This is a genomic window from Agrobacterium sp. NPDC090283, from assembly GCF_044769685.1.
In the GTDB taxonomy this organism is placed as follows: domain Bacteria; phylum Pseudomonadota; class Alphaproteobacteria; order Rhizobiales; family Rhizobiaceae; genus Agrobacterium.
Genome location: NZ_JBIVYG010000024.1, coordinates 1 through 56,061, shown reverse-complemented (window position 1 = coordinate 56,061; position 56,061 = coordinate 1). Strand labels below are relative to the sequence as shown.

Here is a 56,061-nt window from a genome sequence, read left to right as displayed (position 1 = left end):
CCCCGGCAGCATGTGCCCGGCGCGCAGGCGCGGCATCTTGGGGTAGGTCTTCACGTCGCTGTCCATCTCGTCGGCAACGCTCATCGGCGAGATATTGTCGAGGCAGGCGGTGATGTGGTCGGTGATGGCGTTTACCAGCGAGGGGGAGAGGCCGGGGCGCTTCATCAGCCCGATCTGCACCGGCGGTAGGGGCGGGAAGCCGTCCGCGGCGGTCAGAACCTTCATGCCGGTGCGCAGCGCCGATTCCGGCAGCACCGAGACGGCCATGCCCGCCAGCACGGCGGCGGCAACGACGGTGGAAGACCAGCTGGTGAACAGAACCTGATAATCCCGCCCATCGGCATCGAGCGCCGAACAGGCGAGCTGGCGCCAGTGGCAATCGCGCCGCCCGACGGCGAGCGGCACGGGCGCATCGTCCTTCAGCGGATGATTGGCGGAGGCGACCCAGCAGAGCGGTTCGGTGCGCACCACATCCGAGGAGCGGGCACGGGGATTATGGGTGACGAGCGCGATATCCAGCTCGCCCCGCGCCATCTTTTCAGCAAGGCTGACCGAAGGTTCGCAGACGATATAAAGCTCGACATTCGGATGGGTCTTGGCGAAACGCCCGATAATCTCGGGCATATAGCGGTCGGCATAGTCGTCGGGGGTGCCGATGCGCAGCATGCCCTCCAGCCGGTTGTCGTCGAAGGCGGCGATCGCCTCGTTATTGAGGCGGATGATGCGCCGGGCGTAATTCATCAGTTTTTCGCCCTCCGCCGTCAGGCGGTTGCCGCGCCCGTCCTTGGCGAAAAGCTGTTTGCCGATGCGTTCTTCCAGCCGCCGCATCTGCATGGATACGGCGGATTGCGTCTTGAAAACGCGGTCTGCGGCCTTGGTGAAGCTGCCCGTATCGACGATGGCGATGAAGGTATGCAGCTGGTCTATGTCGAGAGGTGCGGACATGGATGGTCATCCATCAGAATGATTGATGTCTTACATTAGAAACATTCGTTGGACTGATCAATAGTCTTGCGACATTTTGACTTCAAGCAAATCAATCTCAACCCCCGGGCCGACGAAATGTCAGGCTCCCAACCCAAGGCAGCTTCTCGCGCGTGGTGCGCAGGGGGCGGTGCCGCATCGTGCCGTTACGAAAGGATAAGTATCATGCGCACGGCAGAACGGAGAATGGAACTGGAACTCGCAACAGCACGGCCGAACGATACGTTCCGTCGCGTCGCATTCCTCGTCAAAACCTTCGTGCAGCGCATCTACAATCGTATCGTGGCGAATGGTCTGACCGAACTTGATGACCGCCTTCTCGCCGATATCGGCCTCGTGCGATCGGATGTGAGGGATGCACTCGATACCGGCCTGCTCGAGGATCCGACCGCCCATCTGACCCGGGCCGCGCGCAAGCGTTCGGCGACCCGGTTCAAGACCCTTTAGTGTTGCGGCAATTCCGGCAGACCTCCAGCCGCCGGGATTGCTTTCCAACGGAAAAGTTTTCCCCGCAGGGTGATTTGCCAATAGCCCTGCCTTTGCCCGGTGTCAGGCCCCTCGGCCGCGCCGGGCTTTTTTGTGGCCCGGCTTTACCTCAGCGGCGCAGTTTACCGGCAATGCCTCAATACTGATATTCCTCGAAAACCGGCAGCACGGAACCGCCCCAGCGGCCGTTATAAAGCGCGAGCAGGTCTTCGGCGAGCGTGGTCTTCTTGGCCAGAACCTCGTCCAGCGATGACAGAAACACGGTCTCGTCCTGGCCTTCGCCATTCAGCCGCTTGCGGTTTTTCAGGCCGGTGCGGGAAATGTCGAGGACCTCGCGGGCGATGCCGAGAAGCGGCTTGCCGGCAATCTCGGCCACCAGCCCCTTGGCCGGCACGGCGTTGCGAAGCGCGATCACCTCATCGAAGCTCCAGCCGGCGGTCAGCGCGTCGGCCGCATCAAGCGCTTCCTGATTATAGAGAAGGCCGACCCAGAAGGCGGGCAGGGCGCAGATGCGCCTCCAGGGCCCACCATCGGCGCCGCGCATTTCGAGGAAACGCTTCAGGCGCACATCGGGGAAGAGGGTGGAGAGATGGTTTGTCCAGTCACCCATGGTCGGTTCCCATGCGGCGATTTCGCCCTTCAGCGCGCCGTTCATGAACTGGCGGAAGGTGACATGCGTGCAATCGTGATATTTGCCGTCGCGCACGATGAAATACATCGGCACGTCGAGAGCCCATTCGACATAGTCCTTGAAGCCGAAATCGTCGTTGAAGGTGAAGGGTAGCACACCGGAGCGGCGATTGTCGGTATCGCGCCAGATATCGCCGCGCCAGGAGAGGAGACCGTTCGGCTTGCCTTCGGTAAAGGGCGAAGAGGCGAAGAGCGCCGTCGCCAGCGATTGCAGCTTCATGGAAACGCGCATCTTCTGGCGCATATCCGCTTCGGAGGAGAAGTCGAGGTTAACTTGGATGGTGCAGGTGCGGTACATCATGTCGAGACCCTTGGTCCCGACCTTCGGCATATAGCGCGTCATGATCGCGTAGCGCGATTTCGGCATGCGCGGCGTCTCGTCGGAACTCCACAGCGGGCTGCCGCCGATGCCGAGGAAACGGATGCCCATCGGCTCTGCCACTTCCCTCAGGGTCGCCAGATGCTGGTTGGATTCCTTGCAGGTCTGGTGCAGGTTTTCGAGCGGCGCGCCCGATAGTTCGAACTGGCCGCCCGGTTCGATGGAGATGGCCCCCATGCCGTGCTGTTCGCCAAGCCCGATGATGTTCTCACCATCCATGATCGGCTCCCAGCCGAGCTTTGCCTGCATGCCCTTCAGAAGGGCGGAAATGCTGGCCTCGCCGAAATAGGGAACCGGGCTGTTGTCCTCACGGAAGAATGCAAATTTCTCGTGCTCGGTGCCGATGCGGAAATCGGCTTCAGCTTTGCAACCGCCCGCCAGATAGTCTGTAAGCTCCGTGACGGAGGAGAGGGGTGTCTGGTCGGTCGTGTCGCGTGCCATGGCTTACCTTGTTATGACGTCTCTGTTGCGGCGAGGCATATGATTGGCAGATAGGGCCGGATCGTATCCGGTGGCAAATGAATTTCTTTTAAAGATGCATGAAGCGCAACGGTGCCCCTCAATTCCAGTCGCCAATTGCCGCCTGGATGACGGCGAGCGCGGCGACGGCGGCTGTATCGGCCCGCAATATACGCGGCCCGAGCGGAATGGGGGTGACGAAGGCAAGGCTGCGCAGCAACGCCCGTTCCTCCTCGGAAAAACCGCCTTCCGGGCCGACCAGCAGGGCGATTTTGCGTTCCTTGACGGCGCGCAGGATCGGCAGCGGATTTTGGCCTTCATCGCCCTCGTCGCAATAGATGATGCGACGATCATCCGGCCAGGTCTCCAGCATGTCTCTTAGTTTCACCGGTTCTGCCACCTCGGGCAGGGACAGAATGCCGCATTGCTCGGCGGCCTCGATGGCATTGGCGCGCAATTTTTCGGTGTTGTGAATCTTGCCCTGAACATGCTGCGTCATCACCGGTTGCAGCAGGCCGGCACCCATTTCCACTGCCTTCTGCACCAGATAATCCATGCGCCCGATTTTCAGCGGGGCGAAAAGATAATGCAGGTTCGCCGCCTCCGGCTGTGGCCGCGTCTGTTCGAGCGGAACGAGGACGATCTTCTTGCGGCTCGGGAAGGCGAGTTTCGCCTTCCATTCGCCGTCGCGGCCGTTGAACAGCAGGATTTCCGCGCCGTCGGACATGCGCAGCACATTGGCCAGATAGTTGAACTGTTCGGCCGTCGCCTCCTGCGCCACGCCCTCGGAGAGGGGGGCTTCGATGAACAGGCGTTGCATCCGGAAATTTGCGCGCATGGGATTTCGGTTTCAGCGTCAGAGGAAAAGGAAGGACAGGAGCCAGTAGAGCAGCGCCGCAAGTGTTGCGCTTGCGGGAACCGTGACCACCCAGGCGGCGATGATCGTCATGAAATGCGAGCGCCGGACAAGATAACGGCGGCGCACCTCGGAAGGATTGTCCAGATATCGAGGGGTGCGGCGGGATTCGCCCGTGCCTGACTGGACGAGTTCCTGCCGCCGTCGTGACGCCTGTGTGTACCATTCGCGGAAGAAGCCGACGCCGAACACCGCGCCGATCGCCGTATGGGTGGTACTGACCGGCAGACCGAAGCGTGAAGCGACGAGAACGGTCAGCGCCGTTGCCACGGAAACGCAAAAGGCACGCATCGGATTGAGCTTGGTGATCTGTTCACCCACAAGGCGGATGAGGCGTGGGCCGTAGAGAAGAATACCGCAGGACAGCCCGAAGGCACCGACCAGCATCACCCACAGTGGCGCACGCGCGGATGTCTGCACCGCTTCATCGTGCAGGGCCCGCACGATGGCGACGACAGGGCCGATGGCGTTCGACACGTCATTCGCCCCATGGGCAAAGGACATCAGGCCGGCGGCGAGAACGAGCGGCCACTGGAACAGGATCCGAAGCGACTGGTTGCGGTTTTCCAACCCTTCCGACTGTTTGCGGATGATCGGCACGCAGAGGCGCCAGGCAACAAGGCCGGTCACCAGCCCGATCACGCTGGCATGGCCGAGCGACACATGCATGAGCTGGCGCAATCCGACCCAGATAAGATAGGCCATGAAAACGCCCGCCATCAGGCCGATGAGAACCGGAACCCACCGTCGCGCCGCATCGATCTTGTCATCGCGATAGATGATGAATTCCTTGATGAAAGCAAGGATGGCGATGGCGAAGGCGGCACTGATGAAGGGCGCCAGCACCCAGGCAAATGCGATGCTGCCGAGCGACAGCCACTCCACCGCTTTCGCCCCATAGGCGGCCATTCCCGCGCCGGCAACCCCGCCAACCACCGTGTGGGTGGTGGAAATCGGCGCTCTGGTCCAGGTCGAGATATTGACGAGAAGGCCGGCGGCAAGAAGCGCCGAGAGCATTGCCCAGGAAAATGCAGTCCTGTCGGGAATGGTCTCAACGTTGATGATGCCGCTCGAAATGGTCTCGACGACATTGCCGCCGGTGATCAGCGCGCCCGCGATCTCGCAGACAGCGGCGACGATGAGCGCGACGGCAAGCGGCATCGCCTTGGCGCCGACCGCGGGGCCGACATTGTTCGTCACGTCGTTTGCGCCGATATTGATGGCCATATAGGCGCCGATGGCGACGGCCGCGATGATGATGACGGCGCCGGCGGTGCCGATGGCGAAAGCGCCGGCGAAGACGGCCGCGAACACAACGAACATGAACCCCGCGCCAAGGCCGGCGAGCTGCTGCGTGACGTGCAGCGTCGCTTCTTCGACACGGGTAATCTTGTCGAGATCCTTGTCGAGCGTCGGCTTCATGTTCGATGGCGGCTTCGTTGCCATTCACACCTCGTTTGCCAGCATTCCCTTTCGTCCGGCAGTGTCGCAGGTTGAAGGCAATTTACAGAAAGACTGTTACATCGCGTATATCTTCGCAGAAGAAAAGACGATAAGAGCCATGTCGGAGACCAAACTCCACATTGCCACTCTTCGGGCGATGGCGCTATTGCGAATGCGCCATCCGCTTGTCGAAAGCGAGCATAAGAGCCTTCAGTTCCGGCTCGTTGACGCGTTTTCCGGCTTCCCTGGGGCTGACCCATTCCAGCCGTCGCGAGTCCTTTTCCGGAAAGCTGTCGCGCATTTCCGAAACTTCGAGCAGATGCACCTGAACCTTGCAGGGCACGTTGATGCCGCTGTTCAGCTTCTTATCATATTCGTAATAACCGAAAGGCGCCTTTTCCACCGTGCCTTTGACCCCGGCTTCTTCATAGGCTTCCTGTTCAGCCACCGCATGGGCTTTCTTGTTGGCCATCGGCCAGCCCTTGGGAATGACCCATCGTCCGGTGTCGCGGCTGGTCAGCAGCAGCACTTCCGGCTCCGGATTGCTCTTGGACAATCGATAGCACAGCGCTGCATATTGCTGTCGCGGCGGTCTGCGCAACATCAAGCCAACATCTGTCGCCAATCGATTCAAAATCTTCAATCCGAATAAATCCTCTTCGTCGGGTAGTGATAATTGCTAATATAGAGACACTGCAAATTCCGCCAATCCCCCTTCATCCATAACCCACTACTGTCTTCATGCTGATGAAGCTTTTGGGCAGAGGGATGTGGTCGATTTGCGGACAAAGTTTCGACCGGGGGGTCCCGGGCCGGACAGTCGATGCGGTAACGCGTGCTCTGCCTGCCTTCAAGCCATTCGGAATGCAAACCCGCTATGAATTATGGCTGGTACTGCTTTAATCGGGGTTCAGCCCCCAGTGCCGGAGGCCCTCGATCACACCGTCAGCTTCTTTCGCTGCCGAGTGAAAAAAGCGATTGTCCTCATGTGCCAGCGAGACAAGCTCAGGCAGGGCATTGCCCACGATCACACCGCGAATAGTCTTCAACTCAAACATCGCCCGATCATTGCCAGTATCGCCTGACACCACTGATTCGTCGAGGCCGATGCGCAATTGTCCACATAACCATGCAAGTGCCGCGCCCTTGTCGGCGGCCTTGGGCAATATGTCGAGGTCGCGATCGCTGGAATAAACGATGCGGGCGTCTATATCGGCCGCCACAAGCGCGCTTTCAATCTCGCCGAGCGCGGCGGCATCGGCGTCATGCAGGAACCAGCTCGATTTCAGGCCGTGCTGGTAACGCTCCTCCTGCATCGTCACGCCCGCAATGCCGGTCATGACATCGGCAATCTTCCGCGGGTCGAAACCGGTGCCGAGGGACTGTGTATAGGCGTTTTCCAGCTCGCGGCGTTTTTTCGCATGCAGCATGGTGCCGACGCCGCCGATGATGTAGTCCGGCTGCGGCAGCGGCACCTCGCCCAGAAGAGCAAGCTGATCGTCGATCAACCGGCCGCTGTTGAAGACCAGAACCGGGCGAACATCCTCCGGCAGCGAATGCCAGAAGTCGCGGAACCGCCGCGTGGCGTCGTTATCGCCAACGACGGTCCCGTCGAGATCGGTGGAAAGAAGACGAAGCGGTTTCAATCGCCGTCGTTCCATGGTTCGGCCCAGTCGGCTTCTTCCAGAACCGGCATCATCGTCCTGCCTTCCACGAGCGCGAGAAGCTGCTGGGCAATGCCCGTCCATGTGAACAGGCTGCGCGCCTTATGGGCTCCCATGCGGGAAAGCCGTCCGTAAAGCCGCTCATGCTTGAACGGCTTCATCATGGTGATGCCGAGATCTTCCTTGTCGAAAGGATCGGCAAATAGCGCATGTCGCCCATAGCTGACGGCGCGGAACAGCCCGCCATGGATGGTGACGACGGTTGGCGTGCCACTCGCCATGGCTTCAATAGCCGTCATGCCGAAGGGCTCGTAGCGGCTGGACAACACGAAGAGATCGGCAGCGCGATATATGTCCGGCAGGTCCTCGTCCGCGACATAACCGGAGAAAGCCACCTTGTCTTCCAGGCTGAGCGATTTCACCCGCTCCTTCAGCTGGTTGAGAATGGTCGTCTCCTGCTCGTCCATATTCTCGCCGCCAACGGCCAGATGCAGGCGGGCTTCCGGCTCGCGCTCGGCAAGAACCGAAAAGCCGTCGATCAGCAGATCGTAGCCCTTGTTGGTGGCAAGCCGCCCGAGCGCCAGCACCGTCTTGCCCTCGAAGCCGAAACGCTGCCGGATCATCTGCCGCGTCGCATCCGAAACGGGGAAGAAGCGATTGTCGTCATATCCGGGCGGGATCATGTGGATATGTTTGCGCTTCAGTCCGTAATCCTCGATCAGCACGTCGAGCTGCACCGGTGTTGTGGCGATTACCATGTCGCAGCTGCGATAGATGATCAGCTCGTGCTGGATGCGTTCCCTGAAGTTGAATTCCAGCTCGAACGTATCGGCCTTTTCCGGATAGTCGGTCTCCATCTGGCGTTTCTTCCAGATGCCGAGCGAATGCGGCGTGTGCAGATGCGGGATTTTCAGCGCTTCGGAAAGCCGCTGTCCGGCCACGCCCGCATCCCAGTAATGGCTGTTGATGAAAGAATAATTCAGGTCGTTTTTCTTGATGAAACGCAGCGCGTTTTCGCACCATTCCATCAGGTGCCGGTGCAGATATTCCTTGGGAATGAAATCGCGCCCGCCGCAGGGAATGCGCACCACGCGGACACGCTCGTCAACCTCGTCGAATTCCGGCTGGTCTTCGAAGCGGCGGGTATAAAGATCGACGGTATAACCGAGCTGGCCGAGTTTGCGTGCAAGCTCAAGCACATAAACCACCTGTCCCCCGGTATCGGCAGCGCCCAGTGGCGGGTGCGCGGCGACATAGCCATGCGTCGATATGAGAGCTATCCGCGGATAGCGTTCAGTTTCGCTCGTGGTTGTCATGGGTCCCATCTTGGTAAATTTTTCCAATTAACCCGATAAAAAGACCAAAGAGCACAAAAGGTTCCATCAAAACCGCAATAAAATGGATGGCGCATTTCGCCGGATGGCGTTTTCAGCTGCCGCGCTGTTGCTGTCGAAGGCGGGAAATCCGGTCCCATTCGCGCGCCTGATGCGCTCTCGATGTCGTCTCCACGATGAAGTCGATATGGGCTTCCGCCGCCGCCCTTGCCGCTGCCGGGTCGCCGGCGGCGATGGCGTCATGGATGGCGATGTGCTGCCGTAACACCTCGTCATGGGCGCCCGCGATGGTGAAGATGAGGTGACGGTTATAGAAGATGTCGTCGCTCAGGAGCCGGTAGCAGGATCGCAGCGTATGCATCAGCACGATATTATGCGCCGCCTCGCCAATGGCGTTGTGGAATTCCACGTCGCCCGCAAGCTCCTCATCGAAGCGGCCGGCCTCATGCGCTTCACGCATTCTGTCGACGATGGCGGCAAGGTTGCGCCTGTCCGGTTCCGTTGCGCGCTCGGCGGCAAGTTCGGCGGTCATGCCTTCGATATAACGGCGATATTCGAGAAAATCCCGCGTCGCCCGGCTGTGGCGGGTAATCAGCGCGCTCAAGGGGTCGGAAAACACCGGTCCGACAATATCGGCGACATAGGTGCCGCCGCCATGCCGGCTGGTGAGAAGCCCACGGTTTTCCAGTTCTTTCAGCGCTTCCCGAAGGATCGGCCGCGAAACATCGAGGCGCTGCGCCAGTTCGCGCTCGCCGGGTAGCCGGTCGCCATCCCGCAATATGCCGTCGAGGATCAGTTCCTCGAAACGTAAGATCACCTCCTGCGATGTGCGGCTATGCTCGATGCGCGCGAAGAGCGTTTCGTCCATCCCAGAAGTCTCCGGCGAAATGCCGCCCCATATTTGATGTCAGGCAAAGTACCAGTGAAGCGTCGCACTGGTCAAATATTCTGTCCAGTTCTCCGCCTGGCTGCGTCATGCCTGCGGCAACACGGCATCTGCCTTTTGAAACTGGCTTTTGTTAAAGCAGCACTCGGACAGGGTGATGATGGTGGATTTTTCTGCCAGGTGGATCAAAACAATTACATCGGCGTCGATAGCGGTGTTTTCATTGCAATCGATGTTTTAGAAATCCGGCGACAAAAGCGGGGACGGTATCGCAATGGCCAAGGGTAGATTTGCATTCGCAAGCGCGCCGGAAAGGTCGCTGGCTCTGGGCGAGGTGCATGCGCGGCCGACCGTGCTGCTTGCCCCGTCGCGTATCATCGTCCAGCTTGCCTTCATGATGGATGGCGGCTCGGCCGTGCACCATTCGGTCATTGCGGAAATGTCGCGCGGCCGCGGGGTCGCGCCGCCGGAGCGTAATGCTCGCCACCACGCCATGCCCTGGGGGCAGGGGACGCTGCGCTGGGAGCGGCACACGGAATTTTCCACCTGGTTCTGGGATGGTCCCGCACCGGAGAAATTCGGCGGCGAAATTGCCGGCGATCCTTTCGGCGACGGCTTTTCGCCGCCCGGTTCGTTGATCTCGGGCGTGCGTCTGGAAATCCGCCCGGAAAACGGTGTCACCTCCCAGGCGGAAGCGATGTTTGAGCCGACCAGCCTCTGTCACAGCGACCTGCGTGACGGACAGGCGGCGATCCTCACCGATTTCCGTCAGGATCGCGACGGGCTGACGCAGATATTGGTGATCGACCGGGGCCTGAGCGATTACAGCCGTGGCGCCCTGGTGCAGCGCCTGCTGGATATCGAAACCTACCGCACGCTTGCCATGCTCGGCCTGCCGATGGCGCAGACGCTGTCGCCGGAAATTCGCCGCATCGAGGACGGCCTGACCGGCATCACCCAGCGCATGAAAAACGGGGCGCGCGACGAGGCCGATGCGCTGCTGGCCGAAATGACGCGGCTCGCCGCCGAGCTGGAGGCCAATGCCGCGCTCAGCCTTTATCGTTTCGGCGCCAGCCGCGCCTATGACGGCATCGTGCGCGAACGCATTCGAGCGCTCGCGGAAACCCCGGTGCATGGCCATGAGACCATGGGCAGTTTTCTGGAACGGCGCATGGCGCCGGCCATGCGCACCTGTCAGTCGGTGGAGGAGCGGCAGGCGAACCTGTCGCGCAAGCTCTATCGCGCCACCGCGCTCGTCCGAAGCTGGATCGACGTGGAGCTGGAGCGACAAAATACGGTACTGCTCAACACCATGAACAAGCGCGCGGCCATGCAGCTTCGCCTGCAGCAGACGGTGGAAGGGCTCTCGGTCGCCGCCATCTCCTATTATGTCGTCGGCCTCATCGGTTATCTCACCAAGGCGATCAGCCATGACGTGCTGCCGGCCGATCCCGCTGTGGTTACCGGCATTTCCGTACCCTTCGCCGTGCTTGGCGTCTGGTGGGTGGTGCGCCGCATCCGCCGCTCCCATGCGGAAGGCGGGCACTGAACGACACCCCACCTCCCTCATCCCTTTGACGAGCACAGGGATGAGGGACGATTGGTGGTGATGGCGCGACTTAACCGCCTCAGCCCTGCTCCCAATAGGGCGAAGGCCCATAAAGCCCGGCCAGATAATCGATGAACAACCGCACTTTCGCAGGCAAAAACTGCCGGCTCGGATAAACCGCCGACAGCGTCACGTTGCGCGACCCCTCATAACCGGGCAGCACCTGCACCAGTTTTCCGCTGCGCAATTCATGGCCGATATCCCATGTCGAACGCAGCGCAATGCCAAGCCCTGATATCACCGCCTCGCGGATCACCTCGCTGGAATTGGTGATGAGCATGCCTTCCGGCCGGATGCTGAGCGCGCCGCCCGGCCCCTCCAGCCGCCAGAGGTCATTATTGTGCGCCGGCAGGCAGCGGTGTTTCTTCAGATCCTCGATTGTAGCAGGCATGCCGTGTGCGGCCACATAGTCAGCCGAAGCGCAGAGCACGCGGCGCACAGGCGCGAGCCTGCGGGCCACGAGGCTGGAGGAATTAAGATCGGCGATGCGGATCGCCAGATCGTAACCGCCCTCGATGATGTCGATGAACTCGTCACTGAGCACCAGATTGACCGAGAGATCAGGATGCCGCTCCATGAACCCCTTGAGATGCGGCGCAATATGCATGCGCCCGAAGGAAGTGGGTGCGGAAACCTTCAGCGTGCCGTTGACGGTATTGGCCCGGCCGGAGACGAAATCCTCTGCCTCTTCAAGCCCTTCCAGTACGGCCAGCACCCGTTCGTAAAATCCCTGACCCGCTTCGGTCAAAGAGATTTGCCGCGTCGTGCGCTGGAAAAGCCGTGCGCCGAGCTTTTCTTCCAGCCGCTTGATGCGCTTGGAAATCACGGCGGGCGAATAGCCAAGCTCCCTGGCGGCGAGCGACATGCTGCCGGAAGCCGCAACGCTCGCGAAGACTTCCAGATCACCCAGATTTGTCACAGTTGCCCCCGATTGTTTCCGGAATGGAAAAAATCCTTAGCATTTGATTGCGTCGTTTCAAAGTGGTAAAGAAAGAATACCAGTTGGAGGAATATGTATGGGGGAAGGGCGGTGACGCAGCCGATCAAGTTTCTGGAGCCGCGCGCGAAGATCGTCGCGGATCGTGATCGCATCATAGCTGATCTCAAGGATATTCTGCCGGCAGACTGTCTTGTGCACGAGCCGCGTGAGCTCGTGCCTTTCGAAACCGACGCTTTCGTCTCCTATCGCCGCCTGCCGCTGGCCGTGACGCTGCCGAAAACGACGGAAGAGGTGGCCGCGGTGATGAAATATTGCCACCGCTACGGCATACCGGTCGTGCCGCGCGGTGCCGGCACCTCGCTGTCCGGCGGGGCCATTCCGCAGGAGGATGCGGTGGTGATCGGCCTTTCGAAGATGACCGCGATCCTTGAGCTCGATTTTTACAATCGCACGGCGCGGGTACAGGCGGGTGTCACCAACCTTTCCATTTCCGATGCGGCGGGCGCGGAGGGTTTCTTTTATGCGCCCGATCCCAGCTCGCAGCTTGCCTGCACCATCGGCGGCAATATCGGCATGAATTCCGGCGGCGCGCATTGCCTGAAATACGGCGTCACCACCAATAATCTGCTCGGCGTGAAAATGGTGCTGGTGGATGGCACGGTGCTGGAATTGGGCGGCAAGCACCTCGACGCCGCCGGTTACGATCTTCTCGCTCTCGTCTGCGGCTCGGAAGGCCAGCTCGGTATCGTGACGGAAGCAACCGTGCGGCTGATCGCCAAGCCGGAGGGTGCGCGGCCCGTATTGTTCGGTTTCGAGACCTCTGAAGAAGCGGGTTCCTGTGTGGCCGATATCATCGGCGCGGGCATTATCCCGGTTGCGATTGAATTCATGGACAAGCCGGCCATCGAGATCTGCGAGGCCTTCGCCAAGGCGGGTTATCCACTTGACGTCGGTGCGCTGCTTATTGTCGAGGTCGAAGGGTCGGAGGCGGAGATGGACGCCATGCTGGCCGATATCGTCACCATTGCCAGAAAACATGGCGTGAAGACGGTCAAGGAATGCCAGTCTGCCATGGAGGCGGCGGCGATCTGGAAAGGCCGCAAATCCGCCTTCGGCGCAACCGGCCGTATCGCCGATTATATCTGCATGGATGGCACCGTGCCGCTCTCCCAGCTTTCCTACGTGTTGGAAAAGACGAGCGAGATTACCGACCGGCTCGGCCTGCGCGTCGCCAATGTCTTCCATGCCGGTGATGGCAACATGCATCCGCTCATCCTGTTCAACGCCAATGACCCTGACGATGCGGCCCGCGCCGAAGAGGCGGGCAATGAGATATTGAAGCTCTGCGTCGATGCGGGCGGCTGTCTCACCGGTGAGCATGGTGTCGGTATCGAGAAACGGGATTTGATGCGCCACCAATATGGCGAGGCTGATCTTGCCCAGCAGATGGCGGTTCGGGCGGCCTTTGACGAGGGCTGGCTGATGAACCCGTCGAAGGTGTTTCCGCTGGAGGGGCGCAATTGAGGTACGTTAACTTATTTGCCTTGGAGGGTGCGGTTTACCCCCCTCTGCCCTGCCGGGCATCTCCCCCACAGGTGGGGAGATCGGCAAGACGCACCTACGTCGCTCTATCTCGGCCGATAAGAAAGGCGAGACCTTGCCGCGAGTCGATCTCCCCACCTGTGGGGGAGATGCCCGGCAGGGCAGAGGGGGGTATCTCTTGCTCTGAGCGCAGTCTCTCTTGCGCCAACCGCGCCACCCCATGCCCGGAGCCCACCACCCCATGCTGACCCCCTATGCAGAAACCCAGGTCGCCGACATCATCCGCGACCACGCGACCCGAAAAACCCCGCTGAAAATCATCGGCGGCAACACCCGCTCCGGTTTCGGCAATGCGGTGGCGGCAGATGAAACGCTTTCCTCCCGCGCAATGGCTGGCATCGTCGCCTACAACCCCGCCGAAATGGTCATGACGGTAAAGACCGGCACGCCACTTGCCACCGTCCAGGCCGCCCTTGCGCAAAACCGGCAGATGATGGCCTTCGAGCCGATGGACCATCGTCCGATCATGGGCACCGAAGGCGAACCGACCATCGGCGGCGTCTTTGCCGCCAATGTTTCCGGCCCGCGCCGTTACGTTGCGGGTGCGGCGCGCGATAGTCTGCTCGGCATCCGTTTCGTCAATGGCAGCGGAGAGATCATCAGGGCCGGTGGCCGGGTGATGAAGAATGTCACCGGCCTCGATCTTTCGAAATTCCTGGCCGGGTCTTTCGGCACGCTAGGCTTCCTCACCGAAGTCACCTTCCGCGTGCTGCCGAGCCCGCCAGCGGAAAAAACCGTGATCGTATCCGGTCTTGATGACGAGGCGGCGACGCGCATCATGGCGGCCGCGATGGCCATGAGCGTCGAAGTTTCCGGTGCGGCGCATCTGCCGGAAAGCGTGCGGTCCCGCTTCATCGATGGCGGATTGCCCGAAGGCCCGGCGACCATTCTCAGGCTGGAAGGGCTTGCCGCCTCGGTGGAAGCCCGCACGGCGAAACTTCTCTCGGTCATGGATCGGGTCGGCCCATGGGCCCTGCTGGAGGGCGGAGAGAGCGGATTTTTATGGCGGCAGGTGCGCGATGTCGCGCCCTATGCCGGGCAAGACGCCAAGCCGCTGTGGAAAGTCTCGGTCGCGCCTTCGGTGGGGCATCAGCTTGTCGCGGCGCTGCGCATGGAAGCGGGCATCGATGCCTTTTACGACTGGCAGGGCGGCCTTGTCTGGATGCAGATGGAGGCCGATCCCGAGGCGGATTTGCTGCGCGGCGCGATCCGGGCGCTCGGCGGCGGCCACGCAACGCTGGTAAGGGCGAGCGATGCGATGCGTACGACGCTGGCGGCCTTCGAACCCCGCCCGGCGGCGGAGGCTGTCCTGTCGGCGCGCATCAAGGAAAAGCTCGATCCGGCGGGCATCCTCAATCCCGGCAAGATGGCCGCAACGATGGAAAGGGCCGTCTGACCATGCAAACATCCTTCACGCCCGAACAGCTGGCCGATCCGCATGTGGCGGAATCCGAAAAAATCCTGCGCAAATGTGTGCATTGTGGTTTCTGCACCGCCACCTGTCCCACCTATGTCACGCTCGGCAACGAACTGGACAGCCCGCGCGGCCGCATCTACCTCATCAAGGACATGCTGGAAAACAGCCGCCCGGCCGACCGCGAGGTCGTCACCCATATCGACCGCTGTCTTTCCTGCCTTGCCTGCACCACCACCTGTCCCTCGGGCGTGGATTACATGCATCTGGTCGATCATGCCCGCGCCCATATCGAACAGACCTATAAACGCCCCTTTATGGACCGGCTGATCCGCAATCTTCTGGTTGCCGTCCTGCCGCATCCCGCCCGTTTCCGGCTGGCCCTGCATCTGGCCCGGCTGGCGCGGCCTTTCTCGGGTCTGCTTGCCAGGGTTCCGGCGCTGAAGCCGCTGCAATCCATGCTCGCTCTCGCCCCCGCGGCCGTGCCTTCGGCCTCCGCTTCCACCCATCCCGGACAAAGACCGGCCGAGGGCGAAAAGCGCGGACGTGTCGCCATTCTCACCGGTTGCGCACAGCCGGTGCTCGACCCCGGTATCAACGAGGCGACGCTGCGGCTCCTTGCACGGCTCGGCATCGAGGTCGTCGTGCCGAAGGGGGAAGGGTGCTGCGGTTCTCTGGTGCATCATATGGGCCGCGAGGATGAGGCGCTCGCCTCGGCCCGGCGTAATGTCGATGTCTGGACACGCGAGATGGAGAGCGGCGGTCTCGACGCCATCATCATCACCGCGTCCGGTTGCGGCACCACCATCAAGGATTACGGTCACATGCTGCGGCTCGATCCGGCCTATGCGGAAAAGGCCGCGCGGGTCTCGGCGCTTGCAAAGGACGTCACCGAATATCTCGCCACGCTCGATCTGCCGCAACGGCAAAGCCAGGGCCTGACGGTTGCCTATCACTCGGCCTGTTCCATGCAGCACGGCCAGAAGATCACGCTTGCGCCAAAACAGCTGCTGAAGGCGGCGGGTTTTACCGTGCGCGATCCGGCCGAAGGTCACCTCTGCTGCGGTTCGGCCGGCACCTACAACATCCTGCAGCCGGAGATTTCCGCCAAGCTCAAGGCGCGCAAGGTGAAGAATATCGAGGCCACCCGGGCGGATGTTATCGCCACGGGCAATATCGGCTGCATCACGCAGATCGGAACCGGCACGGATATGCCGATCCTGCATACGGTGGAGCTTCTGGACTGGGCCTATGGCGGGCCGAAGCCGGCGAGGCTTTCGGTTTAGGAACGTGGTGCGCCGACAAGGCAGTGATCCGGCGTCATGGCGCAAAGGTTGGGGCCGGTGCGCCTTTCTCGGGCTTCTCCTCATCCCTGTGCCTGTCACAGGGAGCCAGCCAGCCCAAGTCTTTGGGCTGAGAGGAGTCTTTCCGCCGCTCAGACGCGCGTCGGCTGGATTCCTGTGACGAGCACAGGAATGAGGTTGAGGGGACACCCAGCGCCTGCCGGAAAGCCCCGTTTGCCACGCCAATACTAGAACTTATACGCCACGCCAAAATTCACCGCATTGGTGATGACATCCGTCTTCAACGAGGCGCCATTGTCGATATCCACGTCGATAAAGGAATAGGTGCCCTTATATTCCACGAAGGTCGACCAGTTGTCGGTGATGCGGTAGCTGATGCCGGCCTGCGCCTGCAGGGTCGCGCCGCCGAACTGGTATTCGAAGGTTCTGCCCGAGGGACGGTACACTTCCACATGCGGCACGTTGATGCCGACGCCGGCGCCCACATAAGGGGTGATCGGCAGCGATTCCAGCGGAAAACGGTAGAGCGCGTTCAGCGTCAAAAGGTTCAGGCCGTCGGTGAATTCGAAATGCGACCAGCCGGAGCGGGCGAGCGTCTGGTCGTCGGCATAGACCTTGTCATGGGTGAAATCGAGCGAGATACCGAAATTCCTGAGCTGGCCCTCATCGAACCAGTAGGTGCCGCGCACGCCCCAGTAGGGCGGGTTGGAAAAGGACTTGCCTTCCCATCCGGCGCGGAAATCCGGCCCATCGGAAACCGTCACATCGCTGTGCGGCGCGCTTTGCCAGCCGCCATAACCGGAAATTTCAAATTCGCCCGCGATTGCGGCGGAAAAGGAAACGCCGCTGAAGAGCAGGGCGCAGACAAAGGAAACGTGGCGCGGCATGAAGTGAATCCAGATTGATATCGGTAATTCACCAAACCGTTTTTTGATAACATTTGAATGACAGAAACGAAAAACGGGCGGTCGATTGACCACCCGTTTTAAGGCCGTTCCATCATCCCCCTGAGAGAGGTCCGGCGCCTGGCGTCCCCCGCCAAGTCTCATTCCGCTGAATTGAGCCGGATTGTACCGCCGCAAGGCGGCAATTCAAGCGGATACGCCGCCACACCGGCCCTGAAGCGGCCGGAAAGGCTGAACCGTTGCCGTCATATCACAATGACCCTGGTTCCGACGTTTACGCGCTCGTAAAGATCGGTGACATCCTCGTTGCGCATGCGGATGCAGCCGGAGGAATTGTTGCTGCCGATCGTCCAGGGCTGGTTGGTGCCGTGGATGCGATAAAGCGTCGAGCCGAGATACATGGCGCGCGCGCCCATCGGGTTGGCGGGGCCGCCTTCCATGAAGGCCGGCAGGTAGTGGCCCTTGGCCGCCTCGCGGGTGATCATTTCCTTGGGCGGGGTCCAGCTCGGCCATTCCGCCTTGCGGGTCACCTTGTGGGTTCCGGCCCATTCGAAACCGGGCTTGCCGACGCCGACGCCATAACGCCGGGCCTTGCCGTCAGCCAGCACGAGATAGAGGAAACGGTTCGGCGTATCGATGACGATGGTGCCGGGTTTTTCATAGGTCGGGTAGGTGACGATCTGCGGCAGGAATTGCGGCGCTATCTGGGTGCGCACCGGCGCATTCGGGCGGACGGCGGCATTCTGCACCCGTGCCGGGCGCTGCGACGTGACGCCGGAGCTGGGGCGCTGCGGCATGGCGGCCTGGCGCTGCTGGAAGAACGGCTGGCGTGCGGCAGGCGCGCGCGGATAGACCACGGGCCGAACATTGCCGCGGCCACCGAGCTGGGTTACCCAAGGGGCGGAAAGGTCCGGGCTGACGACGACGGGCGGGCGCTCGCGATAGCGCTCATTGGCCATCGCGGCCGGGGCGGCAAAGGTGGAAACGAGGCTCAGCGCCAGAAAAACGGACTTCATCGTCATCGGGTGGACTCTCTCTGCGGGATATCGCAACTATGGATTTGCGGGACTGTTCGCCCGCTTTGCCGGACACGTTCGCACCTCGACGCCAGCGAATCGTAAATGGCTGTTCATTAAAAAGCGCTTGATTAGGGAAAGCTGGATTTAAGGTTAGCACCCGGTTTTGAAACGTGGTGAATGAGTGGTAAGCGCGCGGTCCGAACCGGTCACGGGCGGGAGCGGAAAAGGGTGGTTGCGGAATGAATGAAGCGGGACTTGAAACGGGCGCGGATGGCCTTGTGCGGTGTTTCTGGCAGCAGGGGCTTGCGGATTACAGCCGTTATCACGACGAGGAATGGGGTTATCCCGTCACCGATGATCGCCGCCTTTTCGAGAAGATCTGTCTGGAAGGTTTCCAGTCCGGCCTTTCCTGGCTGACGGTTCTGCGCAAGCGTGAGGCGTTCCGTCTCGCCTTCGCCAATTTCGAATTCGAAAAAGTGGCGGAGTTCGGCGATGCCGATATCGAGCGCTGCCTTGCCGACAAGGGCATCATCCGCCATCGCGGCAAGATCGTCTCGACCATCAACAACGCCCGCCGCGCCATGGCGCTGCGCGATGAATTCGGTTCGCTCGCCCGTTATTTCTGGGGTTTCGAACCCGCCGCCGCAGAAAGGCCGCAAAGGCTGGACTATGCGACGTTAAGGGCCAACCCCACCAGCGCCGCCTCCATCCGTCTTTCGAAGGATTTGAAAAAGCGGGGCTGGAGTTTCGTCGGCCCGACGACCGTCTATGCATTCATGCAGGCCATGGGTATGGTCAACGACCATATTGAAGGCTGTCATTGCCGCCAGCCGATAGAGGCCATGCGGCGGGAGTTTGTACGTCCATGAAGGTAACCTCCCTTCTTCTGGCGCTCACCATGGCCGTGGCCGCCGTGCCGCATCCTTCCTTCGCGGAAGGCCGCAATGTCGATGGCATCTGGCTCGATGACGGCGAAAGGCTGAAGCAGGTGGCGCTGCCGCCGGCCGGGCCGCTGAAGCTTGACGGCTGGACGCGGCGCGGGCGCGGCGATGTCTATCGCCTGAAGGTGAAGGCCGGGCAGACGGTGAAGATCGAGCTTGCCGCCTCCAGCGAATTCGTGCTGATGGCGGTCTTCGATTTTTCGACGCCGGATGAGGATGCGATCTTCTTCAGCGATTCCGAGGGCAAGGTCGCAACCCTGACGCCGAAGGCGGATACGGAATGGCTGATCCGCCCGACGCTCATTCTGGGATCGCCGCGCCGTGGCCTCGGCGCGCATTACACGCTGACGGTCAGCACCGGAAAATAACGAGCCGCCGCAAGGTTCAGGCCGTCTGTGTCAACAGGATCAGGCCGAAACTCAGAACACCAAGCAGCACTAGCGACAGGCTGGCGGCGACGATGACCTTGCCGCCGGCATGGCGCAGGCTGCGAATATCGACCGAGAGGCCCAGCGCCGCCATCGACATGATGGTGAGGATGTTGGAGAGCGTGGCGACGGGGCCGATCAGAGCCTCGGGAATGAGGCCGAAGGACCGGGCCATGATCATCAGCACGAAGCCGATGATGAACCACGGAACCATCTGCTGCAGCTTAAGTCGTCCCCTGTCGGACCGGCCGTGGATGACGGAGAGGGCGGCGATGACCGGCCCCAGCATCAGCACGCGGATGAGCTTGACGATTGTGCCGGTCTGCACGGCGATCGCGCCGAGCGGGGCGGTGGCGGCCAGAACCTGCGGTACCGCATAGACCGTCAGGCCGGCGAAGATGCCATATTGCGTGGCGTCGAGACCGAGGAACTGCGGCAGAAACGGCATCAGCAGCACGGCGGCGACGCCAAGAACCGCGGTGAAGGCAATCGAGGCGGCGACATCTTCCGGCTTGGCGCCGATGGTGGGTGCTGCGGCGGCAATGGCGGAGTTGCCGCAGATGGAATTGCCACAGGCGATCAGCGTCGCAAGCTTGGGCGGCAGGCCAAGCATCCGCCCGGCGGCATAGCTGACGACCAGCGACAGCGCGACGATCAGCGCGATTCCGCCGATCAGCAAACCGCCCGCACCCTTGAGAATCGAAAGGCTGAGCGATGCGCCGAGAAGCGCCACCGCGATTTCGAGCAGGGTCTTGGCGCTGAACCTGATGCCGGCCGAAGCGACGGCGGGAAGCGAGACCAGCGAACGAAGCAGCGTGCCGATCAGAATGGCAAGCACAAGATCACCAAGCCATGCGTGGCCTGCAAGCCGCACCTGAAAACGCTCCGCCAGGATGGCGGCGCAGCTGACAGCCGCGCAGAGCAGGATTCCCGGCAGAAGCGGGGTCAGCCAGCGAAGCGAAAAATGAAAGGGATGGGTGAGGGTGCGATGGTGTGCCATGGCCAGACAATGCCGCAGGCGCCTGTTTTATTCTATCAAATAATATGGCATATATTATTCGATAAAATCGAATGAAAAGCCATGACCTTTGAACAACTCCGCATCTTCATCGCCGTCGCCGAACGCGAGCACCTGACGAGGGCCGCCGAAGCCATCGGTCTGACCGCCTCTGCCGTCAGCTCCGCCATCAAGAATCTCGAGGCCTTTTATAATGTCGAGTTGTTCCATCGCGTCGGCCGCAACATCGAGCTGACCGAAAGCGGCCGGGCGTTTCTGGGCGAAGCCAAGGCGACGCTGGCGCGTGTGCGCAATGCGGAATTGATTCTCTCTGAAATGGGCGGGCTGACGCGCGGCGAAATCACCGTCTGCGCCAGCCAGACGATTGCGAGCTACTGGCTGCCGCCGATCCTGATGCAGTTCAAGAAGCTTTATCCCGGTGTGACCGTCCGGCTCGATATCGGCAATACCAAGACGGTGACGCAGGCGGTGCTCGACGGTCTGGCGGAAGTCGGTTTCATCGAAGGCAGGATCGATGAGCCGGCTTTGATGGTGCAGCCCGTCGTGTCCGACAAGCTGCTGGTCGTTACCGGTTCGGCCCACCCTTTCGCCGATGGCCGTTATCTCACCGCGCTCGATATGCTCTATGGCACCTCATGGGTATTGCGCGAACAGGGCTCCGGCACCCGCTCCGCCTTCGAGGCGGCGGTGCGGCAGATGGGGGTGGACCCCGGGGAGCTTTCCGTCATGCTGGAACTGCCGTCCAACGAGGCGGTGGTGATGGCGGCACGCTCCGGTGGTGCGGCCACGGCGGTCTCTGCCTCCGTGGCTTCGCTGTTTCTGCGGCAGGGGCTGCTTGTCCGAGCCGGCATCGATCTGCCTGCCCGAAACTTCGCTTTGCTGCGCCATAAGGAACGCCATACCAGCCGGGCGGCCATGGAACTGGAGCGCCTCAGCCGCGCGGCGTCGGAGGATTACAAGGCTGGTCTTGCGGGGTTGTAGGGCGAGCGGAGCGTGGCACGGGCGGCGTTCGCACGTTGCCATTGGAAGGCAAGGTCGCCGCTTGTTTCTTCTCCCCGCCGGGGAGAAGTCCGCGGCAGCGGGATGAGGGGGCAACGGTAGAGATACACCGAGAGCTCGCCCCCTCATCCGACCCTTCGGGCCACCTTCTCCCCGGCGGGGAGAAGAAAAGGGGAGCACCACAGCTGGCGTTCCGCCTTCGTCAGCATTAATCACTTGCCCTTGGACTTCAGCCAGGCCTTCATCATGGCGATCTCGCCTTCCTGCGCCTTGATGACCTCTTCGGCCAGCTTGCGGATTTCCGGGTCCTTGCCATATTCGAGCTGGACCTTGGCCATATCGATTGCACCCTGGTGATGCGGGATCATGCCGCGCACGAAATCGACATCGGCATCGCCGCTATAATCGATGGCCATATCGCCATGCATCTTCTTGCTGGCGTCCATGAAGGCCTTGGTGGATGCGGTTTCGGCTGCTGCGCTCTTGGACATGTCGTGTCCGGCATGGCCACCCGCTTCCTGTGCGAAAAGCGGCATGGCGAAGACGGTTGCGAAGGCGGCGGCCAGCGTGATGGTCTTGATAGACATGGATTATCCTTCCTGTGTCTGACGGATTTTTCGATGATGGGTCTGAAAAATCTGGGCTCAGGCACGGGGAGGTGGCAGCGGCGGTGCGAAAGCCTTGCCGTCAAAGACGATGCCGCGCTGCGGCTTCGGATAGGCGAAAGCCATCCCGCCGCTATCGGTGAAGATGGTTCGCGGAACCACGATCAGGCAGGCGGCGCAGGAACCGGGATGTGTGGCATCGCCACCATGCGGGCAGCAACCGCCCGTGCCCGCCTTATGAGCCCCATTCTCCGCATGTGCTTGCGACCCTTCGTCCCGATCAGCGGCTGGATGCGAATGGGCGCCTTCATGCTTCATCGGCGGCTGCGAGGACGCTGCCATGCCCGTGGCTGTTGGCATGCTCATCGCCATCTGCGTCGGCATTGCGCCATATAGCAGGCAGGCAAGGAACATCAATGTGCGGACCACCTGGGACATGGTGTGAATTTACCGCTGGAATTATGGAATAAGCATGACGATCAGGTGAGTTCGCGCGCAATGACGTGGTGTACGATACGGTAATCCCTGCTTTCCTCGCCAAACGGGGCGAGCGGCCATTCCCATGCGGCGGCGGGCGCAGGAGGCTTGACGCCATGCAGCAGGTCTTCGTGCTGCAGCAGCTTGCCATCCTTGCCGATGACGTCGAAAGAGGTATCCGTTATCAGGCAGGCCTTGCAGGGCAGGCCAGCCAGTGCTTCCAGATGGATGTGCATGAGCTTCGGCAAAAGATCGTCCGGGGCATCTGCGATTTTTTCCCGCTCCAGCCGGTGGCGTGCGCCGGTACCGATCTGCGATAGCAGATTGGCCGAGACCACAAGATCGAGATAGGGCACCCGCCGCAGGAAATCGAGCGGTTCCGCCGGCCGGCCGGCGAGAACGTCGTCGAAGCCGGAAAGATCGCGATTGGCGATGCGGACGTTCTTTTTGGCATTGAGGCGCAGCTTCGCCTGCACGCTGGCGAGATGCACCAGATCGATCAGCACGACGGTATCGAACATCGCTACCAGCGCATCATGGGGCACGTCGCGCAAAAGCCCGGACCCCAGCACCACCGCCGTTCGTCGTTGCTTCAGCTTTCTGGCCGATTGCAGAACGAATTGCCGGCTGTTGTCCTCATGCTCCGCCCATGCCCCGGCGCAGCGATTGGCGCGCGCCCAAAGGTTGACGGAATAGCGGATATGCGGCCGGAATTCTTTCGGCGTGACCGCGCGTGTGGCGGCATATTGCAGGGCTTCGAGGATCATGAATGCCTATCGGTAAATATCGCGGCGATGGCCGATTTCGACCACCAGAACGACCAGCTTGTGGTCCTGTATATCGCAGATGATGCGGTAATCGCCCACCCGGTAGCGCCAGAAATTTCCAAGCTCGGAGCCCTGCAGGGCGGCGCCGGTTTTGCGGGGATTGTCATCCCTGGCGATCCGGTCCGCCAGAAAGGAAATGATGCGATTGGCATCGCTCTTTGCCAGCTTGCCCAGTTGTTTGACGGCAGCCCGTTGGAATTCAATTTTCCAGGTCAAGATCACGCATCACTTCTTCCAGAGCATAGGTGCGTTCTTTATTGGCGATACGCTGCCGCGTCGCCTCCTCGGCAAGATAGAGATCCTCCATATCCTCGATATGTTTCTCGATCGCCTCGCGGATATAAAAAGCCGATGTGCGGCCGGTGCGCTCGGAAAGCGCCTTCAGCCGTTGATAGGTCTCGTCCGGCAGGCGAATGGCCGTCTGTTTGCTCATGGGTCGCGTCCTTCCGGGTATAAATGGGATACACGTATCCCATATAGCACCGTCCGGTCCAGCGAGCCAGCAAAAGCAGAGGCTTTGCGGCTTGCCGCACCGGGCTTCATCCTCTAATACACCCGCATAATTTCAGGAAAATATCGGATCGGCCCCATGAGCGAAAAAGCAAAAAAGCCTCAGAAACTGAAAGCCCGCCTGCCGCGCGGCTTCGTGGATCGCTCGGTTGCCGATATTCACGCCACCAACGAGATGATCGAGAAGATCCGCAAGGTCTACGAGCTTTACGGCTTCGATCCGGTTGAGACCCCCCTGTTCGAATATACCGACGCGCTCGGCAAGTTCCTGCCCGACAGCGATCGCCCCAATGAGGGTGTGTTCTCGCTGCAGGATGATGACGAGCAATGGATGAGCCTGCGCTACGATCTCACCGCGCCGCTCGCCCGCCATGTCGCGGAAAACTTCAACGAAATCCAGCTGCCCTATCGCACCTATCGCGCCGGTTACGTGTTCCGCAATGAAAAGCCCGGCCCCGGCCGCTTCCGGCAGTTCATGCAGTTCGATGCCGATACGGTGGGTGCCGCCGGCGTGCAGGCCGATGCCGAAATGTGCATGATGATGGCCGATACGCTGGAAGCGCTCGGCATCAAGCGCGGCGACTATGTCATCCGTGTCAATAACCGCAAGGTGCTGGATGGCGTGATGGAAGCCATCGGCCTCGGCGGCGAGGACAATGCCGGTCGTCGCCTGAATGTTCTGCGCGCCATCGACAAGCTCGACAAGTTCGGTCCTGAAGGGGTGAAGCTGCTGCTCGGCCCCGGCCGCAAGGATGAGTCCGGTGATTTCACCAAGGGTGCGGGTCTTGGCGAAGAGCAGATCGAAAAGGTTCTGTTTTTTGTCGGCATCAGGGACTATGCGGCAAGCGCCGATGATCTTGCGAAACTGGTCGCCGGCACCTCCAAAGGCGAGGAAGGCGTCGATGAGCTGAACACCATCGGCGCTCTGGTCACCAGTGCCGGTTACGATGCGACGCGCATCAAGATCGACCCCTCGGTCGTTCGCGGCCTCGAATATTACACCGGCCCGGTCTACGAGGCCGAGCTGACCTTCGACGTCACCAATGAAAAGGGCGAAAAGGTCGTGTTCGGCTCGGTCGGCGGTGGCGGCCGTTATGATGGCCTCGTTTCGCGCTTCATGGGCCAGCCGGTGCCGGCCACGGGCTTCTCCATCGGCGTTTCGCGCCTGATGACGGCGTTGAAGAACCTCGGCAAGCTCGGTCAGGTCAAGCCGCTTGCTCCCGTTCTCATCACCGTCATGGACGGTGATGTGGAAAGCATGGGTCGTTACCAGCGCTTCACCCAGGCGCTGCGCGCCGAAGGCATCCGCGCCGAAATGTACCAGGGCAACTGGAAGAAATTCGGCAATCAGCTGAAATATGCCGACCGCCTCGGCTCCCCCATCGCCATCATCCAGGGCGGTGACGAGCGCGCCGAAGGTGTCGTGCAGATCAAGGACCTGATCGAGGGCAAGCGTCTCTCCGGCGAGATCGAGGACAATGCCAGCTGGCGCGAGGCGCGTGTGGCGCAGGTCACCGTGCTGGAGGCCGATCTGGTGGCGAAGGTCTGCGAGATTCTGGAGCATCAGGCAGAGGACGTTCGCCGCGCCGCCGGAAATTACGAACGCCCCTACGATCCCACGCAAAGCGGTGATCGTGATGATAATATCTGAGGGTTGACGATGCCCCTGATCGACATGCCGGAATTTGCCGGAGAGCTACTGGAAGAATTCGCCGCGCGCCGCACGAGCCGTGTGAACACGCCCGTCATCCAGCCCGCCGAACCCTTTCTGGATATGGCCGGCGAAGATCTGCGCCGCCGTATCTTCATGACGGAAAGCGAGACGGGGACAAGCCTCTGCCTGCGCCCCGAATTCACCATTCCCGTCTGTTTGCGCCATATCGAGACGGCGACAGGCACGCCGAAACGTTATTCCTATCTCGGTGAAGTCTTCCGCCAGCGGCGGGAGGGCGCGAGCGAATTTTACCAGGCTGGCATCGAGGATCTCGGCGATACCGATATCGCCGCCGCCGATGCCCGTGCCGTCATCGACGCCACAGCGATCCTGAAGCGCCTGCTGCCCGGCCGCTCGCTTTCGGTCACGCTGGGTGACCAGCAGGTGTTCGAGGCCGTCGTCGCAGCGCTTGGCTTGCCGCTCGGCTGGCAGAAGCGGCTGGTGCAGGCTTTCGGCGATATGGCGCAGCTCGACGCGCTGCTGGAAAGCCTGGTGCATCCCAAGCCCATGACCGGCCTCGACGCGCGGGTCGCCGGCCTTCTGGCGACGGGCGACGAGGCGGTGCTGGTCGATTATCTCGATACGGTGATGCAGGAAACCGGCTATTCCACCAATGCCAGCCGCTCGCCGCAGGAAATCGCCCGTCGTCTCAGGGAAAAGCTCGCGCTTGCCGCCACCCGCCTGCCGGATGAGAGCTTTGCGCTGCTCAAGCAGTTCCTGGCCTTGAAGGCGCCGCTGCCAGAGGCTTCACAGGTTCTTGCCGACTTTGCCGCAAAGGCGAAGCTGAAGCTGGACGGCGCGCTTTCCGCCTTCGACAAGCGTGTCGCAGCCCTTGCCAATGCGGGCGTCGACCTCGAAACCGTCACCTACGGCGCCGCCTTCGGCCGTCCGCTCGATTATTATACCGGCCTTGTCTTCGAGGTTGTGGAAGCGGGCGCAGACAGCGTGCTGGCTGGCGGCGGCCGTTTCGACCGGCTGCTGACCCTGCTCGGCGCACAGGAAAAAATCCCGGCCGTGGGCTTCTCGCTCTGGCTGGATCGCATCGAAGCGGTGCGCGGGAGCGACAAGCCATGATCACCATTGCATTGCCCTCCAAGGGCCGGATGAAGGAAGATGCTTCCGCCGTTCTGGAACGCGCAGGGTTGAAGGTCGCGGCCGTCGGTAATGATCGCTCCTATCGCGGCCGTATCGAAGGGCGCGAGGATATCGAGATCGCCTATCTGTCGGCTTCCGAGATCGCCCGCGAGATCGGCGCCGGCACGGTGGATTTCGGCGTAACGGGTGAGGACCTTGTGCGCGAAGGGCTGACCAATGCCGATGCGCAGGTGGAATTCTGCGCCCGTCTCGGTTTCGGCCATGCGGACGTTGTGGTCGCCGTGCCGGAAATCTGGCTCGATGTGGACAGCATGGCCGATCTCGGCGACGTGGCCTCGGAATTCCGCGCCCGCCATGGCCGGAGACTGGCCATCGCCACCAAATATTGGCGGCTGACGCAGCAGTTCTTTTCGCGCCAGCACGGCATTCAGCTTTACCGCATCGTTGAGAGCCTTGGTGCCACCGAAGGTGCGCCGGCGGCGGGGCAGGCGGATATCATCGTCGATATCACCTCAACCGGCTCGACGCTGAAAGCCAACCACCTGAAAATCCTCTCCGATGGCATTATCGTCCGATCGGAAGCCTGCTTTGTCCGCGCCCGCAAGCCGGAACACGAAGGCGATGCGGCGGTTCAGGAAATCGCGTCGCGCATAAGGGCGGCGGTCTGACGATAGAAAACAAAAAAGCCGCCGGAGTGATCCGGCGGCTTTTTTTGTTGGTCAATTTGTTGGCTTATGCGTGGGCCACAGCCGCGCCGCGCCTGGCGTCGACGGAATAGGCGCCGGGGCCGAAGGCGGCAAGCAGGATGTAAGCGCCGGCAAGGGTGATGTTCTTCACCATCATGATGCCGTTCAGCGTGTTGATCCAGCCGAGAGCCGGCTCAGGCCAGCCGGGAACGGCAACGGTGCCGCTGTGGAAAACCAGACCGGTGAAGACGCAGAAGACGGCAAGCGCCCAGGCGGCGATTTTGGTCTGGAAACCAGCGAGAATGGCAAGACCGGCAACGAGTTCGAACAGGCCTGCGATATAGGCAAGTGCGGTTGCGGCAGGCAGGCCGGCGCCGGCGATCATGCCGGCCGTGCCGGCCGGATCGACAAGCTTGCTGAAGCCAGACGAGATGAAGATGAAGGAAAGCAGGATGCGGGCGATGAGAACGAGAACGTTCTGGCTGCTGGACATGGATATCTCCGGTAAATAATCGGCGTGTCGCCGGTTGAGCTGCGAGGCAAAGTCTGGAGATAGCAATGACTGAAAATCATTCCCTCATAAAGATGAACAATAGAAGACAAATTGTCTTCGCTTTGTGAACGATCATCGGTGCTGTCTGATGATGTCTAGGCGGCGAAGCGAATATCTTCCAAACGCGGAAACAGGAAAAGCCCGGTTATCTGCCCTTGCTGGCCGTCTTCGAAGCCGGCAGATTCACCCATGCAGATGACCGGCTGCCGCATTGCCGGCAAGATGGAGAGGCCGGTGGAAAAACAGAAGCGTGAGGGGGCGGTGGAGACCTGCTCGAAAAGTTCCAGCACGCGCGCATGGTCCGCGCGGTCGTAACAGCGGACAAGGCTCAGCAATCCGCACTCGCCCGGCGGCAGGCCGTGCATGAATGACGCGTGTTCGCCGAGCCGGATGACACCACTCGAAAGATCGCTGCTCCATTCCTCCGAAATGAAGAAATGCGACAGGGTCCGGGGATCGGGCGTGGCCGTCGCTGCCGCAGGTAAAGCATCGTTGCGTCTTGATATTTCGAACAAATCGCGCCCCCGCATGAACACGTGCCAGCGCCGCCATTTCAAGCGCCGCTGCCAGGTTGAACCTTTGCCGCCATCCGCAGTCGAACGTGTTTGACGAGCATCGAAACCCCTTCAATGCTCACCGTTCCGTCGCGGAACCCTTATGGGCGCTGACTTATAGTTTATTTTCCCCTACCTACAACAACCAGCCAGTGAGAAAATCAAAAATATTATGTATTTCCTCTTCAAAATCGCGAGGCGATGGAGAAATCACAACTAAATAGCGCACTTATAAGCCGGCCCGAGTGAAAATCGGCCCCGTACGGGGTGGTGATTCGCTCAGGGAATGTTCCATTATTGCATGGGGCGGGAAAAATAGCCGGATAAAATCATAAACGTCTCAAAACGGGACAATATTTTGAACAGATCGGTTTTCGCCTTCAGGATTATGCAACCTGTTGATTTCTTGAGGTATCTATCGCCAAAATGTCGATAAAATGCGTACCCTTCGTCAATCACGCATAGGCGGCAACAAAAAAAGGGCGATCCGAAGACCGCCCTTTCCTCATTCCAGTGACAGGACTGATTGGAAGTCCATGCCGCCCGTCTGGCGCGCTTGCGACACCGGGCCACTCGAAAGGCATGGGCGGCAAAGAAAAAGGGCGATCCGAAGACCGCCCTTTCCTCATTCCAGTGACAGGACTGATTAGAAGTCCATGCCGCCCATGCCGCCGCCCGGCATTGCCGGCATCGGAGCGTCCTTCTTCGGAAGCTCGGCGATCATGGCTTCGGTGGTGATCAGCAGCGAAGCAACCGAAGCTGCGTTCTGCAGAGCCGTGCGGACAACCTTGACCGGGTCGACGATGCCGAGCTGGATCAGGTCGCCATATTCGCCGGTCTGGGCGTTGTAGCCGTAGTTGTCTTCGTTCTTCTCGAGGATCTTGCCGACAACGATGGAAGCTTCGTCACCTGCGTTGTCTGCGATCTGGCGAACCAGAGCCTGCAGGGCGCGGCGGATGATGTTGATACCGGCTTCCTGATCGTCGTTTTCACCCTTTGCGGTGATCTTCGTGGACGAACGCAGCAGGGCAACGCCGCCGCCCGGTACGATGCCTTCCTGAACGGCAGCGCGCGTCGCGTTGAGAGCGTCGTCGATGCGGTCCTTCTTTTCCTTGACTTCGACTTCCGTCGAACCGCCAACGCGGATAACGGCAACGCCGCCAGCGAGCTTGGCAAGACGTTCCTGCAGCTTTTCGCGGTCGTAGTCGGAAGTGGTTTCTTCGATCTGGGCCTTGATCTGGGCAACGCGGCCTTCGATGTCGGACTTCTGGCCGGCGCCGTCAACGATCGTGGTGTTTTCCTTGGAGATCGAAACCTTCTTCGACTTGCCGAGCATGTCGAGGGTCACGTTTTCGAGCTTGATGCCGAGGTCTTCGGAAATGACGGTACCACCGGTCAGGATGGCGATGTCTTCCAGCATGGCCTTGCGGCGGTCGCCGAAGCCCGGAGCCTTGACGGCAGCGATCTTGAGGCCGCCACGCAGCTTGTTGACGACGAGCGTTGCAAGAGCTTCGCCTTCTACGTCTTCAGCGATGATGACGAGCGGCTTGCCGGTCTGAACGACAGCTTCGAGAACCGGCAGCATGGCCTGGAGGTTCGAGAGCTTCTTTTCGTGCAGAAGGATGTAGGCGTCTTCGAGGTCCGCAACCATCTTTTCCGGGTTGGTCACGAAGTAGGGCGACAGGTAGCCGCGGTCGAACTGCATGCCTTCGACGACTTCGAGTTCGGTTTCAGCGGTCTTGGCTTCTTCGACGGTGATGACGCCTTCGTTGCCGACCTTCTGCATTGCTTCAGCAATGTCGAGACCGATCTGACGCTCGCCGTTTGCGGAGATCGTGCCGACCTGCGCAACTTCTTCAGACGTGTTGATCTTCTTGGCCTTGGCCTGAAGGTCCTTGACAACTTCAGCAACGGCCAGATCGATGCCGCGCTTCAGGTCCATCGGGTTCATGCCGGCAGCAACTGCCTTGGAACCTTCGCGAACGATGGCCTGGGCCAGAACGGTCGCGGTGGTGGTGCCGTCACCGGCGATGTCGTTGGTCTTGGAGGCAACTTCGCGAACGAGCTGTGCGCCCATGTTCTCGAACTTGTCTTCCAGTTCGATTTCCTTGGCGACGGAAACGCCGTCCTTGGTGATGCGCGGAGCGCCGAAGGACTTGTCGATAACGACGTTACGACCCTTCGGGCCGAGGGTGACCTTTACTGCATCAGCAAGAACGTCGACGCCCTTGAGCATCTTTTCGCGCGCTGTGCGGCCGAATTTTACTTCTTTGGCTGCCATTTTCAAAACTCCTGGTTTCGAACGGCCGGACCGGGTCCGGCTTGAAATTTAAGGAAACGATGGGTCGGCCGAAATCAGCCGATGATGCCCATGATGTCGGCTTCCTTCATGATCAGAAGGTCTTCGCCGTTGAGCTTGACTTCGGTGCCCGACCACTTGCCGAACAGAACGCGATCGCCAACCTTGACGTCGAGAGCGACGACCTTGCCGGCCTCGTCACGTGCGCCGGAACCGACGGCGACGATTTCGCCTTCCTGCGGCTTTTCCTTGGCGGTATCGGGAATGATGATACCGCCCTTGGTCTTTTCTTCGGACTCAACGCGACGAACGACGACGCGATCGTGAAGCGGGCGGAAATTGGTGCTTGTCATTGCCTAATCCCTCGATCAAATGACTGCGCGAGCTTTTGGAACTCGCCTGATGGGTGTTAGCACTCGCGTTCATCGAGTGCCAGCGGAACCGAGATAAGGAGGGCTTCTGCCGGAGTCAAGAACGCCCTGTCTGAAAAATTTCATGGCTTATGGTTATCAGCGTTCCATGACAGAAATTTCCGAGGGGCGGGCGGATACGGCCAAACCAGGTGTGAGGGAAGTGACAGCATCAGAAAAGGTCGCTGCCGTCATCCTCGGGCTTGTCCCGAGGATCTATCCACATCGAATAAAATCAATAGGTTGCAGATCCTCGGGACAGGCCCGAGGATGACGTCGAAGGCGCCGTGACGTCAGTCAACAACGTGGGGCGCGATGAAGCCACATCTTTCGCGGCTCGTTATTTTCGGGCGGAGCGGAACGCACATCTGCACCGCTTTTTTCCTTGCCATCGGCGTCCCGCTTTGCGATGTGACGCTCACCCTCTTCTCGCAGCCGGAAAGCATCTCATGGCCCATCGCATTCTCACCCTCGGCGAAATCACTGATGGGTTCGACGTTATTCTTTCGGATGTCTGGGGCGTGCTGCACAATGGCGTCAGCGCCTTTCCGGATGCGTCGATTGCGCTGCACGAAGCGCGCAAGGCCGGCAGGACGGTGGTGCTCATCACCAATTCGCCGCGCCCCGCTCCCGGCGTCATCGCCCAGCTGCGCGTTCTCGGCGTGCCTGACGAGGCCTATGACCGGATCATCACATCCGGCGACGTCACCCGCGGCCTGATCGCGGAAGGCCCGAAAAAAGTCTTCCTGCTCGGCCCGGAGCGGGACATGCCGCTGCTTGACGGCCTCGATGTCGAGCGCGTCGGCGAGGCGGAAGCGCAATCCGTGGTCTGCACCGGCTTTTTTGACGACGAGACGGAAACGCCCGAGGATTATACCGAAATGCTCAAGGGCTTCATTGCCCGCAACGTGCCGATGATCTGCGCCAATCCCGATCTGGTGGTGGAGCGCGGCGAGCGCATCATTCCCTGCGCCGGCGCCATGGCCGCCTATTACGAACAGCTCGGCGGCGAAGTCCGCATTGCCGGCAAGCCGCATGCGCCGATCTATGAGGCCTGCCTTGCGGCGGCCAAAGAGGTACGCGGCGCTTTCGCCAAGGATCGCGTACTCGCCATCGGCGACGGCATGCCGACGGATGTGAAGGGCGCGATTGCGAGCGGTCTCAACCTTCTTTATATCAGCGGCGGCATTCACGCCGCCGAATATACGCTGAACGGCCAGACGGACGAGGCGCTTCTCAACGCCTATCTGAAGGGTCAGGGTGCTGCTCCCGGCTGGTGGATGCCCCGCCTTGCCTGAGGACATCTCGCCTGAGGAATAGCTGGCGCAGGAATGGATCGATTGCCATGACCGTCTTTCACCGCAATGAAAAAAAGGAGCCGCTGCCGGAAGCTCTTCGCGGCGGCGTCATCGCCATCGGCAATTTCGATGGCGTGCATCGCGGCCATCGCGCGGTTCTGGACCGTGCCCTGGAACTGGCGGAAGCCCGCGGCGTTCCCGCGCTGGTGCTGACCTTCGAGCCGCATCCCCGTTCCATCTTCCGTCCCGATACGCCGGTCTTTCGCCTCACGCCCGCGCCTTTGAAGGCGCGCATTCTCGAGGCCATCGGTTTCCGCTCCGTCATCGAATATCCCTTCGACCGGGAATTTTCGCAGCGCTCGGCCGAGGAATTCGTCCAGTCCATTCTGGTTGACTGGCTTCATGCCAGCGCTGTCGTCACCGGCTTCGATTTCCATTTCGGCAAGGGCCGCGAAGGCGGCCCGGCATTCCTGATGGAGGCCGGCAAACGCCACGGTTTTGACGTGACGCTGGTGGATGCCTTCCGCGACGAGGGCTCGGACGTCGTCTCTTCCAGCCGCATCCGCTCGCTTTTGTGCGAAGGCGATGTGGCGGGCGCCGCAGGCCTGCTCGGTTATCGCTTCACGGTGGAAAGCGAGGTCATCGGCGGCCAGAAGCTCGGTCGTACGCTGGGTTATCCCACCGCCAACATGGCGCTGGCGCCGGAGACGGAGTTGAAGGCCGGCATCTACGCCGTGCGGTTCCGCCGCCCGGACGGTTCGATCCGCGATGGCGTGGCAAGCTTCGGTTACCGCCCGACCGTCACCGAAAACGGCGCGGCGCTGCTCGAAACATTCGTCTTCGATTTTTCCGGCGATCTCTATGGCGAGGTCTGTTCGGTCTCTTTCTTCGGGCACCTGCGCGATGAACTGAAATTCGACGGTCTCGATCCGCTCGTCGCCCAGATCAGGCGCGATGAAGAAGAGGCGAGGGCGATGCTCGCGGGTGTGCGTCCGCTCAGCGAACTGGATGCGAGGATCGCGTTCTGACCGGGTAAGGCCGGTCAGCCCTTATTCCGGCCGGTAGTGCCGTCGCTTTTCTCTTCCTTTTTGCCGGAAAACCGCATAAACAACCGGCCATGTCCCAATACCGGTTGATGTTTAAAACTCAGATTGGCCGAATTATTGGCCCGGCCTTCCGCCCGCTCTGACGAGCCGGAAGGTCCGGGATTTTGGCGCTTGTCATGACTTTGGTCATGGCGCTTTCCGTATTTGCCCTCTTTGAAATTGAGACGGCGCGACCGACACGGCGCGCAACAACGGTACGATTATGAGCGACACCGCAGAAAAACTGGATTACTCCTCCACCCTCTATCTGCCGCAGACGGATTTTCCGATGCGCGCCGGCCTGCCGCAGAAGGAACCGGAAACGGTGAAGCGCTGGCAGGAAATGGGCCTTTACAAGCGCCTGCGCGCCTCCGCCGCCGGCCGCGAGAAATTCGTGCTGCATGACGGCCCGCCCTATGCCAACGGCAACATCCACATCGGCCACGCGCTGAACAAGATCCTGAAAGACGTCATCACCCGCTCGTTCCAGATGCGCGGTTACGATGCCAATTACGTGCCGGGCTGGGACTGCCACGGCCTGCCGATCGAATGGAAGATCGAGGAAAAATATCGCCAGAAGGGGATGAACAAGGACGACATCCCGGTCAACGAATTCCGCAAGGAATGCCGTGAATTCGCGAGCGGCTGGATCGCCATCCAGTCGGAGGAGTTCAAGCGCCTCGGCATCGAGGGCGACTTTGAAAACCCCTATACGACGATGAACTTCCACGCGGAAGCCCGCATCGCCGGCGAGTTGCTGAAGATCGCCCGCACCGGCCAGCTTTATCGCGGCTCGAAGCCCATCATGTGGTCGGTCGTCGAGCGTACGGCGCTGGCGGAAGCCGAAGTCGAATATGCCGATGTCGAGAGCGACATGATCTGGGTGAAATTCCCGGTCATCCCGACTTTTTATGACGCCCTTGTTCCTAGAGGCGGGAAGGTTCCGACTGTGGGGCCAGAAGTCGATTTTAACGGTGCGTCCATTGTCATCTGGACGACCACGCCGTGGACCATCCCTGGCAACCGCGCCATCGCATTTTCTTCGCGCGTTGAGTATGGCCTGTACGAAGTGGAAAGCGCACAGAACGATTTCGGTCCGCAGCCCGGCGAAAGGTTGATCTTCGCCAAGAAGCTCGCCGATGAGGCCGCAGCCAAGGCGAAGCTGACCTTCAAGCTCGTTCGCGACGTGAAAACCGAGGAACTGGCCGCCATCACCTGCGCCCATCCTTTGGCGTCGCTCGGCTATGACTTCCCGGTTCCGCTTCTCAATGGCGATCACGTCACCGACGATGCCGGTACGGGTTTCGTGCACACCGCGCCGAGCCATGGCCGTGAGGACTTTGACGTCTGGACCGCGCATCAGCGTGAGCTGGAAGCGCGCGGCGTTTCGTCGGCCATCCCGTTCCCGGTTGGCGATGACGGTTTCTACACCGAAGACGCCCCCGGTTTCGGCCCATCCGCCGAAGGCGGCGCTGCCCGCGTCATGGACGATAACGGCAAAAAGGGCGATGCCAACGACCGTGTCATCAAGGCGCTGATCGCTGCCAATAACCTGTTTGCCCGTGGCCGCCTGAAGCACAGCTATCCGCATAGCTGGCGCTCCAAGAAGCCGGTCATCTTCCGCAACACGCCGCAATGGTTCGTCTATATGGACAAGGAACTGGGCGACGGTACGACGCTGCGTTCGCGTTCGCTTGATGCCATCGATCAGACGCGCTTCGTCCCGGCTTCCGGCCAGAACCGCCTGCGCGCCATGATCGAAGGCCGGCCCGACTGGGTCCTGTCGCGCCAGCGCAGCTGGGGCGTGCCGATCGCCGTCTTCGCCGATGAGAAGGGCGAGGTTCTGGTCGATGAGGCCGTCAACGCCCGCATCCTCGAGGCCTTCGAGGCCGAAGGCGCGGATGCATGGTTTGCCGAAGGCGCCAAGGAACGTTTCCTCGGCAACGACCACGACCATGCCCGTTGGCAGCAGGTCATGGACATTCTCGACGTCTGGTTCGACAGCGGCTGCACCCACACCTTCACGCTGGAAGACCGCCCGGACATGAAATGGCCGGCGGATGTCTATCTCGAAGGCTCCGACCAGCATCGCGGCTGGTTCCACTCGTCGCTGCTGGAAAGCTGCGCGACGCGTGGGCGTGCGCCCTATAACGCCGTTGTCACCCATGGTTTCACCATGGATGAGAAGGGCGAGAAGATGTCGAAGTCCAAGGGCAACGTGGTTTCCCCGCAGGAAGTCATGAAGGACGCCGGTGCGGATATCCTGCGCCTGTGGGTCATGACGACGGACTATTGGGATGACCAGCGCCTCGGCAAGGCCATCATCCAGACCAATGTCGATGCCTATCGCAAGCTGCGCAACACCATCCGCTGGATGCTCGGCACCCTTGCCCATTACAAGGGCGAGGAGATCGCCTATGACGATTTGCCGGAGCTGGAAAAGCTGGTGCTGCACCGCCTCTCCGAACTGGATGGCGTCGTGCGCGAAGGTTATGACGGTTTCGAGTTCAAGAAGATCGCCCGCGCGCTGGTGGATTTCGCCAATGTCGAGCTTTCGGCCTTCTATTTCGACATCCGCAAGGACACGCTTTATTGCGACGCGCCGTCGTCGCTGAAGCGCCGGGCGGCCCTGTCGGTTATCGCCAAACTCTTCGATTGCCTCGTCTCGTGGCTGGCGCCGATGCTGCCCTTCACGACAGAGGAAGCGTGGCTGTCGCGTTATCCGGATGCGGAATCGGTGCATCTCGTCCAGTTCCTGGAAATCCCGGCGGAATGGAAAAACGATGCGCTGGAAGCGAAGTGGGAAAAAATCCGCAAGGTCCGCACCGTCGTCACCGGCGCGCTGGAAGTCGAGCGCCGTGAAAAGCGCATCGGTTCCTCGCTGGAAGCTGCTCCGGTCGTCCACATCGCCGATGCCGATCTGCTGGCGGCGCTGAAGGGTCAGGATTTCGCGGAAATCTGCATCACCTCGGCCATAACAGTGGTGGGTGATGAAGGCCCGGCCGATGGCTTCCGTTTGCCGGAGGTAGCAAAGGTTGTGGTCGAGCAGAAGCTGGCGGAAGGCGCAAAATGCGCCCGTTCCTGGCGCATCACCACCGATGTCGGCTCCGATCCGGCCTATCCGGAGGTTTCCGCCCGCGATGCGGCCGCGCTGCGCGAGCTTGCAGCCCTCGGATGATCCGAAGCTGCGCATCGTTCCTGTCGAAACCCGATTCCGGGTTTCGGGCCGATGCGCGATGAAAATGACCGGATGAATTGCGCTTTGCCTCTTCATCCGGTACACCTGCCTGAAAATGGCCGGATTTGCACGGCAATGCGGGCTGCCGCCTGCCGAAAGACGATGTCTGGCGAAGTGGGACGGACGGCTGGAAGGGTTTCAATGAAGACGATGCAGGGTAATGCGCAGGGTTTGGGCATGTTTCGCACGGTTGTTGGCGTCACGACGATAGGCGTGCTGCTCGGTGCCTGCACCAGCCCGACCTATGGTACAGGCAAGACGGCGGCTGAGCAGCTTGTCGACGATCTCGGCAATGCGACCTCGATCACCGGCAATGACCAGGAAAAGCGCAACCTGAAATACAGCCCGCGTCCGGGCCTCGTCGTTCCCGCCCAGACCCGGGCCGAACAGCTGGCCGAGCCGCAGCGGAACATGGCAAGCCGCGAAAACAATCCGCAATGGGTCGAATCGCCGGAAGAAACCCGCGAACGCCTGCGTGAAGAGGCGGATGCCAACAAGAACAACCCGCATTACCGCTCGCCGCTGCTTGCCGGCAACGGCACGGCCGGCCAGATGACCGAAAGTCAGAAATGGGAAGCCTTCCGCAAGGCGAAGGCCGATGCCCAGGGTGGTTCCGTCGTCAACGCCCAGCGCAAGTTCCTCACCGACCCGCCGGTTGAATATCGCAGCGTCCCGCAGGACCAGCTGACCGATCTCGGCGAGCCGGAGCAGAAGAAGGAAAAGCGCCGCAAGAAAGAAGCGGCCGTGGCAAACACCGGCAAGAGCTGGTGGAACCCCTTCCAGTAAACAAAGGGCTGATGGCCTGCGGGAAAAATTGGGCCTCCCGTCGGCCGCTCAATCGTCGAGACGTTTCTCGCGGAAAAATTGCCGCAGGATTTCAGCGCTTTCGCTTTCCGCCAGCCCGGAATAGACGTCCGGCGCATGGTGGCAGGTCGGCTGGCTGAAAAAGCGCACGCCATTATGCACCGCGCCGCCCTTCGGGTCTTCCGCGCCGTAATAGAGCCGGCGGATACGGGCGAATGAAATCGCCGCCGCGCACATGGTGCAGGGTTCCAGTGTCACGTAGAGATCGGCGCCGGGCAGGCGTTCCTGCTCCAGCGCTTCGCAGGCCATGCGGATCACGGCGATTTCGGCGTGAGCCGTCACATCGTTCAATTCACGGGTGCGGTTGCCGGAACGGGCGATGACGCGGCCGTCCAGAACCAGTACCGCGCCGATCGGAACCTCCTGCCGCTCAGCCGCGGCACGGGCTTCGACAAGCGCCAGTTCCATGAAATGCGTCCTTTCGGCCATTGCGTTTCAATTTCCTCTTAACCCTTGTGCTTGGACCTGATAGGACAGCCCAAACAACAGGCAAACAGCAAATGACTTTTAAAGACAAGCCGAAGCGCGACGGCGGCAAGACATTTAGCCGCGACAGGAAGCCGAAAGGCCCGGGTAAACCCGCCGCGGAGCGCGAAAAGAAACCGGTGGAAGCCAAGGTTGCCCCCGCGGCAGAGGTCGTTGGCGGCGGTAAACCGGAACGTATCTCGAAAATCATGGCGCGCGCAGGTGTGGCCTCGCGCCGCGATGTCGAGCGCATGATCATGGAAGGCCGCGTGTCGCTGAACGGCGTCAAGCTGGATACGCCGGTGGTGAACGCCACGCTGTCCGACAAGATCGAAGTCGACGGCATGCCGATTCGCGGCGCCGAGCGCACGCGCCTGTGGCTCTACCACAAGCCCGCCGGTCTGGTGACGACCAATTCCGACCCGGAAGGCCGTCCGACGGTTTTCGACAATCTGCCGGGTGAATTGCCGCGCGTTCTGTCCATCGGCCGCCTCGATATCAATACCGAAGGCCTGCTGCTGCTCACCAATGATGGCGGCCTTTCCCGCGTGCTGGAACTGCCGACCACCGGCTGGCTGCGCCGTTACCGCGTGCGCGCCCATGGCGAGGTCGATCAGGCCGCACTCGACAAGCTGAAGGAAGGCATTGCCGTCGACGGCGTGCTTTACGGCGCGATCGATGCAACGCTCGACCGCACCCAGGGCCACAATGTCTGGATCAGCATAGGTCTGCGCGAAGGCAAGAACCGTGAGATCAAGAACGTGCTCGGCGCACTTGGTCTTGAGGTTAACCGCCTGATCCGCATTTCCTATGGTCCTTTCCAGCTGGGCGATCTGCCCGAGGGCAAGGTGCTGGAAGTGCGCGGCCGCATGCTGCGCGACCAGCTCGGCCCGCGCCTGATCGAAGAGGCCGGCGCCAATTTCGATGCGCCGATCTACAACACATCTGTCGAGGATGAGGAAGAAGCGCCGGCCAAGCGCGCCAAGTCCGAATGGGCAAAGAGCGACGCGCCGGAAGGCAGGCCGCGTTTTGAAAAGGCTGCCGGCAAGCCGGAAGACCGCCGCGAAAAAGCGCTCGGACGCCTCGACACCAAGCGTGGCGACAAGCCCGCCGGCAAGTTCGGTGCCAAGCCTGCAGGAAAATTCGGTGGCAAGGGCCGCAATGACGAAGAGGGCGATGACCGTCGCCCCCGCCAGCCCGCCGGCACCAGCCGCACCGCCAATGTCTGGATGGCGCCCGGTGCAAAGCCCACCCGCGACGGCAAGGAACGCAAGTCGTCTGCCCGCGCTGAAGCCGAAAGCCTGTTCAAGAAGCCGTCCGCCCAGGATGAAGCGCGTCGTAACGTCGTGCGGCATGCTGACGCCGAAGGCGAGTGGATTCGTTCGGACTCCCCCCGTGAAGAAGAAGGTGGCCGCGGACGCGGTGACCGTCCTGGCCGCGGCGAAAAGAGCTTTGGCGATCGCGGTGGACGCGGCGGAAAATCTTTCGGCGATCGGCCTTTCGGGGATCGCCCGCGTGAAGACGGCGACCGGCCCCGTGGCGAGCGCCCTGCACGCGGCGCAAAGAGCTTCGGTGATCGCCCTGCGCGCGGTGAAAAACCTTTCGGCGACCGCCCGTTCCGTGACCGGCCCCGCGAAGAGGGCGATCGCCCGCGCAGCGACCGTCCGCGTGGCGAAAGGGCCTTCGGAGATCGCACCGCTCGTGGCGAAAAGCCGTCTGGAGATCGGCCGTTCCGCGATCGTCCGCGTGAAGATGGTGACCGTCCGCGCGGCGACCGGCCTTTCGGCGACAAGCCGAGAGGTGCAAAACCCGGCGGCAGGCCCGCATCGGGCAAACCGTCCTTCGGTAAATCCGGCGAGCGTTCGGGTTTTTCGGGCAAGGGCAAAGGCCCCGGCGGCAGTGGCCCCGGCGGCGGCAAGCCGGGCGGCAAAGGCCCGGGTGGCAAACCTTCTGGAGGCAGGGGAATGACACGTAATGCGGATCGTAGGCGGTGAGTTCCGCGGCCGGACACTGGCCGCGCCGAAATCGAATTCCATTCGTCCGACCATCGACAGGACGCGGGAAAGCCTCTTCAACATCCTGAGCCACGCCTATCCGGAAAGTCTTGACGGTACGCGTGTGCTGGACGTTTTTGCCGGAACCGGCGCGGTGGGGCTGGAAGCCCTGTCGCGTGGCTGTCGCGTGGCGCTCTTCGTCGAAAACGGCGTCGAGGGCAGGGGGCTGCTTTGGGAAAATATCGATGCGCTGGGTCTGCATGGCCGCGCCCGCATTTTGCGTCGTGATGCCACCAAGCTCGGCGGGGTCAACAATATCGAGCCCTTCGATCTTCTCTTCGCCGATCCGCCCTATGGCCATGGTCATGGCGAGAAGGCTTTCGCGGCAGCGCATGGCGGCGGCTGGCTGAACCCCGGCGCGCTCGCCATCCTGGAAGAGCGTGGCGATGTCATGGTGAAGGTCGATCCGATCTTCAAACCGCTCGAAAGCCGCATCTTCGGCGACACGAAAATGCATTTCTACCGCTACGAGCCCTAAGGCATTTCCAGCAAAACTGGAGCCCGGTTTCCATCCGGAAATGCAACAGAACAAAGAGTTAGAGTGTTTTCTCGATTCGAGGAAAAGCGAAAATGCTCTAACGGGAACAGCTTCCCGTCACGCCACGGTCTTGTCTTGTTTGCCGAATAGGCAGAGTCTTTGCCGTGGAGAGAATTTGGGTATTCGCATGGAGCAGGGTGTAAACGAAAGCATCACGATCGTCCGCGCCGGGGAAGAAATTCTCGATGGTGACGGCACTGTTGGCCACGAGCCGACTTTCGGACTGGCGCTCGGCGGCGGCGGCGCACGCGGCATCTGCCACATCAACGTCATCGAGGCGCTGGACGAACTCGGCATCCGGCCCGTGGTGATTTCCGGTTCTTCCATCGGCTCCATCATCGGCGCGGGCATGGCGGCCGGCATGACCGGCCGCGAAATCCGTGAATATACGCTTGAGCTCATGGGGCGGAAGGGTTCGGTCGCCAACCGGCTCTGGAGCCTCGGCCCGGCATCGATGCGCCATGCGGTGGACGGTTTTCGTTTAGGCCAGTTCAACCTCGAACTCATCCTGCACGCCTTGATGCCGCAGGCTCTGCCGAAGGAGTTTTCGGAGCTCGCCATTCCGCTCAAAGTCATAACCACGGATTATTACGCCCAGACCGAAGTGTTGGTGGAAAGCGGCGAGATCATTCAGGCGCTGGCGGCATCCGCCGCCATTCCGGCACTGTTCATGCCGGTGCGTATCGATGGCCGCATCATGATCGACGGCGGCATTTTTAATCCGGTGCCCTATGAGCATCTGCTGGATCATGCCGATATCGTCATCGGCGTCGATGTCGTCGGCGGCCCGGAAGGTGACGGCACCACCATGCCGAACCGGCTGGACAGCCTGTTCGGCGCCAGCCAGCTTATGATGCAGGCGGCAATCGCCCTGAAGCTGAGGCTGCGCCCGCCGCACATCTTCCTGCGCCCGCCAGTGCACCGTTTCGGTGTGCTCGACTTCCTGAAGTCCGAGGAAGTGCTGAACGCGTCGGCCGGCATCAAGGAGGATCTGAAACGGCAGATCGACATGCAGGTGGAGCTGTTTCACCGCGGGCAGGGTGTCGAGGCCTGAGCGTTACATCCTTGAATATTCGCCGGGAAAGCGTGGGTACCGCCCCTTTCTTCTCCCCAAGGGGGAGAAGGTGGCCCGAAGGGTCGGATGAGGGGGCAACGCCAGCGATAGACCGCACCCTTGCCCCCTCATCCCGCTGCCGCGGACTTCTCCCCGGCGGGGAGAAGAAACAAGTGGTACTTTCCCAGCCACTTCCTTGAACTACAGCGAAACTTCCGTCTCGCTGTCCTCCGCATCCTCTTCCTCCTCCCACTTCTCCGCCTTGGTCTTCGGCTTCATCAGCGGTTCCGGCTTCACTTCGCGCACCGGCTTGTTGTGCAGCATCTGCCGTCCGGCCGCGAGGCCTTCGACGGCTTGAAGCTCCAACCGCTCCTCGTCGCGTTCGCGGATATCGTCGGCAATCGCCAGCGCCCTTTCGCCATCCATATCCAGGCCCTCAAGGATCCGCCTGCCGAACAGGAGGCCGGATTCCAGCGTCTCGCGGATTTCATATTCCACGCCCTTTTTCCGGAGGTCGAGGGAATGTACGCGGTCATAGGAGCGGGCATAGATGCGCACGCTTGGAAATTCCGACTGGATCATGTCGATGATACGGTCGGTGATTTCCTTTTTATGGGTGCAGACCGCCACGAGATCGGCCCGTTCTATACCGGCGGCGATCAGCACGTCCTTGCGGGTGCCATCGCCGAAAAAGATGCGGAAGCCGAAACGGGCGGCCTGACGGACGCGGTCGGCGGAGCTGTCGATGACGGTCACGTCGCGCCCGCCGGCCAGAAGGATCTGCGAGGCGATCTGACCGAAGCGGGAAAAGCCGATCATCAGCACATCCGCGCCCGCCCCGTCGAAATCCTCTTCCAGCTTGTCCTCTTCCGCATCTTCCGCCATCAGCCGGCGCGAAACCACGGCCAGCAGCGGCGTCAGCGCCATGGAAAGCGTGACGACGGCAACGAGGATCGAGGCGGTTGCCTGCGGAAACATGCCGGAGGCGGCCGCCGTCGTGAAGAGCACAAAGCCGAACTCGCCGCCCTGCGCCAGAAGCAGCGCGATACGGCTCGATGCATAACGCGACGAGCCGGCGATACGGCAGAGGCCATAGATCAGCGCCGCCTTCACCGCCATCATGACAGGCACGGCGATCAGGATGAGGACGATGTGCTCATAGACGATATTGACATGCAGCGACATGCCGACAGCCATGAAGAACAGCGCCAGCAGTAGCCCGCGAAACGGCTCGATATCGGCTTCCAGCTCATGCCGGTAAGAGGATTCCGACAGCATCAGCCCCGCGAGCAGCGCGCCCATGCCCATCGACAAGCCCACCGCCTCCATGATGGCGGCGGCGCCGATGACGACGAAGAGGGCGGCGGCGATCATCACCTCACGAGCACCCGTGCGGGCGATGATCTGGAACATCGGCGTCAGAAGATAACGCCCGGCCAGCACCATGCCCGCCACCGCGACGACGGAGGCGACAAGATCGGACACCATGGAATCCGTCGGCACATCCGGGCGGTTGGAAAGAATGGTGACGAGGGCAAGCAGCGGCACGATGGCGAGATCCTGAAACAGCAGGATCGAGAAGGACCGGTTGCCGTGCCGCGTATTCATGTCGCCGTCATCGGCAAGGATTTGCAGCGCAAAGGCGGTGGAGGAAAGCGCAAGCCCGAAACCGGCGACAAGGCTGCCGCGCCAGTCGATCAGCCCCGCCCACCAGGCAATCGCCGCCAGCACACTGCCCGTTACCAGCACCTGCGCCAGCCCGAGCCCTAAAATATCGCGCCGCATCTGCCAGATGCGCGACGGCTTCAGTTCCAGCCCGATGATGAAGAGCAGGAAAACGACGCCCAGTTCCGAGACGTTGAAGATGTCCTTCGCATCGGTGACGAGATGCAGGAACGGGCCGATGACGATGCCCGCCACCAGATAACCCAGCACGGTGCCGAGCCCGAGCTTGCGGAAAACCGAGGCCGCGATGACCGCGCCGGCCAGAAGCAGCAGTGGTTCGGAAAAGAGAGCGTCGTGCTCGGTCATGCGGGCGGACTTTCGAATAGGGTGGCGAAAAGCCTTACCGATGGAGAAAGCGGCGTTTCGCCCTTGATGCGGGGTTGCTGGCACAATAAATGGAACAGGAATGAAAGGCCAACTCATGTCCTCAGAAATAGATTCTTCCAAACTTCTTGATCGCGCCAGCCAGCTTGTCGATCTTGCCCGCGCCGCCGGTGCGGATGAGGCGGATGCCGTTGTCGTCCGCTCCCGCTCGCAATCGGTCGGCGTTCGGCTTGGCAAGGTGGAAAGCACCGAATCCTCCGAAAGCGACGATTTTTCCCTGCGCGTCTTCGTTGGCCGCCGGGTGGCGAGCGTTTCCGCCAATCCGGGCTTCGATCTGAAGACCTTGGCGGAACGGGCGGTGGCCATGGCGAAGGTCTCGCCGGAAGACCCCTTTGCCTGCCTTGCGGACAAGGAACGGCTGGCGACCTCCTACGACGATCTTGAGCTTTTTGACGCGACCGATGTTTCGGCGGATCAGCTGCGCGAGGCCGCCCTTGCTTCGGAAGAGGCAGCACTTGCGGTCAAGGGCGTCAGCAATTCCTCAGGCGCCGGCGCATCGAGCGGCATGGGCGGCCTGGTGCTTGCCACCTCGCACGGTTTTTCCGGCAGCTATATGGGCAGCCGCTTCAGCCGTTCCGTCAGCGTCATCGCCGGCGAGGGCACGAAGATGGAGCGCGACTACGATTTCGATAGCCGCCTTTATTATGCCGATCTCGATGCCGCCGAAGAAATCGGCCGGCGCGCGGGTGAAAAAGTGGTGCGGCGTGTCGGTCCGCGTCAGGTCGATACCGATAGCAACATCACCGTGGTGTTCGATCCGCGCATTGCCCGCGGTTTCGTCGGTGCGATTGCCGGCGCCATCAACGGCGCCTCGGTTGCCCGCAAGACCAGCTTCCTGCGCGACAAAATGGGTCAGCAGGTTCTGAAAAAGGGCCTTCATCTCACCGACGATCCGCAGATCGTGCGCGGCCCGTCCTCCCGCCCCTTCGATGGCGAGGGTGTCCGCGGCGAGAAGATGACGATGATCGAGGACGGGGTTTTGAAACACTGGTTCCTGTCCACCTCGGCGGCGCGGGAACTCGGCCTTGAAACCAACGGTCGCGGCGTGCGTGGCGGCACGGCGGTTTCGCCGGCCTCCACCAATCTGGCGCTGGAGCCGGGCGATCTCTCGCCGGAGGATTTGCTGCGACAGGTCGGAACCGGCTTTTACGTCACCGAGCTGATCGGCCATGGCGCCAACATGATCACGGGTGAATATAGCTGCGGCGCGAGCGGTTTCTGGATCGAGAACGGCGAAAAGACCTTCGCGGTTTCAGAGGTCACTATCGCCTCGAACCTGAAGGACATGTTCATGCGGGTCACGCCGGCTAACGATATCGACCGCAAATACGGCGTCGCCGCCCCGACGCTCGCCATCGAAGGCATGACGATCGCGGGCAAGTGAGGCGGCCCGCGGGTTGTTTTCGCCAGCGCTTTGTGTGCAAGTGCGAAAAGAAAAACGGGCGCGCCGGGTGAGGCGCGCGGAAAAGACGGCAAAATGAACGATATGGCTGAGGCCCGCTGGGCCTCCGATCTGAGGCTGGTGCTTGAAGCCGCCCGCAAGGCGGGTGAGACGGCCCTCGGTTTCTTCCGCAAGGATCCCGAGGTCTGGTGGAAGAATGGCGGGCTTTCGCCGGTCAGCGCGGCCGATTATGCCGCCAATGAAATCCTCGAAACCATCCTGCGCTCCGCCCGACCGGATTACGGCTGGCTTTCCGAAGAGACGGATGACGATACGGACAGGCTTTCCCGTTCCACCGTCTTCGTCGTCGATCCCATCGACGGCACCCGCGCCTTCATCGGCGGCCGGGATACCTGGTGTGTCAGCGTCGCGGTGGTGCATGAGGGGCGGCCGGTGGTCGCGGTGCTCGTCGCACCGGCGCTTGCCGAGGAGTTCACCGCATTTGAAGGCGGTGAAGCCTTAAAGAACGGTGCGCCCGTTTTTGCCGCGCGCGAAAATGCCGGCATCTTCCATCTGGCAGCGCCTGAAGACGTGATCACGCATCTGCCGGAAGAGGTGCGGGGCGGCGTCAAGCGCATTCCGCATGTGCCCTCGCTCGCCTACCGGCTGGCCATGGTGGCGGATGGCCGCATCGACGGAACGCTGGTCAAGGCCAACTCGCATGAGTGGGATCTCGCCGCCGCCGACCTCATTCTGGAGAAGGCCGGCGGTCGCCTGGTCGGGCTTGATGGAAAACCTCTGATGTATAATCGCCGCCAGGTGAACCACCCCGCATTGTGCGCTGCAGCAGATTATGCATTGCCTGCACTTTTGAAAGCGTTTTCACATCTGTCTGACAGTTGACGTTTGCCGGGAAATCCCGCAGATGAAGGCCTCTCTCAGAGTTTAAGAAAGAGATAAAGACATGACGGAATCTGGCAAACAGAAACAGCTGCTGCACCTCGTATTCGGCGGCGAACTGGAAAACCTTCAGGATGTTCAGTTCCGGGATTTGAAGGCGCTCGATATCGTCGGTATCTATCCGGACTATGCTTCCGCGCTCACCGCATGGAAGTCCAAGGCGCAGATGACTGTCGATAACGCCCATATGCGTTATTTTATCGTGCATATGCACCGTCTTCTCAATCCGGACGACAAAATTTGAGTCCTTTTGCCCTTGCGTTGTAATACTATTGGGTGAAGGCGAGTTTTCCCGTGATTCCTGCGCGAGCGGCGCAGGTCGGGAGTACCGGGGCGAGAAAATGTGATCGCGCTTTCGTTTCCGATGACAAAAAATGACGCAATTTAAGAAGAAGTAGGCGGCGATAACAACAAGAACAGGGGAAGAGCATTGCGCGGAATGATCAAGGGCAGAATGTCATGAGCAGCCGTATCGCACGTTTCGCTCTTTCCGGTTACCGGATTGCCGGTATCGCCGCTTATCCCTTTGCCAAGCCCTATCTTTCCTATCGGGCGGCCAAGGGCAAGGAAGACAAGCGTCGCCGGCTTGAGCGTTTCGGTTACGCCAGCGCCGAGCGCCCGCGCGGGCCGCTCGTCTGGTTCCACGCCGCAAGTGTCGGCGAAACGCTTGCCCTCATCCCGCTGATCCGCGAAATTCGCAAGCGCGATATCTTCGTGCTTCTGACCACCGGTACCGTCACGTCGGCCGAACTCACCCGCACCCGGCTTGGCGATGACGTGATCCACCAATATGTGCCGCTCGATATCAAGATCGCGGTCAACCGTTTCCTCACCTACTGGGCGCCGGATGCCGCCATAACAGCGGAATCGGAAATCTGGCCGGTGACGATGATGGAGCTGGAGCGCCGGCACATTCCGCAGATCCGGGTCAATGCGCGCCTCTCCGACCGTTCCTTCGACCGCTGGAAAGCCCGCCACGACATTGCGGAATCGCTGTTTTCCAAGCTGGCGCTGGTGGTTGCACAGTCCGATCTCGATGCCGAACGTTTCCGTGATCTCGGCTCCTGGCCGGTGGTGATATCAGGCAATCTGAAGGGCGACACCGATCCGCCGCCCTGTGACGAGGCCCTTCTGGAGAGCTATCGCAAACAGGTCGGCAATCGCAAGACATGGGCGGCGATCTCCACCTTCGACGGCGAAGAAAAGGCCGCAGCGACCGTGCATGCCGCGATCAAGTCGCGCAATGGGCAACTGACCATCATCGTGCCGCGCCATCCCGAACGTGGCGATGAGGTGGAAGCGATGCTGAAGGGCATGAACCTCTCCGTCGCCCGCCGCAGCAGGAATGACGCGATCACCCCGGAAACCGATATTTTCCTCGGCGATTCCATCGGCGAAATGGGGCTTTACCTGCGGCTCACCGAACTTGCCTTTGTCGGCCGCTCGCTGACCGCGGAAGGCGGGCAGAACCCGCTGGAGCCGGCCATGCTCGGCTGCGCCGTGCTTTCCGGCGCGCATGTGCAGAATTTCCGTGAGGCCTATCAGAAGCTGATCCGCGCCGGCGGCGGCCGCATCATCCGTGATGTCGAGATGCTGGCCAAGGCGGTGCATTATCTCTTGGTCAACGACAATGAGCGTTACAAGATGATCGATGCCGGCAATCGGGTCATTCAGGACATGCGCGGCGCGCTGTCCTCCACCGTCAAGGCGCTGGAGCCCTATATCAATCCGCTCACCGTTTCGGCCAAGCTGCAACCGCGGAGCGCCATCGGTTCATGGTAGCGGATCTCGAACTTAATGCGGCAAGGTCGATCGCCGCTGTGCTCTTCGACAAGGACGGCACGCTTTTAGGTTATGACGCCAGCTGGGGACCGGTGAACCGCGAACTCGCGTCGATTGCCGCCAGGGGCAACGCCGCACTCGCCGACCGGCTTCTCATCGCCTGCGGCATGGACCCCGTCACCGGCCATGTCGTGCCCGATAGCCTGCTCGCCGCCGGCAACACGGCGGAAATCGCTGCCGGTCTGGTCGCGGCCGGCTCGCCCTGCGATGTCGTTGAACTCACGCAACGCTTCGACCGGCTGTTCACCGAGGCCGCGGACAAATCCGTGCCGGTCACCGATCTCAAGGCGTTTTTCGCAAGGCTGAAGGCGCGCGGCTACAAGCTCGGCATCGCCTCCAGCGACAATGAAAACTCCATCCGCCAGACGGCCATCCGCTTCGGTTTCGAAGCCGATATCGATTTCGTGGCGGGATATGACAGTGGTTACGGCACCAAGCCGCAGCCGGGCATGGTTCTCGGTTTCTGCGAGGCGATCGGTTTTCCGCCGGAACGCGTGGCTGTTGTCGGCGACAATAATCACGATCTGCATATGGCCAAAAATGCCGGCGCAGGTCTGCGCATCGCCGTGCTGACCGGAACCGGCTCGCGTGAAAGCCTCGGTGCGGATGCGGATTATTGTTTCGACGACATCACCGGGCTTGAGGCGCTGCTGCCGGAACGGGCGGTCTAGGAAGAGCCCAGCTTCCGTCATTCCGGCCTTGAACCGGAATCCAGCCGGCCCAGGTTCTTGTGCTGAAAAGAGTCCTTTCCGCCGCGCGGACGCGAAAACCCGTTTATTCCATTTTTGCAATTTACGGTTTTTTCTGGCAAACAACCTTCCAGACGTGACAGAGCGAACGGAATGCCGTGGGCGACGCGGCCGGGAGCGGGAATAGATGGTTTCTGAAGCGCCGCCCTTCTGGTGGCAGAAGGCAGGCTGGCAGGCATGGCTCCTGTCACCTTTTTCGCTTCTCTACGGCAAGGTCGCCGGCCGGCGCATGCGGACGGCGAAACGCGCAAGCGTTCCCGTTCCGGTCATCTGCATCGGCAATTTCACGGTCGGGGGAGCCGGCAAGACACCGACGGCGATCGCCATTGCGAGGGCCGCCCTTGCAAGGGGAATGAAGCCCGGTTTCCTCAGCCGCGGTTATGGCGGCACGCTTGACGTCACCACGCTTGTCGATGCGCGGCATCATCGTGCCGCCGATGTCGGCGATGAGCCTCTTCTTCTCGCGCGCGAGGCGGTAACGGTGATTTCGCGCCGGCGTGTGGAGGGCGCGCATCGGCTGGTGAAGGAAGGCGTGGATCTCATCATCATGGATGACGGATTCCAGAGCGCCCGCCTGACGCTGGACTATGCGCTCGTCGTCATCGATACGGTACGCGGCATCGGCAATGGCCATCTCGTTCCCGGCGGCCCGGTGAGGGCGCCGCTGGCCGAACAGATGCGGCAGATGACCGGATTGCTGAAGGTGGGCAAGGGCCACGCCGCCGATCCGCTGGTGAGGCAGGCGGCCAAGGCCGCCAAACCGGTCTTCGTCGCCGCGATCACGCCGCAGGAGCCTGAGGATTTCAGGGGAAAGCGCGTTCTGGCTTTCGCCGGCATCGCCGACCCTGCGAAATTCTATCGCACCGTCGAGGCGCTTGGCGGCGACATCGTGCTGAGCCGCTCCTTCCCGGATCATCATCATTTCAGCGATGACGAAATTGATGATCTCCTGAAGGATGCCCGCAAGGAGAATTTGCAGCTGGTGACGACCGCCAAGGATGCGGTGCGGCTCAACGGACATCACGGCCGGGCGGAAGAGCTGCTGTGGAACAGCCAGGTGATCGAGATCGATATGGTGTTCGATGATCCCAATGCGGCCGGGACGATTATTGAGGCTGCGGTGGTGAACTGCCGCGCGCGCCTGCTGCGGGACAATGGGCGTTCGTCGTTGCAGAGCAATAGTATCCCGTCATACCGGCCTTGAGCCGGTATCCAGCCAGCCCAAGTCCTTGGGCTGAAAAGACTCTCTCCGCCATGCAGACGCATGTCGGCTGGATACCGGCTCAAGGCCGGTATGACGGGGGATGCACTCTCAAGTCAATTCTTATCGCGCCATGGCGCGGGCGCTATGCAGGCAAACCACCAGCCTTCCGCTCCGCCTCCAGCGAAGCCGCCGCATCCACATAGGCTTCCTGCCGCGCCACGCTCCAGTAGCGCAACTCATCGAGCGGGATGGTCTTGGCCGTCACGGCGCAGATGACATGCGAGCCGGTCTGGACGATGCGGAAGTCCCCGTCGAGATATTCGATGACGGCGAGGCGGTTGCCGCCTCCTTCAAATCTGTTCATCCGTTTTCGTCTCCTGCTCTGTCCTGTAAGCGCACCCAGTCCGAAACGGCGCAGCGTTCTCCTGAACATCCGGATGCTCCAATGTCTCAAATTTATATAGTTTGGCGCGGCGCAAGGCCAGCCCTGCCGCTCGTGCTTCCATGAAGGCGTCAGCTGCGGCCGAAGAGCCGTTCTATATCGGAAAGTTTCAGTTCGATATAGGTCGGACGGCCGTGATTGCATTGCCCGGAACCCGGCGTGTTTTCCATCTGCCGCAGAAGCGCGTTCATCTCCTCCGGCCGCATGCGCCGGCCGGAACGCACGGAGCCGTGGCAGGCCATGGTCGCGGCCACATATTCCAGCTTGTTGGCAAGCGTGGAGGCGGCGTCCCATTCGGCGATCTCGTCGGCAAGCTGGCGCACCAGCCCCTGCACATTGACTTCGCCCAGCATGGCCGGCGTTTCCCGCACCGCGATTGCACCCGGCCCGAAACGCTCGATGACGAGCCCCAGCGCATCGAAACCGGCGGCATGATCCATCAGCCGGTCGCAATCCTCTTCCGGCAGATCGATGATTTCGGGGATAAGCAGCACCTGCGAAGGCGGGCGCCTGGAATGCAGTGCGTTACGCATCTGTTCGAACACCAGCCGCTCATGCGCGGCATGCTGGTCGACGATGACGAGACCGTTTTCCGTCTGCGCGATGATGTAGTTTTCGTGCAGCTGTGCCCGTGCTGCTCCGAGCGGATAAAGCACAGGCTCCGGCGAAGGGCTTGCGGCGGTCTCGTAAGTGTCCCGAGGCTCGGCCCGCGCCGTCGGCATGGTGATGTCGGAAAAGCGCGACTGCACCGCTTCCGCAAATTGCATGTCTCCTGAAACGGCGAGCGGGCGCGATGGCGACGTGGCGGCGGACCACGGCGCGGGGGCTGCCATGGAAGATGAGGGCCGCAGCCCGGAGGGGCTGTAGCCGGGACGGAAGGCGTTCATCATCTGGCTCGCACCCGTCGTGGCCGCCCTGTCGCCGTCGCGCGTCAGCGCCTGCCGGATCGCGCCGACGATCAGCCCGCGAATGAGGCCGGGATCGCGAAAACGCACGTCGGATTTCGCCGGATGCACGTTCACATCCACAAAGGCGGGGTCGAGTGTGATGGACAGCACCGCGACCGGATAGCGCCCATGCGGCACGGTTTCGGCATAGGCGCCGCGAATGGCGGATAAAAGCAGCTTGTCCTGCACCGGGCGGCCATTGACGAAAACATATTGATGGGCGGAGTTGCCGCGATTGAAGGTCGGGACACCGGCAAAACCGGTCAGCGTCACATCCTCGCGCCCGGCGTCGATCTCGATGGCGTTGTCCTTGAACTCGGCACCGAGAATCTGCGCCATGCGGGCCAGATGATCGTCGCCGGTCGAGGGGATTTCGAGCGTCGAGCGGTCGGTGCCTGACAGCACGAAACGGATATGCGGGAAGGCGATCGCCATGCGTTTGACGACTTCGGTGATCGCGGCCGCCTCGGCGCGTTCCGTTTTCAGGAATTTCAGCCGCGCTGGCGTGGCGAAAAACAGGTCGCGCACCTCGACGATGGTGCCGGCATTGGCGGCGGCGGGCCGCACATCCGAAACCTTGCCACCGGTAACGGAAATCACCGACCCCTGTGCCGCACCCTGTTGGCGGCTGGTAATCGTCAGCTTGGCGACGGAGCCGATGGAGGGCAGGGCCTCGCCGCGAAACCCGAGCGTGCGGATATCGTCAAGCGTATCGGAAATCTTCGAGGTGCAGTGACGCCTGACCGCCAGCTCCAGATCGGCAGGTGACATGCCGGAGCCGTTGTCGGTAATCCGCACCAGCCCCTTGCCGCCGCCCGCCGTGGCGATCTCGATCCGGGTCGCGCCCGCGTCGATGGCGTTTTCCACCAGCTCCTTCGTGGCGCTGGAGGGTCTTTCGATGACCTCGCCGGCGGCGATCTGGTTGATGAGGGTTTCTGAAAGCTGCTTGATGGCCATGATCGTCATTTTCGCGGATTCGCCGTGGCTTCGAAAGCAAAAAACTCGAGCTGCGGAAATTTGCACATGTTTTGCGGCCTGTCGGGCATTTGATCATTTCCCTCAACATGGCGTTAAGCGTTAATCCGCCTTTAATCGGCCTTGATTATGGTGGGGCGGCTTGAAATGACCGCAGGAACGGGGCCGCCTTCGCCGGGCGGTGTGTGACGTCGACTATGGGTGAGCGTCATCTTCCCCTCAAGACTGCTTCAAGTTGCAAACCCTGATGTCTCTTTTTCGGAATTTTTTCGTTTCATCCCGGCATCTGCCCTGGACGATTCCACTAGAAACATAAGCCTGACCCCTGAAAAACAGGCGGGAGTTTGCAGTTGAGTGATTTGGCGTCCTCTGGCGCGGGCGTTCATACGGTGATGCTTGATGCCCTTTGCGACGCGCTTGGCGCGGCGATCGTCGTTTACGACCGGAACGATCACATTATTTTCGCAAGCCGGAAACTCCTCAGCTTTTTTCCGCTGGAAGAGGCCGTCATCGGCCCGGGCGCGCGGCTGCGCGACTATCTGAGCGCGCTTTACGATTGTTATCTGCTCGAGGCGGAAGGCCTCTCCACCAACGCCCGCCCGCTCGGCCGGGAGGAATGGATCGGCGAACGGCTGGCGCTGCACTGGAAGGAAAGATCGGAAAAAACCGAACGGCTGAAGGGAGAACGCTTCCTGCGCTTCGTCATGAACCGCCTGCCTTCCGGCCTCGGCATCAGTGTGGTTGCGGATATTTCCGAACAGAAGAAACGCGAAGAGCAGTGGCGCATCGATCTCGAGCGCGTGCAGCTCATCGAGGATATTCTCGACAATCTGCCGTTTCCCGTCTTCGTCAAGGACCGGAACATGGCCTATGCGGCCGTCAACAAATCAGCCTGTGCCCTGGTCGAAACCAGTCCCGAGAGCATTCTTGGCCGCACCGTTTTCGATCTCCACTCGCGCAAGGTCGCCGGGCGGATCGACATCGCCGATCGCATGGTGCTGGATAGCGGCACGCCGAGCGTCATCCCCGAAAGGGTGCGGCGGCTGAATGGCGAAGAGGTGCTGACCATCACCCGCAAGCAGCGGGTGGGCAGGCCCGGCCGTTATTTCCTGGTGACGACGATGGAGGACGTGACCGCTCTCGCCACCATCGATGCCAATGGCATGCCCGTCATCCCCTCGCTCGAACATGTGCCCTTCGTGGCCTCCACTTACGGCAAGGATGAAGAAACGGACAATCGCGGCGGCGTCTTGAAGAGCAAGGCGGTGCTGATCGTCTCTGAAAACGCGCGCTTCGCGGAAGCGGCCGGTCGCCGGCTGACCGTGGGCGGCATGGACCATGCGGCTGTGACGAGCGAGGACGAACAGCGTGCATTCATCGACGTCGCGGCTTCCGCCGGTGTCGGCATCGATGTGATCGTTGTCGACGCCCAGATGAGCGTCGCGTGTCTCGATATTGCCGCCGAACACGATCTGCCCGTCGTCACCATCGAGGAAGAGGAGATCGACGCCTCGCTGATGCATTATCTTGCCGCCGGGCTGAATGCCTCCCCGAAGGAGAAAGCCGCCGACGAGGACTGGGAGATCATGACGGAGGACCTGCCCGAAATCCTCAAGACCGGCGGCGTCTGCGAGATACTTCTCGTTGAGGATAACAGGGTCAACCAGATCGTCTTCTCGCAGATACTGGAAGGTCTGGGGCTTTCCTGGCGGCTCGCCACCTCCGGCGAAGAGGCCCTGCGTCTCTTTGCGGAACAGCCGCCTTCGGCCGTCCTGCTCGATACGACGCTGGGAGACATCGACGGCTTCGAAGTTGCCCGCCGCATGCGTGGTCTTGGCGGTGAAAAGCACATTCCCATCGTCGGCGTCATCACCCACGCTTTCGAGGGCGATCTCGACAAATGCCGGGCTTCCGGCATGGACGACATGCTGCTGAAACCCGTCAGCCCGGATATGGTCGAGGCGGTTTTCCTGCGGCTTTTCGGCAAGGATGTCCTGCGGCTGCAGGCTTGAAACCGCCTTTGTCGGGAGGCTATGGCTTTTTTAATACTTGCCCTGCATTGTGAGCGCGGTCGACACAGGATTCACGAGATGCAGGAATGAAACGGGCAGAGCCGCAATCGTTGCAGGTCAGCCAGAACGAGCTGCAGGCGATGGCCTACAGCGACCCGCTGACGGGGCTCGGCAACCGCTACCGTCTGCGGGACAAGATTCGCATGCTTGCCAGCGAGCGCTCCAGCGATCCGGCGCCCTTCACGGTCGGCATCGCCAATATTGACGGCTTCAAACCCATCAACGATCTGTTCGGCGTGCAGGCAGGCGATGAAATCCTCTGTCAGGTCGCGCACCGGCTGAAGGCCTGCATTCCCGATGGCGCGGTCGTGACGCGCCATGACGGCGACGAATTCGCCTTCGTTCTGCCGCTGGTGTTCGAGCGCACCGGCGCCGAGCGCATCGGCAACATGATCAAGGACGTGCTTTCGGCGCCTTACGATCTCGGCGACCGTAACGTTCGCCTGTCCTCCTCCTTCGGTTTTGCCATCTATCCCTTTGCCGGCGATGAATTCGAGGATTTGCTGAAAAGCGCCGAGACGGCGCTCTATCGCTCCAAGAGACGTGGCCGCGGCCAGATCACGGTCTATTCGCGCGAAATCGCGCAGGAAATGAAGCGCGCCACACAGCTGGAACAGGCGCTCCGAAACGCCATCATCACCGATGCCATCGACGTGCATTTCCAGCCCATCGTCAGGCTGGAAGAGGCGAAGGTCATCGGTTTCGAGGCGCTGGCTCGCTGGAACGATCCCGATCTCGGTTTCGTATCGCCCGCCGTTTTCGTGCCGCTGGCCGAAGAGCGCGGCTTTATCGATGCGCTGTCGGAAGCCTTGCTCCGAAAGGCGGCGGAGGCAGCCCTGTTCTGGCCACGCGAGCTTTTCCTGTCCTTCAATTTGTCTTCCGCGCAATTGATGGACCCCAGCACCGCGGACAATATTCTCTCCATTCTCTCGCGTGTCGGCCTCGATCCGCACCGGCTGGAGCTGGAAATCACCGAAACGGCTGTCATGACTTCAGCCGATACCGCGCAGCGGATCATCAGCGAGTTACAGAGCGCCGGTGTGCGCATTTCGCTTGACGATTTCGGCACCGGCCAGTCGAGCCTCGGCCGCCTGCGGGATTTCACCTTCGACAAGGTGAAGATCGACCGCGCTTTCGTGTCGCGCATCAGCAGCGACCGTCCGTCGGAACATATCATCAAGGCCATCGTCGCCATGTGCGAAGGGCTCGATCTCGAAGTCGTGGCCGAGGGGATTGAAGAGCGGGCGGAAGAGGAAAAGCTGCGCGCGCTCGGCTGCGCCATGGGCCAGGGTTATTTCTACGGCCGCCCCGCCGATGCCGCCGCGACGCAGCGGTATCTGCATGAGAATTATCGCGAGATATTGTCGGATATTTCCTGAGACGGAGCGCTCTCGCCGGGCGCTCGGCGGCACAGTATCCCGGTGAAGCTTGTATGCGTCGGCGCATCCCCGCCCCTCATCCCTGTGCCTGTCACAGGGATCCAGCCAGCCCAAGTCCTTGGGCTGAAAGGACTCCTTCCGCCGCGCAGACGCGCGTCGACTGGATTCCTGTGACGAGCACAGGAATTGTCTGTCGAAAAAGTGCTTTATTGTTCGGGACGTTGGATGACCTCCGAGGCGGCCACCCCGGAGGCC

Annotated in this window: 51 protein-coding genes (1 of these 51 only partly in view); 26 read left to right on the top strand and 25 right to left on the bottom strand. The window is 61.3% G+C overall.

Going from position 1 to position 56,061, the window contains the following annotated elements:
- A protein-coding gene (locus tag ACIQUH_RS25195; RefSeq protein WP_004432791.1) for a LysR substrate-binding domain-containing protein crosses the window boundary here: on the bottom strand, positions 1–945 show its 5' portion. The gene continues 6 nt to the left of window position 1, outside the view; 945 of the gene's 951 nt are visible here — the first part of the coding sequence; the start codon lies at positions 943–945; its stop codon lies beyond the left edge, outside the window.
- 204 nt (positions 946–1,149) lie between these two features.
- Here ACIQUH_RS25195 and ACIQUH_RS25190 point away from each other — a divergent pair, with 204 nt between their 5' ends.
- A complete protein-coding gene (locus ACIQUH_RS25190) occupies positions 1,150–1,431 on the top strand; it encodes a DUF1127 domain-containing protein (protein ID WP_400820311.1) in 282 nt (93 codons plus the stop codon).
- Between the two features lie 175 nt (positions 1,432–1,606).
- On the opposite strand, the gene ACIQUH_RS25185 is transcribed toward ACIQUH_RS25190, so the two are convergent.
- The 7 genes from ACIQUH_RS25185 to ACIQUH_RS25155 form a co-directional block, all read right to left on the bottom strand.
- Positions 1,607–2,980, bottom strand: coding sequence for a glutamate--cysteine ligase (locus ACIQUH_RS25185; protein WP_400820309.1), 1,374 nt, complete (start codon positions 2,978–2,980; stop codon positions 1,607–1,609).
- A gap of 118 nt (positions 2,981–3,098) precedes the next feature.
- On the bottom strand, positions 3,099–3,836 hold the full coding sequence (locus tag ACIQUH_RS25180) for a 16S rRNA (uracil(1498)-N(3))-methyltransferase (protein ID WP_400820307.1): 738 nt from the start codon (positions 3,834–3,836) through the stop codon (positions 3,099–3,101).
- Between the two features lie 18 nt (positions 3,837–3,854).
- The gene (locus ACIQUH_RS25175) at positions 3,855–5,360 is read right to left on the bottom strand and encodes an inorganic phosphate transporter (protein WP_400820304.1); all 1,506 of its coding nucleotides are present in this window, start codon (positions 5,358–5,360) and stop codon (positions 3,855–3,857) included.
- 160 nt (positions 5,361–5,520) lie between these two features.
- Positions 5,521–5,961, bottom strand: a complete 441-nt coding sequence (locus ACIQUH_RS25170; RefSeq protein ID WP_400820301.1) for an NUDIX hydrolase — start codon at positions 5,959–5,961, stop codon at positions 5,521–5,523.
- A gap of 295 nt (positions 5,962–6,256) precedes the next feature.
- The gene (locus ACIQUH_RS25165; RefSeq protein WP_400820299.1) at positions 6,257–7,003 is read right to left on the bottom strand and encodes an HAD family hydrolase; all 747 of its coding nucleotides are present in this window, start codon (positions 7,001–7,003) and stop codon (positions 6,257–6,259) included.
- A complete protein-coding gene (locus ACIQUH_RS25160) occupies positions 7,000–8,346 on the bottom strand; it encodes a glycosyltransferase family 4 protein (RefSeq protein ID WP_400820297.1) in 1,347 nt (448 codons plus the stop codon). The genes ACIQUH_RS25165 and ACIQUH_RS25160 overlap by 4 nt, the downstream gene beginning before the upstream one ends.
- Before the next feature lie 103 nt (positions 8,347–8,449).
- Positions 8,450–9,223, bottom strand: coding sequence for a FadR/GntR family transcriptional regulator (locus tag ACIQUH_RS25155; RefSeq protein WP_400820295.1), 774 nt, complete (start codon positions 9,221–9,223; stop codon positions 8,450–8,452).
- Positions 9,224–9,515: 292 nt separating this feature from the next.
- Here ACIQUH_RS25155 and ACIQUH_RS25150 point away from each other — a divergent pair, with 292 nt between their 5' ends.
- A complete protein-coding gene (locus ACIQUH_RS25150) occupies positions 9,516–10,790 on the top strand; it encodes a DUF3422 family protein (RefSeq protein WP_400820293.1) in 1,275 nt (424 codons plus the stop codon).
- 79 nt (positions 10,791–10,869) lie between these two features.
- Here ACIQUH_RS25150 and ACIQUH_RS25145 read toward each other — a convergent pair whose 3' ends face one another.
- Positions 10,870–11,769 carry a LysR family transcriptional regulator gene (locus ACIQUH_RS25145; RefSeq protein WP_400820292.1) on the bottom strand — a complete coding sequence of 300 codons (900 nt, stop codon included), beginning with the start codon at positions 11,767–11,769 and terminating at the stop codon, positions 10,870–10,872.
- Between the two features lie 93 nt (positions 11,770–11,862).
- On the opposite strand from ACIQUH_RS25145, the gene ACIQUH_RS25140 reads away from it, so the two are divergent.
- From ACIQUH_RS25140 to glcF, 3 genes are all read left to right on the top strand, one after another.
- Complete coding sequence (locus tag ACIQUH_RS25140; RefSeq protein ID WP_400820290.1) at positions 11,863–13,314, top strand: FAD-linked oxidase C-terminal domain-containing protein; 1,452 nt, start codon at positions 11,863–11,865, stop codon at positions 13,312–13,314.
- Positions 13,315–13,573: 259 nt separating this feature from the next.
- Positions 13,574–14,788: a glycolate oxidase subunit GlcE gene (gene glcE / locus ACIQUH_RS25135; protein ID WP_400820288.1), complete on the top strand. Its 1,215-nt coding sequence runs from the start codon at positions 13,574–13,576 to the stop codon at positions 14,786–14,788.
- A 2-nt stretch (positions 14,789–14,790) separates the two neighbouring features.
- Complete coding sequence (gene glcF / locus ACIQUH_RS25130) at positions 14,791–16,092, top strand: glycolate oxidase subunit GlcF (RefSeq protein ID WP_400820285.1); 1,302 nt, start codon at positions 14,791–14,793, stop codon at positions 16,090–16,092.
- Between the two features lie 245 nt (positions 16,093–16,337).
- Here glcF and ACIQUH_RS25125 read toward each other — a convergent pair whose 3' ends face one another.
- Positions 16,338–16,997 carry an outer membrane protein gene (locus ACIQUH_RS25125; RefSeq protein WP_400820283.1) on the bottom strand — a complete coding sequence of 220 codons (660 nt, stop codon included), beginning with the start codon at positions 16,995–16,997 and terminating at the stop codon, positions 16,338–16,340.
- 263 nt (positions 16,998–17,260) lie between these two features.
- A complete protein-coding gene (locus ACIQUH_RS25120) occupies positions 17,261–18,037 on the bottom strand; it encodes a L,D-transpeptidase (protein WP_400820281.1) in 777 nt (258 codons plus the stop codon).
- Between the two features lie 236 nt (positions 18,038–18,273).
- Here ACIQUH_RS25120 and ACIQUH_RS25115 point away from each other — a divergent pair, with 236 nt between their 5' ends.
- Together ACIQUH_RS25115 and ACIQUH_RS25110 are read left to right on the top strand one after the other, a co-directional pair.
- Positions 18,274–18,903, top strand: a complete 630-nt coding sequence (locus ACIQUH_RS25115) for a DNA-3-methyladenine glycosylase I (protein ID WP_400820279.1) — start codon at positions 18,274–18,276, stop codon at positions 18,901–18,903.
- On the top strand, positions 18,900–19,343 hold the full coding sequence (locus tag ACIQUH_RS25110) for a hypothetical protein (RefSeq protein WP_400820276.1): 444 nt from the start codon (positions 18,900–18,902) through the stop codon (positions 19,341–19,343). The genes ACIQUH_RS25115 and ACIQUH_RS25110 overlap by 4 nt, the downstream gene beginning before the upstream one ends.
- A gap of 16 nt (positions 19,344–19,359) precedes the next feature.
- Here the strand turns inward: ACIQUH_RS25110 and ACIQUH_RS25105 are convergent, their stop codons facing one another.
- Entirely contained in the window at positions 19,360–20,403 is a 1,044-nt protein-coding gene (locus ACIQUH_RS25105) for a YeiH family protein (RefSeq protein ID WP_400820274.1), read from the bottom strand.
- A gap of 81 nt (positions 20,404–20,484) precedes the next feature.
- Here ACIQUH_RS25105 and ACIQUH_RS25100 point away from each other — a divergent pair, with 81 nt between their 5' ends.
- Positions 20,485–21,402: a LysR family transcriptional regulator gene (locus ACIQUH_RS25100; protein ID WP_065654378.1), complete on the top strand. Its 918-nt coding sequence runs from the start codon at positions 20,485–20,487 to the stop codon at positions 21,400–21,402.
- A gap of 230 nt (positions 21,403–21,632) precedes the next feature.
- Here the strand turns inward: ACIQUH_RS25100 and ACIQUH_RS25095 are convergent, their stop codons facing one another.
- Genes ACIQUH_RS25095 through ACIQUH_RS25075 form a run of 5 tightly spaced genes read right to left on the bottom strand, consistent with a single transcriptional unit; the run spans position 21,633 to position 23,762 of the window.
- A complete protein-coding gene (locus tag ACIQUH_RS25095; RefSeq protein ID WP_400820271.1) occupies positions 21,633–22,007 on the bottom strand; it encodes a DUF305 domain-containing protein in 375 nt (124 codons plus the stop codon).
- A gap of 57 nt (positions 22,008–22,064) precedes the next feature.
- Positions 22,065–22,463: a hypothetical protein gene (locus tag ACIQUH_RS25090; RefSeq protein WP_400820269.1), complete on the bottom strand. Its 399-nt coding sequence runs from the start codon at positions 22,461–22,463 to the stop codon at positions 22,065–22,067.
- A 41-nt stretch (positions 22,464–22,504) separates the two neighbouring features.
- Positions 22,505–23,269, bottom strand: coding sequence for a hypothetical protein (locus ACIQUH_RS25085; protein ID WP_400820266.1), 765 nt, complete (start codon positions 23,267–23,269; stop codon positions 22,505–22,507).
- A gap of 6 nt (positions 23,270–23,275) precedes the next feature.
- The gene (locus tag ACIQUH_RS25080) at positions 23,276–23,545 is read right to left on the bottom strand and encodes a type II toxin-antitoxin system RelE/ParE family toxin (protein ID WP_400820263.1); all 270 of its coding nucleotides are present in this window, start codon (positions 23,543–23,545) and stop codon (positions 23,276–23,278) included.
- On the bottom strand, positions 23,529–23,762 hold the full coding sequence (locus ACIQUH_RS25075) for a DUF6290 family protein (protein WP_149743651.1): 234 nt from the start codon (positions 23,760–23,762) through the stop codon (positions 23,529–23,531). The genes ACIQUH_RS25080 and ACIQUH_RS25075 overlap by 17 nt, the downstream gene beginning before the upstream one ends.
- Before the next feature lie 156 nt (positions 23,763–23,918).
- Between ACIQUH_RS25075 and hisS the strand changes: the two genes are divergently transcribed.
- From hisS to hisG, 3 genes are read left to right on the top strand one after another with little or no spacing between them, the layout of a single operon-like run.
- The gene (hisS, locus tag ACIQUH_RS25070) at positions 23,919–25,490 is read left to right on the top strand and encodes a histidine--tRNA ligase (protein WP_400820260.1); all 1,572 of its coding nucleotides are present in this window, start codon (positions 23,919–23,921) and stop codon (positions 25,488–25,490) included.
- A gap of 9 nt (positions 25,491–25,499) precedes the next feature.
- A complete protein-coding gene (locus ACIQUH_RS25065) occupies positions 25,500–26,627 on the top strand; it encodes an ATP phosphoribosyltransferase regulatory subunit (protein WP_400820257.1) in 1,128 nt (375 codons plus the stop codon).
- Complete coding sequence (hisG, locus tag ACIQUH_RS25060; protein ID WP_400820255.1) at positions 26,624–27,316, top strand: ATP phosphoribosyltransferase; 693 nt, start codon at positions 26,624–26,626, stop codon at positions 27,314–27,316. Before ACIQUH_RS25065 ends, hisG begins: the two co-directional genes overlap by 4 nt.
- A gap of 64 nt (positions 27,317–27,380) precedes the next feature.
- Here hisG and ACIQUH_RS25055 read toward each other — a convergent pair whose 3' ends face one another.
- The 4 genes from ACIQUH_RS25055 to groES form a co-directional block, all read right to left on the bottom strand.
- Positions 27,381–27,827, bottom strand: coding sequence for a DoxX family protein (locus ACIQUH_RS25055; protein WP_400820253.1), 447 nt, complete (start codon positions 27,825–27,827; stop codon positions 27,381–27,383).
- A 155-nt stretch (positions 27,828–27,982) separates the two neighbouring features.
- Positions 27,983–28,417, bottom strand: coding sequence for a hypothetical protein (locus ACIQUH_RS25050; protein ID WP_400820251.1), 435 nt, complete (start codon positions 28,415–28,417; stop codon positions 27,983–27,985).
- A gap of 670 nt (positions 28,418–29,087) precedes the next feature.
- Complete coding sequence (gene groL / locus ACIQUH_RS25045; protein ID WP_063947704.1) at positions 29,088–30,722, bottom strand: chaperonin GroEL; 1,635 nt, start codon at positions 30,720–30,722, stop codon at positions 29,088–29,090.
- Positions 30,723–30,796: 74 nt separating this feature from the next.
- Positions 30,797–31,093, bottom strand: coding sequence for a co-chaperone GroES (groES, locus tag ACIQUH_RS25040; RefSeq protein WP_004440196.1), 297 nt, complete (start codon positions 31,091–31,093; stop codon positions 30,797–30,799).
- A gap of 506 nt (positions 31,094–31,599) precedes the next feature.
- Between groES and ACIQUH_RS25035 the strand changes: the two genes are divergently transcribed.
- The 4 genes from ACIQUH_RS25035 (at position 31,600) to ACIQUH_RS25020 (ending at position 37,557) form a co-directional block, all read left to right on the top strand.
- Positions 31,600–32,448, top strand: coding sequence for a TIGR01459 family HAD-type hydrolase (locus tag ACIQUH_RS25035; RefSeq protein ID WP_400820248.1), 849 nt, complete (start codon positions 31,600–31,602; stop codon positions 32,446–32,448).
- A 47-nt stretch (positions 32,449–32,495) separates the two neighbouring features.
- A complete protein-coding gene (locus ACIQUH_RS25030) occupies positions 32,496–33,476 on the top strand; it encodes a bifunctional riboflavin kinase/FAD synthetase (protein ID WP_400820245.1) in 981 nt (326 codons plus the stop codon).
- Between the two features lie 280 nt (positions 33,477–33,756).
- Positions 33,757–36,711, top strand: a complete 2,955-nt coding sequence (ileS, locus tag ACIQUH_RS25025) for an isoleucine--tRNA ligase (protein ID WP_400820243.1) — start codon at positions 33,757–33,759, stop codon at positions 36,709–36,711.
- 201 nt (positions 36,712–36,912) lie between these two features.
- Positions 36,913–37,557, top strand: coding sequence for a hypothetical protein (locus ACIQUH_RS25020; RefSeq protein ID WP_400820241.1), 645 nt, complete (start codon positions 36,913–36,915; stop codon positions 37,555–37,557).
- A gap of 48 nt (positions 37,558–37,605) precedes the next feature.
- Here the strand turns inward: ACIQUH_RS25020 and ACIQUH_RS25015 are convergent, their stop codons facing one another.
- Positions 37,606–38,064: a nucleoside deaminase gene (locus tag ACIQUH_RS25015; RefSeq protein WP_400820239.1), complete on the bottom strand. Its 459-nt coding sequence runs from the start codon at positions 38,062–38,064 to the stop codon at positions 37,606–37,608.
- A 71-nt stretch (positions 38,065–38,135) separates the two neighbouring features.
- Between ACIQUH_RS25015 and ACIQUH_RS25010 the strand changes: the two genes are divergently transcribed.
- From ACIQUH_RS25010 to ACIQUH_RS25000, 3 genes are all read left to right on the top strand, one after another.
- A complete protein-coding gene (locus tag ACIQUH_RS25010) occupies positions 38,136–40,094 on the top strand; it encodes a pseudouridine synthase (protein ID WP_400820236.1) in 1,959 nt (652 codons plus the stop codon).
- The gene (rsmD, locus tag ACIQUH_RS25005) at positions 40,075–40,632 is read left to right on the top strand and encodes a 16S rRNA (guanine(966)-N(2))-methyltransferase RsmD (RefSeq protein WP_400820233.1); all 558 of its coding nucleotides are present in this window, start codon (positions 40,075–40,077) and stop codon (positions 40,630–40,632) included. The genes ACIQUH_RS25010 and rsmD overlap by 20 nt, the downstream gene beginning before the upstream one ends.
- Before the next feature lie 187 nt (positions 40,633–40,819).
- Complete coding sequence (locus tag ACIQUH_RS25000; RefSeq protein ID WP_400820230.1) at positions 40,820–41,746, top strand: patatin-like phospholipase family protein; 927 nt, start codon at positions 40,820–40,822, stop codon at positions 41,744–41,746.
- Positions 41,747–41,947: 201 nt separating this feature from the next.
- Here ACIQUH_RS25000 and ACIQUH_RS24995 read toward each other — a convergent pair whose 3' ends face one another.
- Positions 41,948–43,777, bottom strand: coding sequence for a monovalent cation:proton antiporter-2 (CPA2) family protein (locus ACIQUH_RS24995; protein ID WP_400820227.1), 1,830 nt, complete (start codon positions 43,775–43,777; stop codon positions 41,948–41,950).
- 115 nt (positions 43,778–43,892) lie between these two features.
- Between ACIQUH_RS24995 and ACIQUH_RS24990 the strand changes: the two genes are divergently transcribed.
- The 6 genes from ACIQUH_RS24990 to lpxK all read left to right on the top strand — a co-directional run bounded on the left by ACIQUH_RS24990 (position 43,893) and on the right by lpxK (position 49,991).
- The gene (locus ACIQUH_RS24990) at positions 43,893–45,239 is read left to right on the top strand and encodes a TldD/PmbA family protein (protein WP_400820225.1); all 1,347 of its coding nucleotides are present in this window, start codon (positions 43,893–43,895) and stop codon (positions 45,237–45,239) included.
- Between the two features lie 93 nt (positions 45,240–45,332).
- A complete protein-coding gene (locus tag ACIQUH_RS24985; RefSeq protein ID WP_400820223.1) occupies positions 45,333–46,139 on the top strand; it encodes a 3'(2'),5'-bisphosphate nucleotidase CysQ in 807 nt (268 codons plus the stop codon).
- 61 nt (positions 46,140–46,200) lie between these two features.
- A complete protein-coding gene (locus tag ACIQUH_RS24980) occupies positions 46,201–46,440 on the top strand; it encodes a DUF4170 domain-containing protein (protein ID WP_003521023.1) in 240 nt (79 codons plus the stop codon).
- Positions 46,441–46,655: 215 nt separating this feature from the next.
- Positions 46,656–47,978 (top strand): lipid IV(A) 3-deoxy-D-manno-octulosonic acid transferase, encoded by a 1,323-nt coding sequence (gene waaA, locus ACIQUH_RS24975; RefSeq protein WP_037090824.1) that lies wholly within the window; start codon positions 46,656–46,658, stop codon positions 47,976–47,978.
- Complete coding sequence (locus ACIQUH_RS24970; protein ID WP_400820219.1) at positions 47,972–48,709, top strand: HAD family hydrolase; 738 nt, start codon at positions 47,972–47,974, stop codon at positions 48,707–48,709. The genes waaA and ACIQUH_RS24970 overlap by 7 nt, the downstream gene beginning before the upstream one ends.
- A gap of 205 nt (positions 48,710–48,914) precedes the next feature.
- Positions 48,915–49,991: a tetraacyldisaccharide 4'-kinase gene (lpxK, locus tag ACIQUH_RS24965; protein WP_400820216.1), complete on the top strand. Its 1,077-nt coding sequence runs from the start codon at positions 48,915–48,917 to the stop codon at positions 49,989–49,991.
- Positions 49,992–50,133: 142 nt separating this feature from the next.
- Here lpxK and ACIQUH_RS24960 read toward each other — a convergent pair whose 3' ends face one another.
- Together ACIQUH_RS24960 and mutL are read right to left on the bottom strand one after the other, a co-directional pair.
- A complete protein-coding gene (locus ACIQUH_RS24960; RefSeq protein WP_080825855.1) occupies positions 50,134–50,355 on the bottom strand; it encodes a DUF2093 domain-containing protein in 222 nt (73 codons plus the stop codon).
- Between the two features lie 149 nt (positions 50,356–50,504).
- Positions 50,505–52,337: a DNA mismatch repair endonuclease MutL gene (gene mutL / locus ACIQUH_RS24955; RefSeq protein ID WP_400820334.1), complete on the bottom strand. Its 1,833-nt coding sequence runs from the start codon at positions 52,335–52,337 to the stop codon at positions 50,505–50,507.
- A gap of 410 nt (positions 52,338–52,747) precedes the next feature.
- On the opposite strand from mutL, the gene ACIQUH_RS24950 reads away from it, so the two are divergent.
- Together ACIQUH_RS24950 and ACIQUH_RS24945 are read left to right on the top strand one after the other, a co-directional pair.
- Positions 52,748–54,367, top strand: a complete 1,620-nt coding sequence (locus tag ACIQUH_RS24950) for a response regulator (RefSeq protein WP_400820331.1) — start codon at positions 52,748–52,750, stop codon at positions 54,365–54,367.
- A gap of 86 nt (positions 54,368–54,453) precedes the next feature.
- The gene (locus tag ACIQUH_RS24945) at positions 54,454–55,806 is read left to right on the top strand and encodes a bifunctional diguanylate cyclase/phosphodiesterase (protein ID WP_003503140.1); all 1,353 of its coding nucleotides are present in this window, start codon (positions 54,454–54,456) and stop codon (positions 55,804–55,806) included.
- Positions 55,807–56,061: the final 255 nt, after the last annotated feature.

What these genes read in the sequence shown, in the direction of transcription:
- ACIQUH_RS25190 (WP_400820311.1), top strand. Translation starts at nt 1,150, where the DNA reads ATGCGCACGGCAGAACGGAGAATGGAACTGGAACTCGCAACAGCACGG.
- ACIQUH_RS25185 (WP_400820309.1), bottom strand. Translation starts at nt 2,980, where the DNA reads ATGGCACGCGACACGACCGACCAGACACCCCTCTCCTCCGTCACGGAG.
- ACIQUH_RS25180 (WP_400820307.1), bottom strand. Translation starts at nt 3,836, where the DNA reads ATGCGCGCAAATTTCCGGATGCAACGCCTGTTCATCGAAGCCCCCCTC.
- ACIQUH_RS25175 (WP_400820304.1), bottom strand. Translation starts at nt 5,360, where the DNA reads ATGGCAACGAAGCCGCCATCGAACATGAAGCCGACGCTCGACAAGGAT.
- ACIQUH_RS25170 (WP_400820301.1), bottom strand. Translation starts at nt 5,961, where the DNA reads ATGTTGCGCAGACCGCCGCGACAGCAATATGCAGCGCTGTGCTATCGA.
- ACIQUH_RS25160 (WP_400820297.1), bottom strand. Translation starts at nt 8,346, where the DNA reads ATGGGACCCATGACAACCACGAGCGAAACTGAACGCTATCCGCGGATA.
- ACIQUH_RS25155 (WP_400820295.1), bottom strand. Translation starts at nt 9,223, where the DNA reads ATGGACGAAACGCTCTTCGCGCGCATCGAGCATAGCCGCACATCGCAG.
- ACIQUH_RS25150 (WP_400820293.1), top strand. Translation starts at nt 9,516, where the DNA reads ATGGCCAAGGGTAGATTTGCATTCGCAAGCGCGCCGGAAAGGTCGCTG.
- ACIQUH_RS25140 (WP_400820290.1), top strand. Translation starts at nt 11,863, where the DNA reads ATGTATGGGGGAAGGGCGGTGACGCAGCCGATCAAGTTTCTGGAGCCG.
- glcE (WP_400820288.1), top strand. Translation starts at nt 13,574, where the DNA reads ATGCTGACCCCCTATGCAGAAACCCAGGTCGCCGACATCATCCGCGAC.
- glcF (WP_400820285.1), top strand. Translation starts at nt 14,791, where the DNA reads ATGCAAACATCCTTCACGCCCGAACAGCTGGCCGATCCGCATGTGGCG.
- ACIQUH_RS25125 (WP_400820283.1), bottom strand. Translation starts at nt 16,997, where the DNA reads ATGCCGCGCCACGTTTCCTTTGTCTGCGCCCTGCTCTTCAGCGGCGTT.
- ACIQUH_RS25120 (WP_400820281.1), bottom strand. Translation starts at nt 18,037, where the DNA reads ATGACGATGAAGTCCGTTTTTCTGGCGCTGAGCCTCGTTTCCACCTTT.
- ACIQUH_RS25115 (WP_400820279.1), top strand. Translation starts at nt 18,274, where the DNA reads ATGAATGAAGCGGGACTTGAAACGGGCGCGGATGGCCTTGTGCGGTGT.
- ACIQUH_RS25110 (WP_400820276.1), top strand. Translation starts at nt 18,900, where the DNA reads ATGAAGGTAACCTCCCTTCTTCTGGCGCTCACCATGGCCGTGGCCGCC.
- ACIQUH_RS25105 (WP_400820274.1), bottom strand. Translation starts at nt 20,403, where the DNA reads ATGGCACACCATCGCACCCTCACCCATCCCTTTCATTTTTCGCTTCGC.
- ACIQUH_RS25100 (WP_065654378.1), top strand. Translation starts at nt 20,485, where the DNA reads ATGACCTTTGAACAACTCCGCATCTTCATCGCCGTCGCCGAACGCGAG.
- ACIQUH_RS25095 (WP_400820271.1), bottom strand. Translation starts at nt 22,007, where the DNA reads ATGTCTATCAAGACCATCACGCTGGCCGCCGCCTTCGCAACCGTCTTC.
- ACIQUH_RS25090 (WP_400820269.1), bottom strand. Translation starts at nt 22,463, where the DNA reads ATGTCCCAGGTGGTCCGCACATTGATGTTCCTTGCCTGCCTGCTATAT.
- ACIQUH_RS25085 (WP_400820266.1), bottom strand. Translation starts at nt 23,269, where the DNA reads ATGATCCTCGAAGCCCTGCAATATGCCGCCACACGCGCGGTCACGCCG.
- ACIQUH_RS25075 (WP_149743651.1), bottom strand. Translation starts at nt 23,762, where the DNA reads ATGAGCAAACAGACGGCCATTCGCCTGCCGGACGAGACCTATCAACGG.
- hisS (WP_400820260.1), top strand. Translation starts at nt 23,919, where the DNA reads ATGAGCGAAAAAGCAAAAAAGCCTCAGAAACTGAAAGCCCGCCTGCCG.
- ACIQUH_RS25065 (WP_400820257.1), top strand. Translation starts at nt 25,500, where the DNA reads ATGCCCCTGATCGACATGCCGGAATTTGCCGGAGAGCTACTGGAAGAA.
- hisG (WP_400820255.1), top strand. Translation starts at nt 26,624, where the DNA reads ATGATCACCATTGCATTGCCCTCCAAGGGCCGGATGAAGGAAGATGCT.
- ACIQUH_RS25055 (WP_400820253.1), bottom strand. Translation starts at nt 27,827, where the DNA reads ATGTCCAGCAGCCAGAACGTTCTCGTTCTCATCGCCCGCATCCTGCTT.
- ACIQUH_RS25050 (WP_400820251.1), bottom strand. Translation starts at nt 28,417, where the DNA reads ATGCGGGGGCGCGATTTGTTCGAAATATCAAGACGCAACGATGCTTTA.
- groL (WP_063947704.1), bottom strand. Translation starts at nt 30,722, where the DNA reads ATGGCAGCCAAAGAAGTAAAATTCGGCCGCACAGCGCGCGAAAAGATG.
- groES (WP_004440196.1), bottom strand. Translation starts at nt 31,093, where the DNA reads ATGACAAGCACCAATTTCCGCCCGCTTCACGATCGCGTCGTCGTTCGT.
- ACIQUH_RS25035 (WP_400820248.1), top strand. Translation starts at nt 31,600, where the DNA reads ATGGCCCATCGCATTCTCACCCTCGGCGAAATCACTGATGGGTTCGAC.
- ACIQUH_RS25030 (WP_400820245.1), top strand. Translation starts at nt 32,496, where the DNA reads ATGACCGTCTTTCACCGCAATGAAAAAAAGGAGCCGCTGCCGGAAGCT.
- ileS (WP_400820243.1), top strand. Translation starts at nt 33,757, where the DNA reads ATGAGCGACACCGCAGAAAAACTGGATTACTCCTCCACCCTCTATCTG.
- ACIQUH_RS25020 (WP_400820241.1), top strand. Translation starts at nt 36,913, where the DNA reads ATGAAGACGATGCAGGGTAATGCGCAGGGTTTGGGCATGTTTCGCACG.
- ACIQUH_RS25015 (WP_400820239.1), bottom strand. Translation starts at nt 38,064, where the DNA reads ATGGCCGAAAGGACGCATTTCATGGAACTGGCGCTTGTCGAAGCCCGT.
- ACIQUH_RS25010 (WP_400820236.1), top strand. Translation starts at nt 38,136, where the DNA reads ATGACTTTTAAAGACAAGCCGAAGCGCGACGGCGGCAAGACATTTAGC.
- rsmD (WP_400820233.1), top strand. Translation starts at nt 40,075, where the DNA reads ATGCGGATCGTAGGCGGTGAGTTCCGCGGCCGGACACTGGCCGCGCCG.
- ACIQUH_RS25000 (WP_400820230.1), top strand. Translation starts at nt 40,820, where the DNA reads ATGGAGCAGGGTGTAAACGAAAGCATCACGATCGTCCGCGCCGGGGAA.
- ACIQUH_RS24995 (WP_400820227.1), bottom strand. Translation starts at nt 43,777, where the DNA reads ATGACCGAGCACGACGCTCTCTTTTCCGAACCACTGCTGCTTCTGGCC.
- ACIQUH_RS24990 (WP_400820225.1), top strand. Translation starts at nt 43,893, where the DNA reads ATGTCCTCAGAAATAGATTCTTCCAAACTTCTTGATCGCGCCAGCCAG.
- ACIQUH_RS24985 (WP_400820223.1), top strand. Translation starts at nt 45,333, where the DNA reads ATGAACGATATGGCTGAGGCCCGCTGGGCCTCCGATCTGAGGCTGGTG.
- ACIQUH_RS24980 (WP_003521023.1), top strand. Translation starts at nt 46,201, where the DNA reads ATGACGGAATCTGGCAAACAGAAACAGCTGCTGCACCTCGTATTCGGC.
- waaA (WP_037090824.1), top strand. Translation starts at nt 46,656, where the DNA reads ATGAGCAGCCGTATCGCACGTTTCGCTCTTTCCGGTTACCGGATTGCC.
- ACIQUH_RS24970 (WP_400820219.1), top strand. Translation starts at nt 47,972, where the DNA reads ATGGTAGCGGATCTCGAACTTAATGCGGCAAGGTCGATCGCCGCTGTG.
- lpxK (WP_400820216.1), top strand. Translation starts at nt 48,915, where the DNA reads ATGGTTTCTGAAGCGCCGCCCTTCTGGTGGCAGAAGGCAGGCTGGCAG.
- ACIQUH_RS24960 (WP_080825855.1), bottom strand. Translation starts at nt 50,355, where the DNA reads ATGAACAGATTTGAAGGAGGCGGCAACCGCCTCGCCGTCATCGAATAT.
- mutL (WP_400820334.1), bottom strand. Translation starts at nt 52,337, where the DNA reads ATGGCCATCAAGCAGCTTTCAGAAACCCTCATCAACCAGATCGCCGCC.
- ACIQUH_RS24950 (WP_400820331.1), top strand. Translation starts at nt 52,748, where the DNA reads ATGCTTGATGCCCTTTGCGACGCGCTTGGCGCGGCGATCGTCGTTTAC.
- ACIQUH_RS24945 (WP_003503140.1), top strand. Translation starts at nt 54,454, where the DNA reads ATGAAACGGGCAGAGCCGCAATCGTTGCAGGTCAGCCAGAACGAGCTG.